Consider the following 55,147-nt stretch of genomic DNA (forward strand, 5'->3'; position numbering starts at 1 on the left):
TGGCGGGTGGGGGGGGCGGGGTTGCCGCCCCCGAAGCCGCCCACCGGGGGGGGGGCGGCCCCCGCGGGGCCCCCCCACCCCGACGAGGTCCGCTACCGCATCGGACTCCTCGGCCAACACGCAGCGCTCGACGAGGAGTTGAGCGGACGGCAGAACCTGGAGCTGTTCGGCCGGCTCTACCACCTGGGCGGCCGCGGCGCCGCCCGGCGCGCCACCGAGCTGCTGGAGCGCTTCGACCTGGCGGACACCGGCGGGCGGGCCGTCGGCCAGTACAGCGGCGGCATGCGCCGCCGGCTCGACCTGGCCGCCAGCCTGATCACCAGGCCCGAGGTGCTCTTCCTCGACGAGCCGACCACCGGCCTCGACCCACGCGGCCGCACCGAGGTGTGGCAGGCCGTCCGGTCCCTCGCCGGAGGCGGCACCACCGTGCTGCTCACCACCCAGTACCTGGAGGAGGCCGACCAACTCGCCGACCGCATCTCGGTGATCGACCGCGGTCGCCGAATCGCCGAGGGCACCGCGGACGAACTCAAGGCGCTGATCGGCGCCGACCGCATCGACGTCGTGGTGCGGAACCAGGACCGGCTCACCGAGGCCGCGGCCGTGGTCGGCATGGCCGCCCGCGCCGCCGGGACCCACACCGACCCGGACCGGCGACTGGTCAGCGCGCCCGTCACCGACCGGATGGCCGCCCTCGCCGAGACGGTGCGTGCCCTCGGCGCCGCCGGCATCGACGCGGAGGACATCGCCCTGCGCCGCCCGACGCTGGACGAGGTCTTCCTCCACCTGACCGGCGACTCGTCCGGCGACTCGTCCGACGCCTCGTCCGGAAACCCGGCCGACCGCACCCATGACCGCACGGAGGCGCCCGCATGACCACCACGGCTTCCCCCATCGCACCGCCCATGGGCCGGCTGACCCGGGCCGTCACCGACTCGGTCACCATGACCCGCCGCGGCCTGGCCCACTGGGCCCGCCGCCCCGGCACCGTCGCCACCGGGCTGCTCTTCCCGGTGATGATGCTGGTGATGTTCGCCTACTTCCTCGGCGGCGGCATGGCCGTCCCGGGCGGCGGCGACTACACCGAGTTCCTGGTGCCCGGAATGCTGGCGCTCACCATGGCCTTCGGCCTGGAATCGACCATGGTCGCGCTCACTCAGGACATCAACCGCGGCGTCCTGGACCGCTTCCGGTCCATGCCCATCGCTCCCTCCTCCGTGTTGGTCGGCCGTAGCCTGCTCGACATGCTCGAGTCGGCGGCCGGCCTGCTGGTGATGATCTGCGCCGGCCTCGCCATCGGCTGGCGCTGGCACGGCGGCCTCGCCGAGGCCCTGGCTGCCGTCGGCCTCCTCCTGCTGCTGCGCTTCGCCATGCTCTGGGTCGGCATCTACCTGGGTCTGGTCGCCGGCCGGCCGGAGATGGTGCAGACCGTGCAGATCCTCGTCTGGCCGGTCGGCTTCCTGTCCAACGCCTTCACCTCACCGGACACCATGCCCCGGTGGATGGGGGCGATCGCCGAGTGGAACCCGATGTCCGCCACGGCCGGAGCCGCCCGCGAACTCTTCGGCAACCGTGGTTGGACCGGCGACAGTTGGGCCGCCACCCACCCCGTCCTCCTGGCCGTCGTCTGGCCCCTGGTCCTCCTCGCTCTCTGCGCCCCACTGGCCATGCGGCGCTTCTCCCGGCTGAACGACTAGGTCTATCCGTCTCAACCGCCCGCCCGGCCCCCGGCCTCGCCGGGGGCCGAGGCGTCCGCGACCAGACCGGCCTCGTACGCGACGATCGCCGCCCGCACCCGGTTGCGCACCCCGAGCCGGGTCAGCACCGTGCTGACATAGGCCTTGATCGTCCCCTCGACGAGATGCAGCCGCCGGCCGATCTCCGCGTTGGACAGGCCGGCTCCGATCAGCGCCAGCACCTCCCGCTCCCGCTCACTCAACGTGGCCACCAACTCCCGCGCGCGGTCCCGCGCGCTCGTCCCCTGCCGCAACTCGCCGATCACCCGGCGGGCGACCCGCGGCGAGAGAGACGCCCCGCCTTCCGCCACCGCGTGCACCCCGGCGATCAACTCCCGTGGGTCCGAGGCCTTCAACAGGAAGCCGGCCGCCCCGAGGTCCAACGCCCGGCTGATGTACTCGTCCTGGCCGAACGTGGTGAGCATGACCACTCCGGTGTCCGGCAACAACTGCCGCAGCTGCCCCAGCGCGGTCAGCCCGTCCGAGCCGGGCATCCTGATGTCCAGCAACGCCACGTCGGGCCGGTGCCGGCGGGCCAGCTCCACCGCCTCCCGCCCGTCGGCGGCCTCCGCCACCACCTCCACCGCCGGATCGGTGGCCAGGATCGCCCGGATCCCGGCGCGGATCATCGCCTCGTCGTCGGCGATCAGGACCCGAACCATCTCGCTCCCCCCATCAGTCGCCCCTTCGCAACGTGTCCTTGGCCACCAGCACCCCGTCCTCGAAGCACAGCCGGAACATCGTCTCCGAGAAGTCCACCAGGTTGTGCCCGGCCCGGTAGTACTCGCAGGTGGCCCCGGCCGGTATCGGCGGCTCGGCCAGCACCGGCGGCGGCGCGCTGATCGAGTGCGGCAGCACGGACGCGAACTCCACCCGCTCCTGCCCGAGCCGCAGCCGGTCGAACTCGTCCGGGCCCAGGGAGGTCCGCATCACCGTGACCGTGTAGACGGTGAACAACGCCACCATCAGGGCGAAGCCGAGCCCTATCGGCAGGGCCGAGGTCCGCAGCAGATCCCGCCGCGCCCGACGCTGAGCCGCCACCAACTCGGCCGGGCTGGACGCCCGCTCCGGCGGCACCGTGGCGCTGTCGGGCGGAGTGCGCGGCAGCCGTGCGACGACCTCGAAACCCGATCCCAGCGGCCCAGCCCGCAATGTGCCCCCGGCCAGCCGGACCCGCTCGTCGAGGCTGATCAGACCCGTGCGACTGCCGACCGGTGGGGAAGCGGGCTCAGTGTCGCCCGGGGAACCCGTGTCGGTCACCGCGACGACCGACTCGGCCGCCGAGTGGGCCACCCGGACCGATATGCGCGACCCCGGGGCGTGCTTGACCGCGTTGGTCAGCGCCTCCTGCACCACTCGCCGGGCCGCGTGCCGCAGGACGGGCGCGCCCCACTCCTCGGGCCGGCCATCCTCGCGCAGCTCGACCGACACCCCCGAGCGCCGCGCCCGCTCCACCAGATCCGGGATCTCGTCCCCGGTCGGCTCCTCACCCTGCCCCAGCAGGCCGATCACCTCGTGCAGGCGCTCGGTGGCCGCCACCGAGCCCTCGCGCAGTCGCGTCGCCATCGCGCGCTGCTCCTCGCTCAGCCCCGGCGACAGCTCGAGACCGCCGGCCGTCAGGGCCATCAGGCTCAGCTCGTGCCCCAGCGAGTCGTGCATGTCCTGCGCGATCCTGGCCCGCTCGCGCGACCTGGCCTGCTCCGCCGCCTGCTCGGCACGCTCCCAGCCCGCCCGCATCAACTCGGCGCGCTGCCGCCACCAGGTGCCGGCCCACCACGGCAGCACGGCCGTGCCGAACTGGGTGAGCAGGATGACGATCCAGCCGCTGAGGTCGCCGTTGGCCCCGGCGTGCGCCATGCCGGCGCTGGCCGCGGCGGCGAAGGCGAACTGGGCGCGCAACAGGTGCCGCATGTACCGCCCGGCCAGGAGGCTGAGCAGGACGGCGGCGCTCAGTGGCGCCCCGGGGCTCACCCCGTCCACCACGACGAAGATCCCCAGCACCCCGGCGGCCGTCAGCCCCAGCGTCGGCGCCCGGCGGCTGACCACGCCGCCCAGCACTATCGTCACCGCCGCCGCGACCGTCGGGAGCGGGCGGGCTCCCTCCGTGTCGAGCGCCAGCGGCGCGAGGAGGATCAGAACAAACCAGGCCTTCATGGCGGGCACGCTAACAAGAGGCCGTCGCTCTGCGTTACTGACGAAAGTCAGGTCGTTTCCTGACGAACGACGGCAGCGCCGCCCGGCGCCCCGTTCCTAGCCTCGGCGACATGATCAGCATGCGTGACCTCACCAAGAAGTACGGAGCGAGAACGGCGGTCGAAGCCCTCTCGCTGGAGATCGAGCCGGGCCGCGTCACCGGCTTCCTCGGGCCCAACGGCGCCGGGAAGTCCACCACGATGCGGATGGTCATGGGCCTGGACGCGCCCACCGCGGGCCGGGCCCTGGTCAACGGCCGGCCGTACGCGGAGCTGCGCCACCCGCTGCGCGAGGCCGGTGCCCTGCTCGACCCACGCTCCGCGCACCCGGGCCGCTCGGCCCGCGCCCACCTGACCGGCATGGCCCGGAGCAACGGCATCCCGGCGGCCAGGGTCACCGCGGTGCTCGACACCGTCGGGCTGGCGGCGGTGGCCGGCCGCCGCGTCGGCTCCTTCTCGCTCGGCATGCGTCAGCGGCTCGGCATCGCCGCCGCCCTCCTCGGGGACCCCCCGGTGCTGCTGCTCGACGAGCCGGTCAACGGCCTCGACCCGGACGGGGTGCGCTGGCTGCGGGAGTTGATCCGCTCCCTCGCAGCCGAGGGGCGCACCGTCTTCCTCTCCAGCCACCTGATGAGCGAGATGCAGGAGACGGCCGACCACGTGGTGGTGATCGGGCGCGGCCGCCTCATAGCGGACGCACCCGTGGCCAGCATCATCGAGCGCAGCTCCACGAACGCGGTCCGGATCCGCAGCCCACGCCTCGGCGAGCTGCTCCCGCACCTGGCCGCGGCGGGGCTGACCGTGCGCGCGGCGGACGGTGGGGGCCGCGACGAGGCGCTGGTTCTCGGCGGCGACCTGGCCGGGATCGGCGAGCTCGCCTTCCGGCACCGGGTGCCCGTGCACGAGCTCAGCCAGCGCCGGGCCTCGTTGGAGGAGGCATACATGGAGCTGACCGAGAGCAGCGTCGAGTACGGGGAGCGTGAGCCGGCATGAGGGGAGCGATCGCCTTCGAGTGGACCAAGCTGGTGAGCGTGCGCTCCACCTGGTGGAGCCTGGTGGCCGCCGGGCTGCTCACCGCCGCCGCGTCGGTCGTGGTCGGCATGTCGGCCTTCGCCAGCGCGGAGAACGGGTTCGAAACCGCTCGGCCCGCGCCGCACGCGGTCGCCGACGCGCTGATGGTCGCCCAGCTCGCCGTCCTCGTGCCGGCCACCCTGGCCGTCACCGGCGAGTACGCCAGCGGATCCATCCGCACCTCGCTGCAGAGCGTCCCGGTCCGCTGGCGCCTGCTGCTCGGCAAGGCGGCCGTGGTCGCCGCGGTGGCGGCGGTGCTCGGCGTGCTGCTCAGCGCCCTGGGCACGGCCTGCGCCGCCCCGGTGATGCGCGAGTACGGTGAGTTCACCGCCGCCGACGCCGTGGCGGCCGCGGCGGGCACCGGCGGCTATCTGTCCGCGCTGGCCCTGATGGCCATAGGCACCGGCACCATGCTGCGCAGCGCGGCGGGCGCGATCACCGGCCTGGTGCTGCTGCAGTTGGCGGTGCCCCAGCTGCTGCGGGCCATCGGCGCCGGGTGGTTGGCCGCCGTCGCCGATCACCTGCCGTCGACCGCGGGCCTGGTGCTGATCACCCAGGACCACGAGCCCTACGGGCCCGGCGTCGCGGTCGCCGTGCTGCTGGGCTGGTCGGCGGCGGCGCTGGCGGCGGGTTACGCGGTGCTGCGCGGCCGGGACGCGTAGCGGTGATGCCCGGGCTTGCACCTCACGCCACGTGATGGCGGACCGTGGCTCGGGACGGGAAAGGAGACGGACGTGAGCTATTCGGTGGGGCAGGTCGCCGGGTTCGCTCGGGTCACGGTGCGACTGTTGCACCACTACGACGAGATCGGGCTGCTGGTGCCCGGCGAGCGCACCCGTGCCGGCCACCGCCGCTACGGGGACGCCGATCTGGACCGGCTGCAGTGGATCCTCTTCTACCGGGAGCTCGGCTTCCCGCTGGAGGAGATCGCCGCCCTGCTCGACGACCCGGCCGCCGACCCGCAGGAGCACCTGCGCCGCCAGCACGCGCTGCTCACCGAGCGGATCGAGCGGCTGCGCGCCATGGCCACGGCCGTCGAACAAGCCATGGAGGCACGGAAGATGGGCATCAACCTCACCCCCGAGGAGCGGTTCGAGGTCTTCGGCGACTTCGATCCCGCGGAGCACGCGGCAGAGGCCGAGCAGCGCTGGAGCGACACCGAGGCGTACCGGGTGTCGCGGCGCAGGGCCGCCGGCTACCGGAAGGAGGACTGGGAGCGGATCAAGGCCGAGGGAGACGAGCTGAACGCCCGCCTCGTCGCCCTGCTGGAGTCGGGCGCGGCGCCCGACTCGGCCGAGGCCATGGCGGCGGCCGAGGAGCACCGGCTGGGGATCACGCGGAACTTCTACGAGTGCGGCCACGACATGCACACCCGCCTCGGCGAGATGTATGTCGCGGACGAGCGCTTCACCCGCACCATCGACGCCGTCAGGCCCGGTCTCGCCGCCTATCTGCGGGCCGCGATCCTGGCGAACGCGGAGCGGCACTCCGGTCGGGCGAATCCACCGGAATGACCTTATGCTGCGGCGAGGGCCTTCCGGAGGGCCCCACCAGGCGTGAGGGAGGAGCGGGATCGGCGTGGGTGGCGAGGAAGCGACGGATCAGGAGACAGGCTCCGGGTTCGCCGTTCCCGAGGGGCTCGAGCTGCCCCCGCCGGAGAGCGACCACCCGAGCTCCGAGTTCGCGGTCCCCGAGGGCCTCACCGTTCCGCCGCGCGCCCCGCAGCGCAGCGAGTTCACCCCGGCCCAGGGCATACCCCGGGTCCCCGGCCTCGAGGCCGGCCGCGGCACCTACTGGCAGGACCGGATGCGCAGCATTGTCCGACTGCCGCTGGCCGAGCGGCCGGCCCCCGAGTACGTGCCCAGGGAGGGGGAGGAGGCGCCACCGGCCGTCCCCCGGGTGCTTGACCTGACGCTGCGTATCGGGGAGCTGCTGCTGGCCGGCGGCGAGGGCGCGGAGGACGTCGAGGCCGCGATGTTCGGGGTGGTCCACGCCTACGGGCTCGACCGCTGCGAGGCCACGGTCACCTTCACCCTGATCTCCATCACCCACCAGCCCTCGCTGGTCGAGGCGCCGGTCTCGCTCAGCCGCATCGTCCGGCGGCGCGGCACCGACTACACCCGGCTGGCCGCCGTCTTCCAACTGGTGGACGACATCTCCTCGGGCGAGGTCTCGCTCGAGGAGGCCTACGGCCGGCTCGCCACCATCCGGCGGAACCGGCACCCGTTCACCAAGTGGCAGCTGACCATCGCCAGCGGGCTGCTGGCCGGCGCCGCCAGCACCCTGGTCGGCGGCAACTGGCAGGTCTTCCTGCTCGCCGCCCTGGGCGCCATGCTCGGCGACCGGCTGGCCTGGCTGGCGGCCAGCCGCGGGCTGCCGGAGTTCTACCAGTTCGCCGCCGCCGCGATGGCGCCGGCGCTGGTGGGCGTCGCCTGGGCGGCCGGCCACACCTCGGGCTCCGGTGAGATCCAGGCCGCGGCCATGGTCACCGGCGGCCTGTTCGCGGTGATCCCCGGCCGGGCGCTGGTCGCCGGCGTCCAGGACGGCCTCACGGGCTACTACCTGACGGCATCGGCCCGTCTGCTCGAGGTGGTCTACCTCAGTGTCGGCATCGTCTGCGGGGTGCTCGCCGTGCTCTACGTCGGCGAGACCTCGGGGGTGAGCCTGGAGCCCGAGGTCGTCCAGCGCGCCACCCGCCCCGGCGTCCAGTTGGCCGCCGCGCTGCTGCTCTCGCTCACCTTCTGCGTGCTGCTCCAGCAGGCCCGCCACACGATCATCCCCGCCACCGTCAACGGCGGCGTCGCCTGGCTGGTCTACGGCGCGATGCACGACACGGCCGGCCTCTCGCCGTTCGCGGCCACCGCCGTCGGCGCGGGCATGGTCGGCCTCTTCGGCCAGCTCGAGTCCCGCTACCGGTTCACCTCGTCGCTGCCCTACGTGACCGCGGCGATCGGCCCGCTGCTGCCCGGTGGCGCGGTCTACCTCGGCCTGCTCGGCTTCGCCCAGGGCGACGTGGACGCCGGCATCCAGAACCTGCTCACCGCGATCACGCTGGCACTCGCCATCGCCGTCGGAGTGAACCTGGGCAGCGAGATGGCCCGGTTGTTCATCGGAACCCCCGGGCTCACCACGCCGATCGGCCGCCGCGGCGCCAAGCGCACCCGCGGCTTCTGAAGCAGCCCCCTCAGTGCGCCAGCTTCAGGCCGACCACGCAGCCGACGATGCCGGCGAGCAGCGCCACCTTCAGCAGCGACGCCGGCTCGCCCTCGAAGGCCATCCCGTATCCGGCGGTCAGCACCGCGCCGATGCCGACCCACACCGCGTACCCGGTGCCCACCGGCAGGGTCCGCAGCGCCAGCGCGAGGCCGGTCATCGAGAGCACGAGGCCGACCGCGAAGACCACGGTCGGCACCGGCTTGCTGAACCCCTCGGACTTGCCGAGCGCCGTCGCCCAGACGGCCTCGAGCACACCGGAGATCACGAGAAGAATCCACGCCATGACGGACACGACTCCCCGCGCCGTCTTGTCGTGGGGCTGGGTACGGCGCACCTCGTCCAGGAGCCGGTCGTGGCTCTGCCCCCAGCCTCTCACAACGGGTGCGGCGCGCCGTCAGGAGCGACGCGTCAGTGGTGGCCCTCGCCGGCGTCCACCGCGCGCTTGAACGAGGCCTCGATCTCGGCCTCCGCCTCGGTCCTGCCCACCCAGTTGGCGCCCTCGACCGACTTGCCCGGCTCCAGGTCCTTGTAGACCTCGAAGAAGTGCTGGATCTCGAGCCGGTCGAACTCGCTCACGTGGTGGATGTCGCGCAGGTGCTCCATCCGAGGGTCGGACGCCGGCACGCACAGCAGCTTGTCGTCGCCGCCCGCCTCGTCCCGCATCCGGAACATGCCGATCGCCCGACACTGGATCAGGCAGCCGGGGAAGGTGGGCTCGTCGAGCAGCACCAAGGCGTCCAGCGGGTCGCCGTCCTCGCCGAGCGTCCCCTCCACGAAGCCGTAGTCGGCCGGGTAGACCGTCGAGGTGAAGAGGTGGCGGTCCAGACGGATGCGTCCGGTCTTGTGATCCACCTCGTACTTGTTCCGCGAACCCTTCGGAATCTCGATGGTGACGTCGAACTCCACTGGGGGTCTCCTTAACCGATCTATGCACGCGACAGGTGGTTAAGTGTCCCTCACGGCGGTGTCTGCTCGCGAAAGGGGCTGGTCCGTGGTGCGGAGGACGGCGGAGAAGCTCGAGGTGGTGCTGCGGTTCGTCCGTGCCAACCTCCGGGAACAGCAGGCGATCTGGCGCCTCGTCGCCGCCGCCGGCGCGGCCGGGCTGGCGATCGCCTCGGTGCTCGTCGCCCTCGCCGGCCCCTGGGACTCCGGCCGGCGCACCGCCGAGCGCGACCAGGCGACCGCCGCCGACGTCCGGCGGGACGCGGACACCGGGGACGGCGAGCGGGTGGCCGGCACCGTGCCCGGGGTGCAGCCGGTCCTGGTGCCGCTGGACGGCGAGGGCGCGGAGCCCACCGCCGCCGTGGTGGAGCGCGTGCTGCGGCCGCTGCTGCGCGACCCGGCGCTCGGCAAGGACGTCGCCGCGGCCGTCATCGACCTGTCGTCCGGCGAGTCGCTGTACGCCGAGCGCGCGGGCACCAGCCGCGCCCCCGCCTCAACGATCAAGATCATCACCGCCGTGGCGGCCCTGGACGCGCTCGGCCCCGACCACCGTCTCGCCACCACCGTCCGCTGGGACGAGGAGCGGAAGAGCGTCGTCCTGGTCGGCGGCGGCGACCCCACCCTCACCGCGGACGACCTCGACGACCTCGCCATGGACACCGCCCGCGCCCTGGCCGACCAGGGGCTCACGGCCGAGGAGGTCGCCTACGACGTCTCGCTCTACCCGCGCGAGCAGCGTCACCCGATCGGGGTGAACGACAACATCGCCGTCATCACCCCGCTCCAGCTGAACGAGGGCCGCCTCGACGACAGCACCAGGGGCCCCGCGCCGCGCGCCGACAACCCGGCGGCCGACGCCGCCACCGCCTTCGCCGCGGCCCTGGCGGACGCCGGCGGCATCAGCGCCGAGGCCGCCGAGGGCCGCGACCCGGCCAGGCGCACCGCGCCGGAGGACGCCGAGGAACTGGCCGTCCACCGCTCCGCGCCGACCTCCTCGCTGGTCGAGCGGATGCTGGTCAACAGCGACAACGACCTCGCCGAGGCGCTGGCCAGGCACACCGCGATCGCCAGCGACCAGCCGGCCGACTTCCGCGGCGCGAGCGCCGCGTTCAACGGCCGGCTCGACGCGCTCGGGCTGCCCATGGACGGCGCCCGGCTGGTCGACGCCAGCGGCCTCGACCGCGAGGGCCGGGTCACCGCGGACCTGCTCACCCGGGCCCTCGCCGTCGCCGCCGACCCCGAGCGCCCGGAGCTGCGGGCCGCCCTCACCGGCCTCCCGGTGGCCGGCTTCTCCGGCACCCTGTCCGAGCGGTACGCGGACGGCGAGACCGGTACGGAGGGCGCCGGCCTGGTGCGCGCCAAGACCGGCACCCTGACCGGCGTCAACAGCCTGGCCGGCACGGTCGCCACCGGCGAAGGACGGGTGCTCGCCTTCGCCTTCCTCGCCTCCGAGACCACGGACGCGCGGGCGGCCGAGGCCGCGCTCGACGAGGCGGCCACGGCGCTGGCCGCCCTGGCCGGCTAGCCGCCCCGCCCCTGGGCCGCTAGCCGTGGGGTGGGGGGCGCCGTACCGTTGAGGGCATGACCTCACTCGGCGGTACGGACCTGGTCGACTGGAAGCTGGCGGTCTCCACCGCCACCCGGGTGCTGCGTCCCGGCCCCGAGGTGAGCCGGGACGAGGCCCGTTCCGTCGTCGCCGAGCTGCGCCGGCACGCCGTCGCCTCGGAGCGGCACGTGCGGGAGTTCACCGAGCTGGACGCGGGCGGGGTGGACACGCCGGTGCTGGTGGTGGACCGGCCCGGGTGGGTGCGGGCCAACGTGGCCGGCTTCCGGGAGGTGCTCGCCCCGCTGATGTCCCGGATGCGCGAGCGGCGGGCCGCCATGCCAGGCGGGGGCGCGCTCACCGCGATGGGCAGCAAGGTCACCGGCGTCGAGGTCGGCATGCTGCTCGGCTTCCTCTCCTCCCGGGTGCTCGGCCAGTACGAGACCTTCGCGCCCGCCGGGCCCGAGCTGCCGGGCGCCACCAGCGGCCGGCTGCTGCTCGTCGCCCCCAACATCGTCCACGTGGAGCGCGAGCTCGACGTGCACCCGCACGACTTCCGGCTCTGGGTCTGCCTGCACGAGGAGACCCACCGCACCCAGTTCACCGCCGTGCCCTGGCTCCGCGACCACCTGGAGAGCGAGATCCAGTCCTTCCTGGCCGAGGCCGACGTGGACCCGGCCACCCTGGTCGAGCGGCTGCGGCGGGCCGCGCAGTCGCTGGGCGGCCGGGCGTCCGAGGAGCAGACCGAGGCGGAGCGCGGGGACGGGCCGAGCATCGTCGACCTGGTGCAGACCCCGCGCCAGCGGGAGATCCTGGAGCGGCTCACCGCCGTGATGTCCCTGCTGGAGGGGCACGCGGACTACGTGATGGACGGCGTGGGCCCCGCCGTCGTGCCGTCCGTCGCCGAGATCAGGGAGAAGTTCACCCGGCGCCGCCAGGCCGGCGCCGGCCGGCTCGACCGGGCGCTGCGCCGGCTCCTCGGCCTGGACGCCAAGCTGCGGCAGTACCGGGACGGCGAGCGGTTCGTCCGCACCGTGGTCGACGAGGCGGGCATGGCCGGCTTCAACCGCGTGTGGACCTCGCCGAACACGCTGCCCACCAAGGACGAGATCTCCCGCCCCGAACGGTGGATCGCCCGGGTCGGACCCGGTCCCGCGTAGGGCCCGGTCAGTGGCCCTGATCGCCGCCAAACGCGCATAAATCACCCGTACGAGGGACCGTGGCGGCAATGCCGGGCGTGCGATGCTCGGGTAACAGACCTCCTCTGTCACCATTTACGCACCCAGCGTGACAACGCTTCCCGAGCTCCCCGCAGAAAGAAGTGATTCGGACATGGGTCCCCACCCCTCGGTCGCCGCGATACGCCTGGCGGTTCGCCGCGTGCTCAACGACATCCTCGACGCGGCCCGCGCCCCGTCCCCCTCGGCCCCCGACGCCTCGTCCCCCCGCCTGCCCCGGCCCCTCGTGCTGGTGGCCTGCTCCGGCGGCGCGGACTCCATGGCGCTCGCCTCCGCCCTGGCCTTCGAGGCCTCCCGCGCCGGCGTCCGCGCCGGCGGTGTCACCATCGACCACGGTCTCCAGCCCGACTCCGACCTCCGCGCCCGCGAGGTCGCCGAGCGGATGACCTCACTCGGCCTCGACCCCGTCGACGTCGTCCCGGTCGACGTGGGCCGCGCCGGCGGCCCCGAGGCCGCCGCCCGCACCGCCCGCTACGCCGCCCTCGACGCCACCGCCGAGCGCCACCACGCCGTCGCCGTGCTCCTCGGCCACACCCGCGACGACCAGGCGGAAACGGTGCTCCTCGGGCTCGCCCGCGGCTCGGGCACCCGCTCGCTCTCCGGCATGGCGGCCGTCTCCGGCAGCCTCTCCGGCGTCCCCGAGGCCGCCCTCCGCTACCGTCGCCCGTTCCTCGCCATCGACCGGCAGACCACCCGCAAGGCCTGCCTGGTCCAGTCGCTGCCCGTCTGGGACGATCCGCACAACACCGACCCCTCCTACACCCGCTCCCGGGTGCGCCACGAGGCGCTGCCCGCGCTGGAGAAGGCCCTGGGCCGCGGCGTGGTCGAGGCCCTCGCCCGCACCGCGCAGCTCTCCAGGGATGACGCCGACGCGCTCGACGCCTGGGCGCAGGACGCGCAGCGTGCCGCCACCCGTCCCGACGGCACGCTGGACGTCGCGGAGCTCAGCGCCCTGCCGCCCGCCGTGCGGCGCCGGGTGCTGCGTCGGGCCGCCATCGCGGCCGGCGCCCCGGCGGGCTCGCTGTTCGCCCGCCACATCGAGGAGACGGACCGGCTGATCACCGCCTGGCACGGCCAGCGTCCGCTGAATCTGCCGGGCCGCGTCGAGGCCAGAAGGCAGGGTGGCAGACTGGTGCTCCAGCAGGCGAGTCAGTAGGCGCGTCGAGGGGCGAGTCAGCACGGACCTGCGCGGCCAGCGAGCCAGACCCGGAAGAGCGGACGAGCCGGAAGAGAGCAGTGGCGCGGGTGCGAGAGACGGACCTGGGGGCCGACCTGGAGTCGGTGCTCATCACCAAGGAAGAGATCGATGCCAAGCTCGAGGAGCTGGCCGCCAAGATCGACGCGGCGTACGCCGGCAAGGAGCTGCTGCTGGTGGGGGTCCTGAAGGGCGCGGTGATGGTCATGGCCGACCTCGCCCGCACCCTGTCGTCGCCGGTCACCATGGACTGGATGGCGGTGTCGTCGTACGGCGCCGGCACCCAGTCCTCCGGCGTGGTGCGGATCCTCAAGGACCTCGACGTCGACATCAAGGGCCGGCACGTGCTCATCGTCGAGGACATCATCGACTCGGGGCTCACCCTTTCGTGGCTCCTGTCGAACCTGGGTTCCCGTGAGCCGGCCTCCCTCCGGGTCTGCACGCTGCTGCGCAAGCCGGACGCGGCCAAGGTCGACATCGACGTCGAGTGGGTCGGTTTCGACATTCCCAACGAGTTCGTGGTCGGATACGGCCTCGACTACGCGGAGAAGTACCGCAATCTGCCCTTCGTCGGCACCCTGGCCCCGCACGTCTACAGCGACTAGCGGGACCGGCGGGCCGGGCCCAGCGGGACCGGAAACGCAGGGGATGGCCGGGAACACCGGTTCATCCCCTACCGTTGGATGAAGACAAGGACACCGCGCGCACAGCAGATCCCGTCCGGGCGCTGTGCCTAGATGTGGCAGGAGGGACGGGGCCGCGCCGCCCCGTATGGATAGACGTGAAGCGCTATTTCCGTGGGCCAGTGATGTGGATCGTGCTGGCCGTCCTCGCCGTAATTCTGCTGATGCAGGTGTTCAGCTCTTCCGAGGGCTACAAGAGGGTGGACACCGGCGAGGTCGTGCAGGCGATCAGCCAGAACCATGTGAGGTCCGCCGAGCTCACCACCGGCGACGAGCAGATGATCCGGGTCGAGCTCGAGAGCGGCCAGGAGATCGAGGGCAGCAACCGGGTCCAGGCCAGCTACATCGACGGGCAGGGCGAGGACCTCGCCTCGATGCTGCAGTCGAAGTTCCAGGACGACCAGCTGCCCGACGGGTACACCGTCTCCCCGAAGTCGCAGAACCCCTTCGTGGGCATGCTGCTGTCGATCCTGCCGTTCCTGCTGATCATCATCGTGTTCCTGTTCCTGATGAACCAGATGCAGGGTGGCGGCTCCCGGGTGATGAACTTCGGCAAGTCGAAGGCCAAGCTGATCACCAAGGACACCCCGAAGACCACCTTCGCCGACGTGGCCGGCTCGGACGAGGCCGTGGAGGAGCTCCAGGAGATCAAGGAGTTCCTGCAGGAGCCCGCGAAGTTCCAGGCCGTCGGCGCGAAGATCCCCAAGGGCGTGCTGCTCTACGGCCCGCCCGGCACCGGTAAGACGCTGCTCGCGCGCGCCGTGGCCGGCGAGGCCGGGGTCCCGTTCTACTCGATCTCCGGTTCCGACTTCGTCGAGATGTTCGTCGGCGTCGGCGCCTCCCGGGTGCGTGACCTGTTCGAGCAGGCCAAGGCCAACGCGCCGGCCATCGTCTTCGTGGACGAGATCGACGCGGTCGGCCGGCACCGTGGCGCCGGCATGGGCGGCGGTCACGACGAGCGGGAGCAGACGCTCAACCAGCTGCTGGTCGAGATGGACGGCTTCGACGTCAAGGGCGGCGTGATCCTGATCGCCGCCACCAACCGCCCCGACATCCTCGACCCGGCGCTGCTGCGTCCCGGCCGCTTCGACCGGCAGATCGCGGTGGACCGGCCCGACATGCAGGGCCGCCTGGAGATCCTCAAGGTGCACCAGAAGGGCAAGCCGGTCGCGCCCGACGTCGACCTGGCGGCCGTCGCCCGGCGCACCCCCGGCTTCACCGGTGCCGATCTGAACAACGTGCTCAACGAGGCGGCGCTGCTCGCCGCCCGGGGCAACGCGAAGCTGATCGACAACAAGTTCCTCGACGAGGCCATCGACCGGGTGGTCGCGGGCCCGCAGAAGCGCACCCGGATCATGAGCCAGAAGGAGAAGATGATCACCGCGTACCACGAGGGCGGACACGCCCTGGTCGCGGCGGCCTCTCCCAACAGCGACCCGGTGCACAAGGTGACGATCCTCTCCCGCGGCCGCGCCCTGGGCTACACCATGGTGCTGCCGGAGGAGGACAAGTACTCCACCACGCGGAACGAGATGCTGGACCGGCTGGCCTACATGATGGGCGGCCGGGCGGCCGAGGAGCTGGTCTTCCACGACCCGACCACGGGCGCCGGGGACGACATCGAGAAGGCCACCGCCACGGCGCGGGCGATGGTCACCCAGTACGGCATGACCGAGAAGCTCGGCGCCATCAAGTTCGGCGCCGACAGCTCCGAGCCCTTCCTGGGCAAGGAGATGGGCCACCAGCGCGACTACTCGGAGGAGGTCGCCGGGGTGGTCGACGAGGAGGTCAAGAAGCTCATCGAGACCGCGCACAACGAGGCGTGGGAGATCCTGGTGGAGAACCGGGACGTGCTGGACAACCTGGTGCTCGCGCTGCTTGAGCGGGAGACCCTCAACAAGGAGGAGCTGGCGGAGATCTTCGCCGGCGTCGTGAAGCGCCCGGCCCGCCCGGCGTGGACCGGCTCCACCCGCCGCACGCCGTCCACCAGGCCGCCGGTCTCCTTCCCGGTCAAGGAGATCAACCTGGCGAACGGGAGCCTGGAGAAGGCCACCCCGCCGCTGGAGGACCAGCGCACGGAGGACTGAACCGGGGCTCGTCCCCGACTGGTACCGGAATGTCCGTCCGCGCCCCTCACGTTCTATGGTGAGGGGCGCGGCCGTGTGTACAGGGACGGTGCGCGCCGTGACCAAGGAACGAGGAACGCTATGACCGACCCGGTGACGCTGTCTGACCAGACGTCCGGGCCCGGGCCCGTCGGCGAGTTCGACGAGAAGCGCGCCGAGAACGCCGTCCGCGAGCTGCTGATCGCGGTCGGCGAGGACCCGGACCGGGAGGGGCTGCGCGACACCCCGGCGCGGGTGGCGCGGGCCTACCGGGAGATATTCGCGGGTCTGTGGCAGCGTCCGGAGGACGTGCTGACCACCACGTTCGACCTCGGCCACGACGAGATGGTGCTGGTCAAGGACATCGAGGTGCTGTCGTCCTGCGAGCACCACCTGGTGCCGTTCGTGGGGTACGCGCACATCGGCTACATCCCGTCGGCGAGCGGCAAGATCACCGGGCTCTCCAAGCTGGCCAGGCTGGTCGACGTGTTCGCACGGCGGCCGCAGGTGCAGGAGCGGCTGACCACCCAGATCGCGGACTCCCTGATGCGGATCCTGGAACCGCGCGGGGTGATCGTGGTCGTGGAGTGCGAGCACATGTGCATGACGATGCGCGGGGTGCGGAAGCCGGGGGCCAAGACGACCACCTCGGCGGTGCGGGGCCAGCTGCGGGACGCGGCGACCCGTGCCGAGGCGATGAGCCTGATCCTGGCCCGCTAGGCCCTGGCCGGGCGGGCTTTGGCCACGCGTCGGGCCTGCGGGCTTTGACCGCGCCGAGCCGAGCCCTCGGGTGCCGGCCGGCGCGGCGACGTGTCCGTCAACGGCCTGCCGCCGGCCTCTCCGGCCTCCGGCCGGGCCTTGGCGGGCAGCCTTTCACCGCGGCGCGGGGACCGATGGGCCGGCGTGCGCCGTCCGGCATGCCGGACGTGGCCCGTGGACCGAGCCGCGTCAGCGGCTTTCTCGTGCCTCGTCGAGTGCGCCGGCCGGGGAGCGGTCGCGGGCGTGGTCTTCGGGCTCGTCGTGGGGTGCGGGCGGCTTGCGCCGGCTCGGGGCCGGTGAGGCCGGGGCACCGAAGAAGTCGAACCGTGAGCCGCCGCGCTGCCTGGGACCCGTCTCGGTCGGGGGCGCTTCGGCCGGTGCCGGTGCCGGTGCCGGCACCGGCGCGCGGCCAGCGGCCGGGAGCGCCGGGACGGCGCCTGGCTCGCGCCGTGGCTCGGCCCCCGGCAGGGACTCGCGCTGGCGCGCGGCGGAGCGGGAGAGCCGGCCGAGCGCCTCGTACGCCTGGAGGTAGGTGAGCCGGGTGGGGGCGCCGGTGGCGGTGCGGTGGTCGGTGGGCTCCGAGGTGAGCTCCCTGGCCGGCTCCGAGGCCTCCAGGGCCAGCCGCCGGCGACCTTCGAGCGCCTTGGCGCGCTCGCTCTCCGCGGTGGCGTAGCGGCGCAGCAGGTCGGCGTGTTCCGAGCGGAGCCGGCCGAGGTCGGCCCGCTTGCCGCGAATCTTCTCCTCCAGCTGGGCGACCAGCTCCTGGGCCTCCTCGAGCTCGGCCTGCCGCTCGTCGACCTGCCAGCTCATGCCGGCCTTGGCGGCCCGCTCCCTGGCGACCTGCCGCCCGGCCTCCAGGTCCCAGCGGCGCAGCAGCGCGGCGGCCGTCACCCCGGCGAACGCGGCCAGGGTGGCGAGCACGCGCGGTCCCTGGCCGCCGACCAGCCAGGCGAGCGCCGCGCACAGCAGCGCGGAGCCGCCGAGGGCGGTGGGGATCAACACCCGGTGCAGTGCCGCGTTGCGGTGACGTCCACGTGCCATGGTCGAAACTTACCGTGACGCGGTCGGGGCGTGGGAGGGCACCCGGGTGGTTGTGGCCGGCCGGTTATCAAGCCGATTTTCCGGCCGCCCCGTTGGTGCAGGTGCCCTCCCGACCGTCCGTCAGCCGCCGATCAGGCCGTTCTCCTGGAGGTACTCGTCGGCCACGTCGCCCGCGGTGCGGCGCTCGGCGTCGACCTGCCGGTTGAGCTCGATCAGGTCCTCGGTGGTGAGCGTCTCGGTGAGACGGTCGAGCGTCGCGGTGATCTGCTCGTCGTCCGCGGTCTCGCTGTTGAGCACCGGCAGCAGGTTGTCGGCGAGCTGGAGGGCGCGGTCGTCCTCCAGGAGCACCAGGCCGAAGTCCTCGAGCGTGGCGTCGGTGGTGGTGGTCAGCACCATGTCGTCCTGCCCGTCGGCGACGGCCTGCTTGGCCTGGACGGTGCCGACGCCGCGCGGGTCGATCTCGGTGATGTCGATGCCGTAGGTCTCCTCCAGGCCCGGCTGGCAGAAGGGGCGTTCGGCGCACTCGTCGCCGGCCGCGAGCCGGATCGGGAGGCCGGACTCGCCGAGGTCGGAGAGGGTCGTCAGGTCGTGCTCCGCGGCGAACTCCTCGGTGACCGCGAACGCGTTCTGGTCGGCGGCCTCGCCGGCGTCCAGCACCGTGAGGCCGAGCGGCTCGGCGAGTTCGCGCAGCGCGGTGACGGTCTCCTCGACGTCGGGGCTGGCGACGGGCTCCGCGTCCGCGCCGTTGACCTTGGCGTTGAGGAACTCGGTCAGGGTGGCGGCGTACTCGGGGACGATGTCGATGCCGCCGCTCTCCAGCTCGGGCTCGTAGATCTCGCGGCTGTCCACGGTGGTGACCTCGGTGGAGTAACCGGCGTCGGTGAGGATCCGCGAGTAGAGCTCGGCCATGATGGTGGCCTCGGTGAAGTTGGCGCCGCCGATCGTCAGCGTGTCGCCGGAGCTCTGCTCGCCACCGCCCCCGCCGCTGTCGCCTTCGGACTCGAGGCTGTCTCCGCCGCCGCAGGCGGCCAGGGTCAGGGCCAGCGTGAGGCCGGTCAGGCCGGTGGCGGCGTGTCGGATCGTGCGGTTCACAGGAACTCCCTTGGTCGGAGGGCAGGTCATTCGGCGACTTCGGTGGCCGGTTCCCTGGTTCGGGTGGTGGCGGCCGGCGCGGGCTCCACGGGTCCTTCCCCGTCCCGGCCGGTGGCCGGGGGCTCCGCCCGGCGGGTCCGACGGTCGCTCGCGCGCCGCCCGCGCGCCGGGTCGAGGCCGCGCTGGAGCAGGGCGAGCACCCCTTCGACGGCCAGCGCCAGCAGGGCGACCAGCACCGCCCCCGCGACCACCTGCGCGGTGCGGTAGTTGGCGAAGCCCGCGGTGATGACGCGGCCCAGGCCGCCGCCCCCGGGCAGCGCGGCCAGCGTGGCGGTGGCCACGATCTGCACGGCCGCCGTGCGCACCCCCGTCATGATCAGCGGGAACGCCAGCGGCAGCTCGACGCGCGTCAACAGCTGCCAGCCGGACATGCCGAGCCCGCGGGCGGCGCCCACCACGTCCCGGTCGGCCTCCGAGACGCCCACGTAGGCGTTGGTCAGTAGCGGCGGCACGGCGAACAGCACCAGCGCGACGATCACCGGCAGGTCGCCGTGGCGGCCGAGCGGGCCGATGGTGAGCAGCACCAGGACGGCGAAGGTGGGGACCGCGCGGCCCACGTTGGAGATGTTGATCGCCAGCGCGCCGCCGATCCGGTGCCCGCCGCCGTGGCCGAGCCGGAAGGCGAGCGGCAGCGCGATGACGCAGGAGAGGACGAGGCAGACGCCGGTGAGGTAGAGGTGCTCGACGAGCCGGTGCCACACGCCGGCGTCGCCCGACCAGTTGGCGCCGGTGGTGAGCCAGGTCCACGCGTCGGGGATCACGCCCATCTCAGATCGCCTCCCGGGCGTCGAGCACCGCGTCCCGCCGTGGCGCGCGCGGGGTGGAGCGGCCGCCGCCGGCCGCTCTGGTCCATGGCGTCAACAGGCGTTGGACGGCGAGCAGCAGCAGGTCGGCCACGACGGCGAGCAGCACGCACAGCACGGAGGCGGTGAGCACCTGCGCCTTGAAGTAGCTGTTCATGCCGCTGTGGATGAGGTTGCCGAGGCCGCCGTGGCCGACGATGGCGCCGACCGTGGTCAGCGAGACGGCGGAGACCGTGGCGATCCGCACCCCGGCCATCAGGGCGGGCAGGGCGAGCGGCAGTTCGACGCCGAACAGCAGCCGCCAGCGGCCGTAGCCCAGGCCCCGGGCCGCGTCCCTGGTCTCGGCCGGGACGGAGTCAAGGCCGGTGAGGATGTTGCGGACGAGGACGGTGAGCGAGTAGAGCACCAGGCCGCAGATCACCACCGAGGCGGAGAGCCCGAACACCGGCAGCAGCAGCGCGTACATGGCGAGCGAGGGGATCGTGTAGAGCACGGTGGTCAGGCCGAGGATGGAGCCGGCGGCCGGCCGCCAGCGGCGGGCGAGCAGGGCCAGCGGGAAGGCGACCAGGACGGCGATGCCGACCGAGGTGGCGGCGATCACGATGTGTTCCAGGGTGGCGTCGGTCAGCTCCTGGCCACGGCTGCGGACGTACTCCCCACAGATCCATTCGTTCGCGGCCAGGCAGTTCTCCGCGGTCACCGCACTCATGTTCAAGCACCCTAGCCCTAAAACCTGACAGACTTATGAACATGTTGCGGTTCGACCACGTCTCCAAGCGGTATCCGGACGGCACCCTCGCCGTGGACGACCTCCATCTGGAGATCGCCGAGGGAGAGCTCGTCACGCTCGTCGGCCCCTCGGGCTGTGGCAAGACCACCACCATGCGGATGGTCAACCGCCTGGAGGAGCCGACCTCCGGCCGGATACTGCTCGGTGGCGAGGACATCGCCGCCCAGGACCCGGTGCGGCTGCGCCGCCGGATCGGCTACGTCATCCAGCAGGTCGGCCTCTTCCCGCACCGCACCGTGCTGGACAACGCCGCCGCCGTGCCGCTGCTGCTCGGCACCCGGCGGGCCGAGGCGCGCCGGCGCGCCGGCGAGCTGCTCGAGCTGGTGGGCCTCGACCCGGCGGTGTACGGCGGCCGTTACCCGGACCAGCTCTCCGGCGGGCAGCGGCAGCGGGTGGGGGTGGCCAGGGCGCTGGCGGCCGACCCGCCGGTGCTGCTGATGGACGAGCCGTTCGGCGCCGTCGACCCGGTGGTGCGGGAGCGGCTGCAGAACGAGTTCCTGCGGCTCCAGGCGGAGATGCGCAAGACGGTGCTGTTCGTCACCCACGACGTGGAGGAGGCGGTGCGGCTCGGCGACCGGATGGCGGTCTTCGGGCAGGGCCGGGTCGAGCAGTTCGACACGCCGGCCACCGTCCTCGGCGCCCCGGCCAACGAGCACGTCGCCGCGTTCGTCGGCAGCGACCGCGGGCTCAAGCGGCTCTCGGTGACGCCGGTGGAGAAGGGCGACCTGGAGCGGCCGCCCGTGGTGCACCTCTCCGACCCGATGTCGCGGGCCGCGTCCCTGATGCGCGCCGACGGGGTGCGGTGGGCCGTGGTCCTCGACGAGTACGAGGCGCTGCACGGCTGGGTGCCGATACCGGACGAGGGCGGTACGGACGCGGTCGGCCCGGTCGCCGGCTACGCGCGCCGGATGGACGCGTGGCTGCCGCTCGGCGCCTCCCTCAAGCGGGCGTTCAGCACCATGCTCCAGTACGACGCCGGCTGGATCGCCGTGCTCGACCCGACCGACGGGGACCGCTTCCTCGGCGTGCTCACCCCGACCGGGCTGCACGAGGCGCTGCGCCGCTCGATCGACGCGGACGCGCGTGCCGTGGCGCGCGACGCGGTGGATCTCGACGCGATCAGCGGGGCGTGAGCGCTCCGCTGGGATGTGCCGCGGCACGCCGTCTCCCGGCTACGGCGCCGTCGTGGCCGGTCGCGCCCACGTGGCGCGGCCGCCGCGGCGCGATGTCCGCCGCCGCTCGGAAGCGGACCGCCGAACCGGACGCCGACTGAGCCGCCGCCCGATCCGCGGGACGCCGAACGAGGAGCCGCCAGCTAGGCCCGGTGCCCTATCGGCCCCGGGCCGCCAGGGCCTTCCTCGTCGCCGTCCCGGAGCCGGCAGACGCGCTCCAGGAACAGCGCCGCCGCGATGACCGCGAGGCCGGCCACCACCGCGAGCAGGGCGTAGAGCGCCTGCTCGCGCCGGTTCGGCACGTCCATCCGGTACATGAGCAGGAAGAGCCCGAAGCCGCCGTACCCGCCGGACACCAGCGCCGAGACCAGCGCGCTCGCCTGGCCGAAGACCACGGCGCGCGCCGCCATCATTCGGTCCACGGGTTTGGCGCCGGGCCGCCGCTCACGCTGGGCGCGCAGCCTGGACCGCAGCGACAGCGCGGTCGCCAGCAGCACGATCGCGATCAGGGCCAGGATGACCGGCGCGAGCAGGGGCACCGCGGGCAGCGTGTTGTCCAGGGAGTCCCACAGCCCGGCGAACGCCCAGGCGACGGCCGCGGCGGCGACGAACAGACCGGCCAGGGTGCGGATCCGCAGTTGGTTCATGGCGGTGAACTTCGGTCCCAATCAGTCCGGGGAGGCTGGTCTCGGAGCGAGTCCTGGCTAGTCGGGCAGCACCAGGGTGAGGTCGGGGCGCGCGATGACCCCCTGCGCGCCGACCGCGGTCAGCAGTCCGGCCACCGGGCCATGGCCGGCGACCTCCGCGCCCGGGTCGACATCGTGCCACGGCACGAGCACGAACGCGCGCTCGTGGGCCCGGGGATGGGGGAGGGTGAGCGCCGGGTCGTCGGAGACCACGCCCTGGTAGGCCACGATGTCCACGTCGATGGTGCGCGGCCCCCAACGGGTGTCGCGCGCCCGGTGGAACGCCTCCTCGATGGCGTGCGCCCGCTCCAGCAGCGAGGCGGGCGGCAGCGTCGTCTTCACGATCACCACCGCGTTGAAGTACGACGGCTGGGTGCCGGGTTCCACGCCCCACGGCTCGGTCTCGTAGACGGGCGACACGGCCTTCACCCGCACCCCCGGGGTGTCCTCCAGCGCGTCGATCGCGCCCTGCAGGGTCTCCAGACGGTTGCCGAGGTTGCTGCCGAGCGAGATGACGGCGCGTTGGGGGTTGTGCAGGGTCGAGTCCGCCGCGTCGACCTGCTGGACGACGGAGGCGGGTACCGGCTGGACGGTCGGGTCGGGGGATGAAGCGGCGTTGCTGGAGGTCATGCTCGGCTCCGCTTGATGGTGATGGTCACGTCGTCGAAGGGGACGGTGATGGGCGCCTGCGGTTTGTGCACGGTGACCTCGGTCCACCCCACCCGGGAGTGCGCCAGGCACCGGTCGGCGATCCGCTGGGCCAGCGTCTCCACCAGGTCGCAGGGCTCGCCCGCGACCACCGCGGTGACCTCCTCGGCCAGCACGCCGTAGTCGACCGTCCTGGCCAACTCGTCCGTGGCCGCCGCGGCGCGGGTGTCGACGCCGAGCCTGACGTCGACCACGAAGGTCTGGCCCTCGGCGCGCTCGTGCGGCAGGACCCCGTGGTAGCCCCTGGCGCGCAGGCCGTGCAGGGCGATCTCGTCCACGGCGTCACTCCCTCTCGCTTCTCGGTGCAGGATGCCAAGGGCATAAAACCCCTCCGAGGCGTTCGAATCTACCCGCGGGGGGCGAACAAGCAGCGGCGCCCCAGGGTTCCGTCCGATGGCGCCTCAGGTACCCGGATCGCCGGGAAAGCCACTGCCCCCGGGTCGCTTTTCGGCCCGCGGCGGCGGGCGGTGAGCCCCTACCCTTGACGCATGAGCATCTCGTACGGCCACGTGACCGGACTGCCCAGCTGGGATCGCTGCGCGGTCATGGGGGTGGTCAACGTCACACCGGACTCCTTCTCGGACGGCGGGCGTTGGTTCGACGCCGAGTCGGCGGTGAAACGTGGCCTCGACCTGGTGGCCGAGGGTGCCGACCTGGTCGACGTGGGCGGTGAGTCGACCCGTCCGGGCGCGACCCGGGTGGACGAGCCGGAGGAGCTGCGGCGGGTCGTCCCCGTGGTGCGGGAGCTGGCGCGCGAGGGCGTGCTCGTCAGTGTGGACACGATGCGGGCCAGCGTGGCCGAGCAGGCCGTGGCGGCCGGCGCGCGTCTGGTCAACGACGTCAGCGGCGGCCGCGCCGACCCCCGGATGGTGCCGGTGGTCGCCGCCGCCGGGGTGCCGTTCGTGGTGATGCACTGGCGCGGCCAGAGCATCGACATGAACGAGCGGGCGGTCTACGGGGACGTGGTCGGCGAGGTGGTGGCCGAGCTGCGGGAGAGCGTGGCGCGCGCCGTCGAGGGCGGCATCACCGCGGACCGTCTTGTCGTCGACCCCGGGCTCGGCTTCGCCAAGCGAGCCGAGCACGACCTGGCGCTGGTCGCCGCGGGCCGCCGGCTGCGCGCCGAGCTCGGGCTGCCGCTGCTGGTGGCGGCCTCCCGCAAGCGGTTCCTCGGCCGGGTGCTTGCCGGGCCGAACGCCGAGCCGCCGCCGGCGCGGGAGCGGGACGCGGCGACCGCCGCCGTCACGGCGCTCGCCGCCAGGGACGGCGCGTGGGCGGTGCGGGTGCACGAGGTGCGGGCCAGCGCCGACGCGGTGCGGGTGGCGAGAGCCGTCGCGGCGGCGGAGGGGGCGGCGTGAGCGGCGCGGGCACCGACATCGAGGCGGTGGCCGCGGCGAACACCGCGCTCTACGACGCGCTGGAGCGCGGCGACCTGGACGCGATGGCCGAGCGCTGGCTCGACGAGGGCGTCAGCGTCGTGCACCCGGGCTGGCCGGTGATCAGCGGGCGCGGCGAGGTGATGCGCTCGTACGCGCTGATCATGGCCAACACCGAGTACATCCAGTTCTTCCTGACCGACGTCGAGGTGTCGGTGCAGGGCGACACGGCGCTGGTGACCTGCACGGAGAACATCCTGAGCGGCGGCCCGGCGGAGGCGGACGGCTCGGCGGGGCCGCTGGTCGGCGGCATGGTGGTGGCCACCAACATCTTCCGCCGCACCGAGGACGGCGACTGGAAGGTGTGGGCGCACCACGGCTCTCCCGTGCTGCTCGACCAGGAGGAGGACGAGGACGAGGCGTCCGAGGACGACGTCGAGGGCGACGAGGGGCAGCCCGGCGGCACGACGATCGGCTGACCGCGGCGGGACCGTCGTCGGACCGGGCTCAGCGGGTCAGCCAGCGCTCCGGCGCCGCGGCCCGCCGGCCGACCCTGGAGCGCTCGGCCTGCGCCGCCACCTCGGCCGCCGCGTAGCCGGCGTCCTGCAGCCGGGCGCTGGCCGTGCCGTCCGCGCCGTGGTCCACGTGGATGTGGGCGAGCCCGAGCCGCTGCGCCCACGGGCCCTGGGTCATCCGGACGCTCTGCACCTTGGCGTGCGGCACCAGTTCGTGGACGCGCCGCAGCCGGCCGTGCCGGGCCACGAACACGGCCCCGGTCACCCCGTGCCCGTAGCCGACCCGGCCCACGGGGAAGACCCAGCGGGCCCGGCCGGGCGCGGCCCGGACGCCGGCGAGCGCCGCCGCCAGGTCCACCTCGGGCAGGATCCGGCCGACCAGCGCGGCGGCCGTCGCGCGGGTGGTGACGGGCGCGAGCAGCCCGCCCTCGTTACCGCCGCCGGCCACGTCGAGTTCGACCCGCACCCAGCCGCGCCGCCGCCACAGCAGCGGCTCCACCAGGCGCACCGCCTGCACCCTGCCGGGCGGCACGGTGGCGTGGTCGCGCTGCAGCAGGCCGTGGTCGAGACGCAGCCCGTCGGGGGACTCGCTCACCGTCCAGCCGTACTGGGTGAGGAAGGCGCCCACGCTGGACTGCCACGCGCCGGCCAGCAGCGGGAGTCCGGCCAGCCCCGAGGCCACGAGGTTGTCGGTCCCCCACCAGACGAGCCCGGTCACGGTGAGCGCGACCGCCAGCAGCCCCCAGCCGCTGCCGAGCAGCGCCAGCGACCCGACCAGCGTCCCGGTCTCCACCTGGTACAGCTCGCGGGCCGGCGCCTCGCCCGCGGTGGGCGCGGCCTCCGGGGCGATGCCGGCGGCCCTGGCCAGCAGTTCGGCGCGCAGCCTGACGGCCTCGGCCTCGCCCAGGTACGCCAACTCGTCGGCGGCGCCCGAGCCGACCACGTCCATCTTGAGCTTGGCCACGCCGAGCACCCTGGCCAGCATGGGCCGGGAGACGTCGACGGCCTGGATGCGGTCGAGGCGCAGGTGGGCGGTGCGGCGGAAGAGCAGCCCGGTGCGGATGCGGAGTTCGGTGTCGGTGACCAGGTAGCGGGTGACGCGCCAGGAGAGGTAGCCGTAGCCGGCGGCGCACACCACCAGCGCGAGCAGCAGCAGGGACAGCCGGGCCAGGCCGAGCGAGTCGGTCCAGTCGTCGAGGTTCTGGACATTGTTCGCGGCGACCGCGCCGAGGCCGGCGAGTGGGGCCCAGGCGCGGCGCCAGGGCGTCACCGGGTGCAGCCGGCGGCCCGTGCCCGCGGGTATCTCCCCGGTGCTCTCGGGCGCCGCCTCGGGCGCTTCCCGCGACGGCTGCTCGGGGGTCTCCTGGGGGGTCTCCTCGGTGGGGCCGCTCACGGGGGGCCGCCGCTCACAGCCCGGCCGAACGGGCCTCGCCCAGCTCGGTGAGCCGGTCCCGCAGCCGCTCGGCCTCGGTCGGCGGCAGCCCTGGGATGGTGGCGTCGGTGGCGGCGGCGGCCGTGTGCAGCTGGAGCGTCGCGAGGCCGAACCGGCGCTCCAGCGGTCCTGAGGTGACCTCGACCAGCTGCATCCTGCCGTAGGGCACCACGGTCAGCTGCCGCCACAGCACCCCACGCCTGATCAGCAGATCGTCGTCGCGCTCCTGGTAACCCCACGAACGCCAGTTGCGGGCGAGCGCGCCCCAGCCCCACAGGGCGGCGCCGGCCGGCACCGCCGCGAGCAGCGCCCACGAGCCGCCGACGAGCAGCGCGAGGAGGAGGGCGAGGGCAAGGGTGGGCGGCGCGAGCCAGCCCACCAGCAGCAGCCGCCGCATCCGTAGCAGGGCGGCGGCCACCGGCCGCCAGGTGTCGCCGGTCCCCCGGGCCGCCTCCGTCGTGGCCGGCCCCTCAGCCACCGTGTTCATACAGGCATCTTAGAGGGGCGGCGCGCGGCGCGGAGGGGTGAAAGACTGACGCGCATGACGGAGACGGTCATCGGAGTGGGCGGCGCGGCCGAGAGCACCGACATGGTGCTGAACATCGGCCCCCAGCACCCCTCCACGCACGGGGTGCTGCGGCTGCGCCTGGTGCTGGACGGGGAGCGGATCTCGCAGGCCGAGCCGATCGTCGGCTACATGCACCGGGGCGCCGAGAAGCTCTTCGAGGCGCGCGACTACCGGCAGATCATCGTGCTGGCCAACCGGCACGACTGGCTGTCCGCGTTCTCCAACGAGCTGGGCGTGGTGCTGGCCGTGGAGCGGATGCTCGGCATGGAGGTGCCGCTGCGCGCCGTCTGGCTGCGCACCCTGCTCGCCGAGCTCAACCGGGTGCTCAACCACCTGATGTTCCTGGGGTCCTATCCGCTGGAGCTCGGCGGCATCACGCCGATGTTCTACGCCTTCACCGAGCGGGAGCACCTGCAGCAGGTGATGGAGGAGGTCTCGGGCGGCCGGATGCACTACATGTTCAACCGGGTCGGCGGCCTCAAGGAGGAGCTGCCCGAGGGCTGGCCGGGGCGCGCCAGGGCGGCGGTGGCCGCGGTGCGTTCCGGGATGACCAGGCTGGACGAGCTGGTGCTCGGCAACGAGGTGTTCCGGGCCCGCACCAGGGGCGTCGGGGTGCTGCGCCCGGAGACGGCGCGGGCCTACGGGGTCTCCGGGCCCATCGCGCGGGCCAGCGGTGTCGACTTCGACCTGCGCCGGGACGAGCCGTACCTGGCGTACGGGGAGTTGGGCGACGTGCTGCGCGTGGTGACCAGGGAGGCGGGCGACTGCCTGGCCAGGTTCGAGGTGCTGCTCGACCAGGCGAAGAACGCGCTCGACCTCGCCGACGCCTGCCTCGACCGGCTCGCCGAGCTGCCGCCGGGCCCCGTGAACCAGCGGCTGCCCAAGGTCCTCAAGGCGCCGGAGGGCGCCACCTACGCCTGGACCGAGAACCCGCTCGGCATCAACGGCTACTACCTGGTGTCCAAGGGCGAGAAGACGCCCCACCGGCTGAAGCTGCGGTCCGCGTCCTTCAACAACATCCAGGCGCTGAGCGCGCTGCTGCCCGGCACGCTGGTGGCCGACATGGTGGCGATCCTCGGCTCCTTCTTCTTCGTGGTCGGCGACATCGACAAGTGAGCCGCCCCCGCGGGGAGCTCAGGCCAGCGGGTCGCGGATGCCCACCGGCTCGACGAGCCAGCTGAAGCCGCCGAGTCCCGCCGGGTCGGTCAGCTCGGCGGCCTCGCCGGCCCTGGCGAGCCGGCGCAGGTAGCCGGCCGGGTCGCGGGAGGCCGACTCCAGCGGGGGGCGCGCGCCGTCCACGCCGAGCGCGCGCAGCGCGTCGCGCTGGGACAGCAGCCGCCCGCCCGCGCCGGCGCAGGCGTCGAGCGCCACATGGGCGGTCAGGTCGCAGCCACCGTCCGGCACCGGGCGCACCTCGCGGCCGTCCCGGTAGCCGGTGAGCGTGCCGAGCGGCGGCCGCCGCTCACGGGTGTGCGCGTAGTCCACGGCCACCGCGAGGCCACGCGCGAGGCTGGAGCGCGCGCCGGCCCAGGCCAGGTCGCGCGGCAGCCCGATCTCGGCGCGGGTGCCGGGCGGCGCGCCGTCCAGCGGCCACCAGCGGCGCAACCAGTCGGCGTCCGCGCCCGCCACCGGCGGGCCGAGCCGCTCACCGCCCGTCCCGTCGACCAGCACCAGGCGCGCCACCCCGGCGTCGTCGACCTCGGCCACGTCGAGCGGCACGTTGTCCAGCCACTCGTTGGCGAACAGCAGCCCCACCGCGCCCGCGGGCGGGGCCGACCGCCACCCCACCCGCGGGTCGAGCCCCGCCGGACGCGGCGCCCGCTCCACCGCGTACACCCGCAGCCGCCCGGCCGGCTCGGGCGGCAGCGCGGCCAGCACCCCGGCGGCCAACTCGCCCCGCCCCGCGCCGACGTCCACCAGGGTGAGCGCCGGCGGCCGGCCGAGCGCCTCGTCCACCCGGAGCAGCAACTCGGCCACCGCGCCGGCGAAGAGCGGCGAGGCGTGCACGGCCGTGCGGAAGTGCGCCGCCGGCGCCTCGCGCACGAAGAAGCCCCCCGGGCCGTACAGCGCGCGCTCACTCGCCGCCCGCCAGCCCTCGGCCCCGACGTCGGGGGCGCCCTCCGGGATCCCACTCACACGCACCATCCACCTTGAGGAGTAGTTGACGGCTTCACGTATCGGCCGACGGGGTGACTCCCGAACCGCACCCAGTGCATACGCTGGGTTACGTGAACCGGCTCTACGACTTCATCCGCCGCCACCCCACGTGGGTGGACGGCTGTTGGGCGCTCGTGCCGGTGTTCATGTCCCTCGTCGTCCTCACCGCGCCCGGTACCGGTGTCTACCAGGGTGACCCCTGGGCCGGGCTGTTCGTCACCCTGGCCTCCGGCACCGTGATGGCGCTGCGCCGCCGCGCCCCGGAGCGGATGCTCCTGTTGGCGCTGGCCGTCGGGCTCTTCCAACTGCTGGCCGACGTCCAGCCGCTGCCGGCCAACTTCGCCTTCCTGGCCATCGCCTTCACCGTCGCCTCCCTGCCCAGGCGCTGGCCGTCCCGGGTCGCGCTCGGCATGTGCCTGACCGCGCCCACCGTCTCCATGCTGCGCTGGCCGGAGGACCACAAGGGCGCGAGCCTGACCAACATCATCATCGGCACCGTCTTCCTCACCATCGCCTTCCTGCTCGCCTGGGTCCTCGGGGACTCGCTGCGCACCCGCCGCGCCTACTACGCCGAGCTGGAGGAGCGGGCCAACCGGCTCGAACAGGAGCGGGAGACCCAGGCCAGGATGGCGGTCGCCGCCGAGCGCGCGCGCATCGCCAGGGAGCTCCACGACGTCGTCGCGCACAACGTCTCCGTCATGGTCGTGCAGGCGGACGGCGCCGCCTACGTCCTTGACACCGCGCCCGAGCAGACGCGCAACGCCCTCCACACCATCTCCGGCACCGGCCGGCAGGCCCTCACCGAGATGCGCCGTCTGCTCGGGGTGCTGCGCGGCGAGGACGGCCAGGTCACCGGGCAGGACTACGTCCCCCAGCCCGGCGTCGAGCAGCTGGCCGACCTGGTCGACCAGGTCAGGGACACCGGGCTGCCCGTCGACTTCCGGATAGAGGGCACCCCCCGGCCGCTGCCGAGCGGCGTCGAGCTCACCGCCTACCGCATCGTGCAGGAGGCCCTGACCAACACCCGCAAGCACGGCGGCCCCGACGTCGGCGCCACCGTCCGGCTCTCCTACGATCCGGAGGCGCTCACCGTGCTCGCCGAGGACGACGGGCGCGGCGCCCAGCGCGAGCTCTACGAGGAGCGCGGCGCCGACGGCCGCGGCCAGGGGCTCATCGGCATGCGGGAGCGAGTGGGCATGGTCGGCGGGGTGCTGATCGCCGGGCCCCGCCCCGGGGGCGGCTTCCGCATCAGCGCGACGCTCCCGCTGGCCGGCGACGTGGCGCGGTGAGCTTCAGACGTGACCGACGAGGGGGAGCGACCGATGACGATCCGCGTGATGCTGGTGGACGACCAGGCGCTGCTGCGCACCGGGTTCAAGATGGTGCTGGCCGCCCAACCCGACATGGAGGTGGTGGCCGAGGCGGGCGACGGCCTGGAGGCCGTCGAGGCGCTGCGGAGCACCGCGGTCGACGTCGTCCTGATGGACGTCAGGATGCCCAGGCTCGACGGCGTCGAGGCCACCCGCCGGATCTGCCAGGGCGGTGCCGGCGGCCCCGGCGCCCCCAAGGTGCTCATCCTCACCACCTTCGACCTCGACGAGTACGCCTTCTCGGGGCTGAAGGCCGGCGCCGCCGGGTTCATGCTCAAGGACGTGCCGCCCGACGAGCTGCTGACCGCCATCCGCGCCGTGCACAGCGGGGACGCGGTCGTCGCGCCCTCCACCACCCGCCGGCTCCTTGACCGCTTCGTCTCCCTGCTGCCCACCGCCGACCCGGCGCCGCACCCCGAACTCGGCCTGCTCACCGAGCGGGAGCGCGAGGTCCTGATGCTGATCGCGCAGGGCCTCTCCAACGGCGAGATCGCCGCCAGGCTCGTCGTCTCCGAGGCCACCGTGAAGACCCATGTCGGCCGGATCCTCGGCAAGTTGGGGCTGCGCGACCGGGTGCAGGCCGTGGTCCTGGCCTACGAGACGGGTCTGGTGCGCGCCGGCGGCCGCTGACGACCTCCACACGACCCGCACACACCGGGCGCCGCGCGCCGTAGCATGGCCTCGTCGTCCGGTACCCGGCACAGGGACCGGAACGCCTGAGTCGAAAGAGGCACCGCCCGTCGTGAACGCCGCCCCCAACGCCCCCCGGAGCACCGAGGCGCGGAACAGACCCGCGCGGCTCCGCGTCGGCGTGGTGGGCGCCGGCCGGGTCGGCCCCGCGTTGGCCGCCGCGCTCGCCCTGGCCGGCCACCGGCCGGTGGCCGCCTCCGGCGTCTCCGACGCCTCCCGCAGGCGGGCCGAGGAACTGCTGCCCGGGGTGCCGCTCGTCACCCCAGACGAGGTGCTGGCCCGCGCCGACCTGGTGCTGCTCACCGTCCCCGACGACGCGCTGCCGGGACTCGTCGCCGGCCTGGCCGAGACCGGCGCGGTGCGCCCGGGACAGCTCGTCGCGCACTGCTCCGGCCGGTACGGCACCGCCGTCCTCGACCCCGCGCTGCGGGCCGGCGCGCTGCCGCTCGCGCTGCACCCGGTGATGACGTTCACCGGCACCGCCGTCGACGTGCCCCGGCTCGCCGGCTGCTCCTTCGGCGTCACCGCCCCCGCCGAGCTGCGGCTCGCCGCGGAGGCGCTGGTCATCGAGATGGGCGGCGAGCCGGAGTGGATCGAGGAGAAGGACCGCCCGCTCTACCACGCGGCCCTGGCCATCGGCGCCAACCACCTGGTCACGCTCGTCGCCCAGTCCCTCGAACTGCTGCGCCTCGCGGGCGTCGGCGCCCCCGACCGGATGCTCGGCCCGCTGCTCGGCGCCGCCCTGGACAACGCGCTGCGCTCCGGCGACGCCGCCCTCACGGGCCCGGTGGCGCGCGGCGACGCCGGCACCGTGGCCGCCCACCTCGCCGAGCTGCGCGCCCACGCGCCGCACGCGCTGGCGGGCTATCTCGCGATGGCCCGCACCACGGCCGACCGCGCCCTCGACCACGGGCTGCTCAAGCCCGAGCTGGCGGAGGCGCTGCTCGGCGTCCTGGCGGACGGCGCGGAAGGCGCCGGGACCGCCGAGGGAGGAGAAGGATGACAGGGAAGCCGGGGATACCCGTCGCACACGACGCCAAGGAGCTGCACCGGCTCTACCCGCCGGGCGTGCCGCGCGCCGTGGTCATGACCATGGGCGCGCTCCACGAGGGCCACGCCGCCAACATCCGCGCGGCCCGCGAGCTGCTGGGGCCTGACGGCCGGCTGGTCGTCACCGTCTACGTCAACCCGCTGCAGTTCGGCCCTGACGAGGACTACGCGCGCTATCCGCGCACCCTCGAAGCCGACGTGGCGCTGGCCGCCGAGGCCGGCGCCGACCTCGTCTTCGCGCCGGGCGACGCCGAGATGTACCCGCACGGCACCCCCGGTGTCCGGGTCGTCGCGGGCGAGCTCGGCGAGCGCCTGGAGGGCGCCTCCCGGCCCGGCCACTTCGACGGCGTGCTGACCGTCGTCGCCAAGCTGCTCCACCTCACCCGCCCCGACCACGCCTTCTTCGGCGAGAAGGACGCGCAGCAGCTGGCGCTCGTCCGCCGCATGGTCCGGGACCTCGACTTCCCCGTCGAGATCGTCGCCACCCCCACCGTGCGCGACCCCGACGGCCTCGCCCGCTCCAGCCGCAACCGCTACCTGTCGCCCGCCGAGCGCGCCTCCGCCCTCGCCATCAGCCGCGCGCTGGCCGCCGGCGCCGCGGCCGCCCCGCGCGGCGCGGCCGCCGTCCGCGCCGCCGCCCGCGAGGTGCTGGCGGCCGAGCCCGGCATCCAGCTGGACTACATGGTGCTGGTCGGCCCGCTCGACTTCCTCGACGTGCCCGACGACCACACCGGCGAGGCGGTGCTCGCCGTCGCCGCCCGCGTCGGCACCACCCGGCTCATCGACAACGCGCGCCTGATCGTGGAGGCGGCCCGGTGACCGCCGCGCTGGCCGCGCCCGGCGCCGGCTGGGCCATCGAGGCGGAGGTCGTCGTCGTGGGCTCCGGCGTGGCGGGGCTCACCGTCGCGCTGCGCTGCGCCGCCGCGGGCCGCCGCACCGTCATCGTCACCAAGGCCAGGCTCGACGCGGGCTCCACGCGCTGGGCCCAGGGCGGCATCGCCGCCGCGCTCGGCGAGGGCGACACCCCGGAGCAGCACCTCGCCGACACCCTGGTCGCCGGCGCCGGACTGTGCGACGAGGACGCCGTCCGGGCCCTGGTGACCGAGGGGCCCGGCGCCGTGCGCCGGCTGATCGCGCTCGGCGCCCGCTTCGACACCGACGAGGCCGGCGCCCTGGCCCTCACCCGCGAGGGCGGCCACCACCGGCGGCGCATCGCGCACGCCGGCGGCGACGCCACCGGCGCCGAGATATCCCGCGCCCTGGTCGCCGCCGTCCGCGCCGCCGGCATCAGGACCGTGGAGAACGCGCTCGCCCTCGACCTCCTCAAGGACGCCGCGGGCCGAGCCGCCGGCGTCACCCTGCACGTGATGGGCGAGGGCCGGCACGACGGCGTCGGCGCAGTGCACGCGCCGGCCGTGGTGCTGGCCACCGGCGGGATGGGCCAGATCTACTCGGCCACCACCAACCCGGCCGTCTCCACCGGCGACGGCGTCGCCATCGCGCTGCGCGCCGGCGCCGAGGTCTCCGACATCGAGTTCGTGCAGTTCCACCCCACCGTGCTCTGGCTGGGGCCGGACGCCGAGGGCCAGCAGCCGCTGATCTCGGAGGCGGTGCGCGGCGAGGGCGCCCACCTGGTCGACGCCGCCGGCGAGCGGTTCATGGTCGGCCAGCACGAGCTGGCCGAGCTCGCCCCGCGCGACATCGTCGCCAAGGCCATCACCCGGCGGATGCTGGAGCAGGGCGCCCAGCACATGTACCTGGACGGCCGCCACTTCGGCGACGCCATGTGGGAGCGGCGGTTCCCGACCATCCTGGCCGCCTGCCGGGCGCACGGCATCGATCCGGTGACCGAGCCCGTCCCCGTCGCCCCCGCCGCCCACTACGCCTCGGGCGGCGTCCGCACCGACCTGGCGGGCCGCACCACCGTCCCCGGCCTCTACGCCTGCGGCGAGACGGCCTGCACCGGCGTGCACGGCGCCAACCGGCTCGCCTCCAACTCGCTCCTCGAGGGCCTGGTCTTCGCCGAGCGCATCGCCGCCGCCGTGCTCGCCGAGCCGCGCGCCGCCGCCCCGGCCCCGGTGACCGCGCCGGCCCCGGGGCCGCTGCCGCCGCCCGGGGCCCGCACCGCCATCCAGCGCCTGATGACCGCGGGAGCCGGGGTGCTGCGGTCCGCGGCGAGCCTCGCCGCGGCCGCCCGCGGCCTCGACGAGCTCGTCGCCGAGGGGGACGACGACCGCAAGCCGGCCGAGCCGGGCGTCGAGGCGTGGGAGACCGCTAACCTGCACCTGGTCGCCCGGGCGCTCGTCACCGCCGCGCTGCGCCGCGAGGAGACCCGCGGCTCACACTGGCGCGAGGACCACCCCGAGCGGGACGACGCCCACTGGTGCCGCCATCTCGTCCTCACCGCGGGCCGGGGAGCCCCCGAGCCCGCCCTCGCCGTCCGAGCCACCGACACGACGGCCTTCACCGAGACCCCAGGAATCGGCCGTTCCCAAGGAGAGAGTTCCAGTGAGTAGCGCGCAGACCCCTCCCTCGCAGCGAGTGGAGCTCACCCTGCTGCCCATCGGCGTCCGCCCCGGCGCGGACGAGCCGGCCGGCGGCTGCGGGGCGGGCTGCGGTTGCGGCGGGGACGGTGGTTTCGACGGAGAGTTCGACGCCGACCACGAGTACGACCCGCTGGAGTGCGGCCTCGACCCCGGCCTCGCGGAGCTGATCGCCGCCGGCGGGCTCGACCCCGTCCAGGTCGAGGACATCGCCCACCTGGCCATCGAGGAGGACCTGGACAACGGCGTCGACGTCACCACCGTCGCGACCATCCCCGAGGACGCCGTCGCCACCGCCGACTTCACCGGTCGCCAAGCCGGCACCGTGGCCGGGCTGCACGTCGTCGAGGCCGTGCTCTCCGTCGTCTGCACCGACGAGTTCGAGGTCGAGCGGCACGTCGCCGACGGCGACCGGGTGGCCGCCGGACAGGTGCTGCTCACCGTCACCGCCCGCACCCGCGACCTGCTGACCGGCGAGCGCAGCGCGCTCAACCTGCTGTGCCGGCTCTCCGGCATCGCCACCGCCACCCGCGCCTGGGCCGACGCGCTGGCCGGCACCCCGGCCCGGGTCCGCGACACCCGCAAGACCACCCCCGGGCTGCGCGCCCTGGAGAAGTACGCGGTGCGCTGCGGCGGCGGCGTCAACCACCGGATGTCGCTCTCGGACGCCGCCCTGGTCAAGGACAACCACGTGATCGCGGCGGGCGGCGTCGCCGAGGCCTTCCGCCGGGTCCGCGAGGAATTCCCCGGCGTGCCGGTGGAGGTCGAGGTCGACCGGCTCGACCAGCTGGAGCCCGTCATCGCCGAGGGCGCCGACCTGATCCTGCTGGACAACATGACGCCCGAGGAGACCGCCGAGGCGGTGCGGATCGTCGCCGGCCGGGCCACCCTGGAGTCCTCCGGGCGGCTCACCCTGGAGAACGCCAGGGCCTACGCGGAGGCCGGCGTCGACTACCTGGCCGTCGGCGCGCTCACCCACTCGTCCCCGATTCTGGACATCGGTCTCGACCTGCGCGCGGAAGGGCGCGACTGACGATGCTGCTCACTATCGACGTCGGCAACACGCACACGGTGCTCGGCCTCTTCGACGGGGCGGAGATCGTGGAGCACTGGCGCATCTCCACGGACTCCCGCCGCACCGCCGACGAGCTCGCGGTGCTGCTCCAGGGGCTCATGGGCATGCACCCGCTGCTCGGCGAGGAGCTGGGCGACGGCATCGACGGCATCTCCATCTGCTCGACGGTGCCCTCCGTGCTGCACGAGCTGCGCGAGGTGACCAGGCGCTACTACGGGGACATCCCGGCGGTCCTGGTGGAGCCGGGCGTCAAGACCGGGGTGCCGATCCTCACCGACAACCCCAAGGAGGTCGGCGCCGACCGGATCATCAACGCGGTGGCCGCGGTCGAGCTCTACGGCGGCCCCTGCATCGTGGTGGACTTCGGCACCGCCACCACCTACGACGCCGTCTCGGCGCGCGGCGAGTACGCGGGCGGGGCGATCGCCCCCGGCATCGAGATCTCGGTCGAGGCCCTCGGCATGCGCGGCGCGCAGCTGCGCAAGGTGGAGCTGGCCAGGCCACGCCACGTGATCGGCAAGAACACGGTGGAGTCGATGCAGTCCGGCATCCTGTACGGCTTCGCCGGCCAGGTGGACGGCATGGTGGAGCGGATGTCGCGGGAGCTGGCCGACGACCCGGACGACGTCACGGTGATCGCCACGGGCGGGCTCGCGCCGATGGTGCTGCGCGAGTCGACCGTGATCGACGAGCACGAGCCCTGGCTCACGCTGGTGGGCCTGCGTCTGGTCTACGAGCGGAACGTCTCGCGCGGCTGAGCCCGGGCCCGGCTGAGCCCCGGCGCCGCTGAACACGCCGGGGTGGCCGGGGTGCGATGCGAATTGTCTGCTTACCACTTAATGTCGGTTTATGGTTACGTCCCAGGGTTCCCAGGGTTCCCCCACCCCCGGTGGTGAAGGGGAAGAGACCGGCAAGCGGCAGCAGCAGCGCCGTCCCTCGACGTCCCGGCCGATTCCGACCCCGGCGGAGGTCTTTCCACCGCACCGCAGGCGTCGGCCCGCGTCGTCACCGCCCCAGGATCCGGGCGAGCACGAGGAGGGGCGTGAGGGGGACGAGGGAGGCGACCGTCAGGCGGGTCGGTAGGCTGTGTGGCGGCCCGCGGCGCACATTCCGCGGGTGAGTCCAAGGGAGGTCCGCTGTGGACTACATCGCCGCACTCTTTCCCCCGACCGTGATGGCCGTCGCCTTCACCGCGCTGATCGTGACGATCGTGCGGTCCCAGGGCGGGGCCAACAAGTACAAGGAGGACGCGGCCGTGGACGCGGCGATCGCGGCCCGCGAGAGCGGCAAGCGGTCCGAGCCGAGCTGACGCCTCCTCCTTTTCGCGCCCGCCCGGGCGCCCTCCCGAGCACGCCCCAAACGCCGCATCCGCCCCTTTTGTCATCCCGCGGCTATTCTTCATCCTGTGCCCCGACCACTGGGAGAGCTGGAAGACGCGGTGATGAGCCGCGTATGGGAGTGGAACCGGCCCGTCACCGTGCGAGAAGTTCTCGAGGATCTGCGCCGCGAGCGTTCGATCGCCTATACGACGGTGATGACCGTTCTCGACAACCTGCACCAGAAGGGGTGGGTGCGGCGCGAGCAGGAGGGCCGCGCCTATCGCTATGAGGCGATCTCCACCCGGGCGGCCTACTCAGCCGCTTTGATGAATGACGCATGGGCCGAGAGTGACAACGCGGCCGCCGCCCTCGTGGCTTTCTTCGGCATGATGTCCGCCGAGCAGACGGCGGCTTTGCGTGACGCCCTGCGAGTGGTCGATGTCGCGGGAGTGACGCTCACCGCCACGGAGGAGCCGGCCGGGTCCGCCGACGCGGTAACGCGGGACGAGGAGCCGCAAGGCGAGGCGCCGGAAGGCGGAGCCCCCGAAGACGAAGGGGAAGGCCCGCGGCGATAGCCTCCGCCTGTGCAGGAAACCCCGACAGAAGTCACCGTCCGCCGCGCCAGGACTACGGATGTCCGCTCGGTGCGCCGTCTCATCGACGTCTACTCGCGGGAACGGATCCTGCTCGACAAGGCCACGGTCACCCTTTACGAGGACATTCAGGAGTTCTGGGTGGCCGAGCGTGACCTGGACGGCGAGGTGGTGGCCTGTGGTGCGCTCCACGTGATGTGGGAAGACCTGGCCGAGGTGCGCACGCTGGCGGTGGATCCCCAGATGAGGGGGCACGGAGTGGGCCACCGGGTGTTGGAGAAGTTGCTGGGGACAGCCCGCTGGCTCGGCGTGCGTCGCATTTTCTGTCTGACCTTCGAAGTGGAGTTCTTCAGCCGTCACGGGTTCATCGAGATCGGTGACGCTCCGGTGGATGGTGACGTCTACAGCGAGCTGCTGCGTTCCTATGACGAGGGTGTCGCGGAGTTCCTGGGGCTTGAACGCGTGAAGCCCAACACTTTGGGTAACAGTCGGATGCTGCTGCATCTCTGATTCCGGACTCCCGATGACGCTTCGATGACGGTTATGTCCGAATCGTCCCACCGTGTCTTATCAGATGCGATGTAATCACGAGCCCGGGGTTTGTGTTTTCTCGGGAATGGCGGTTTGATTACACCGCAGTACCCTATTGGTATTCAGCGACTATGAATGAGGAGTAGCCCGGTGGCACAGAAGGTTCAGGTCCTTCTCCTCGATGACCTCAGTGGCGGCGAGGCGGACGAGACGGTTACGTTCGCGCTGGACGGCAAGACTTACGAGATCGACCTCAACTCGGATAACGCGGAGAAGCTTCGCGACGCCCTTGAGCCCTATGTGAAGGCGGGTCGCAGGGCTGGCGGCGCCAGGGCGGCGCGCGGTCGCGGCCGGGCCGCGGCGGCTCCCGGTGGCGGCTCGAGCACCCAGGACACCGCGAAAATCCGCGCCTGGGCCAAGGAGAACGGATACGAGGTCAATGACCGCGGCCGTGTTCCCGCCAACATTCGCGAGGCCTACGAGAAGGCGGGCGTCTGATCCCGCGAGCCTCGCGGGCCCTCGCCCGGGCGGAAGCCCGGGAGGCGCCCCCCAAGCCGGCTCTCCTCTCCGGGGGGTCGCCCGTGACCGGGCGACCCCCCGAGGCGCACCCGGGCCCGGCGGCGCGGGGTCGGGCGCCGGAGCGGCCGATCACCCTCCGTCGAGGTACCGCCGCTCGGGGTGTTCGCGTTCGCCCGTAGCGGATGTCGGTGGCTGTCCGGGCATGGAGTGTCAGCCTGGAGGGGTAGGCAGTTCCTGACGGATGATGGGCACTCTCCCGGATGAGGGGGGCGGTGGCAGTGGGTCCGGGTGCGTTCCTCAGCGGGCGTTCGCCGACGGCGTAGTCCTCTGGGGTCCGAATCCTTGGCCCGCGGGAACATCGTCTCGCACCATCGGGTTGGAACTGTTGTCGCCTGTTCGGGGCACGGCGCCGGGGACAGGAGCACACAGTTGGAATGAGCGGTCCCCCGTTGCGGGACTAAGCTGCGGAAGGACAGGGAGGGGACCGACCCCTTTACTGCCTGACCGCTCTGAGGAGCGATTAACGATGTTCGAGAGGTTCACCGACCGTGCGCGGCGGGTTGTCGTCCTGGCTCAGGAAGAGGCCCGGATGCTCAACCACAACTACATCGGCACCGAGCACATCCTCCTGGGCCTGATCCACGAGGGTGAGGGTGTCGCCGCTAAGGCCCTGGAGAGCCTCGGGATCTCGCTTGAGGCGGTCCGCCAGCAGGTGGAGGAGATCATCGGCCAGGGCCAGCAGGCCCCGTCCGGGCACATCCCCTTCACGCCCCGGGCCAAGAAGGTCCTGGAGCTTTCGCTGCGCGAGGCGCTCCAGCTCGGCCACAACTACATCGGCACCGAGCACATCCTGCTCGGCCTGATCCGCGAGGGCGAGGGCGTCGCCGCCCAGGTCCTCGTGAAGCTGGGCGCCGATCTGAACCGGGTGCGGCAGCAGGTCATCCAGTTGCTCTCCGGTTACTCGGGCGGCAAGGAGGCCGCCACCGCCGGCGCGCCCTCCGAGGGCACGCCGTCCACCTCCCTCGTGCTCGACCAGTTCGGCCGGAACCTCACCCAGGCCGCCCGCGAGTCCAAGCTCGACCCGGTCATCGGGCGCGAGAAGGAGATCGAGCGGGTCATGCAGGTGCTGTCCCGCCGCACCAAGAACAACCCGGTCCTCATCGGCGAGCCCGGCGTCGGCAAGACGGCGGTCGTCGAGGGCCTGGCCCAGGCCATCGTCAAGGGCGAGGTGCCCGAGACCCTCAAGGACAAGCACCTCTACACCCTGGACCTCGGTGCCCTGGTGGCCGGCTCCCGGTACCGCGGTGACTTCGAGGAGCGCCTGAAGAAGGTCCTCAAGGAGATCCGCACCCGCGGCGACATCATCCTGTTCATCGACGAGCTCCACACCCTGGTGGGCGCGGGCGCCGCGGAGGGCGCGATCGACGCCGCCAGCATCCTCAAGCCGATGCTGGCCCGCGGCGAGCTGCAGACCATCGGCGCGACCACGCTCGACGAGTACCGCAAGTACCTGGAGAAGGACGCGGCCCTCGAGCGCCGCTTCCAGCCGATCCAGGTCGCGGAGCCGTCGCTGCCGCACACCATCGAGATCCTCAAGGGCCTGCGCGACCGGTACGAGGCGCACCACCGCGTCTCGATCACCGACTCGGCCCTGGTGGCCGCGGCCCAGCTGGCCGACCGCTACATCTCGGACCGGTTCCTGCCGGACAAGGCCATCGACCTGATCGACGAGGCCGGCTCCCGGATGCGGATCCGCCGCATGACCGCGCCGCCGGACCTGCGCGAGTTCGACGAGAAGATCGCCAACGTGCGGCGCGAGAAGGAGTCCGCGATCGACTCGCAGGACTTCGAGAAGGCCGCCTCGCTGCGCGACAACGAGAAGCAGCTCCTGACCGCCAAGGCACAGCGCGAGAAGGAGTGGAAGTCCGGCGACATGGACGTCGTCGCCGAGGTCGACGAGGAGCTGATCGCCGAGGTCCTGGCGGCCTCGACCGGCATCCCCGTCTTCAAGCTGACCGAGGAGGAGTCCTCGCGCCTGCTCCGCATGGAGGACGAGCTGCACAAGCGCGTCATCGGCCAGGAGGACGCCATCAAGGCGCTCTCCCAGGCCATCCGGCGGACCCGCGCGGGTCTGAAGGACCCCAAGCGCCCCGGTGGCTCGTTCATCTTCGCCGGCCCGTCCGGCGTGGGTAAGACCGAGCTCTCCAAGACGCTGGCGGAGTTCCTCTTCGGCGACGAGGACGCGCTGATCTCCCTCGACATGTCGGAGTTCGGCGAGAAGCACACCGTCTCCCGGCTCTTCGGCTCCCCGCCCGGCTACGTCGGGTACGAGGAGGGCGGCCAGCTGACCGAGAAGGTGCGCCGGAAGCCGTTCTCCGTGGTCCTCTTCGACGAGGTCGAGAAGGCCCACCCGGACATCTTCAACTCGCTGCTGCAGATCCTGGAGGACGGTCGCCTGACCGACTCCCAGGGCCGGGTCGTGGACTTCAAGAACACGGTCATCATCATGACGACCAACCTCGGCACCAGGGACATCTCCAAGGGCTTCAACATGGGCTTCGCGGTGGCCGGCGACGTCGCCACCGGGTACGACCGGATGAAGGCCAAGGTCAACGACGAGCTGAAGCAGCACTTCCGGCCGGAGTTCCTGAACCGTGTCGACGACACGGTGGTCTTCCACCAGCTGACGCAGGACGACATCATCAAGATCGTCGACCTGATGATCGCCCAGGTGGACGACCGTCTCAAGGACCGGGACATGGGCATCGAGCTGTCGACGGAGGCCAAGCAGCTGCTGGCCAAGCGCGGCTACGACCCGGTGCTCGGCGCCCGCCCGCTGCGGCGGACGATCCAGCGGGACATCGAGGACATCCTGTCCGAGAAGATCCTCTTCGGCGAGCTGCGTCCGGGCCACATCGTGGTCGTCGACACCGAGGGCGAGGGTGCGGACAAGGTCTTCACCTTCCGGGGCGAGGAGAAGTCCTCCCTCCCGGACGTCCCCCCGGTGGAGCAGGCGGCCAAGGGCGGCCCGAACCTCTCCAAGGAGTGAGCGACCGCTTCCGCTGAGAAGTGACCGGCGCCCCCGCTACCCTCGAAAGAGGGCGGCGGGGGCGCCGTCGTGTGTGCGTTCAGTAGCGGGGGGCGGGCGGGGCGATGACCTTGATGCGGTCGGGGAGGACGTGGTCGGCGACCGAGTGGGGGACCTCGACGGACGTCAGCTCGGGCAGGCGGGCGAGCGGGGAGAGGTCCTTGGGCGGACGGGTCAGCACGAGGGAGCGCAGCCCGGGGAAGGCGTCCACGAGCGGTGCCAGTTCGACCGGTTCCCCGAAGAGTACGAGGTGGGTGATCCCGGGGAGGGCCACCCCATGCTCGGCCGTGCTTCGCATGGTTTCCACGAAGAGGACCAGTGAGTCCAGGGCCGGCAACGCCGCGACGGCCCGCCACTCCGGTCCGCGTAGCGGCCGGTCACCGCGATGCAGCCCCAGCGTCGTGAGCGTGGGCCAGGCACCGAGACCGGTCAGGTCGGGAAACCGGTTGGGGAGGGACAGGACGGTCAGCGCGGCCGCGGACGGCAGCCGGTCGAGGGAGGTCAGCTCGACCTCGGCACCGAGGACGAGCGAGCGCAGCCCGTTCAACCGCTCCAGACCGCCGAGGTCGACGGGGTCGGCCGTGGCGTCGAGGAGCAGGTCGTCGACGCCGGTTTCGGCCAGCTCACTCAGATCGGTGACCCCCGGACAGTCGTCCAACGTCAGCCGGCGGAGACCAGGGAAGGCGCGCAGCAGGCCCAGGTCCTGGAGCGAGGGGCACTCGCGGAGGCAGAGCCGCTCGATCGGCTGCCTCCCCAGGGCGTAGACGATCTCCTCGGAGGCCAGGTCCCCGCGAATGTCGACCATCCGCAGCCCCTCCAACGTGCCGAGCAGCCAGAGCTCGGCATGGCTGGTGGCGTAGAACCACGGCTCCTCGATGGCCGGCAGGCGCGCGACGATCTCGCGGAAGTAGCGCTCGGTGTCGAACCGCTTCCAGGCGTTGGCCAGGGTGCGATGGACCTCGGGTGAGGGCTGACGCGTGAAGTCGCGCAGGGCGCCGAGCGCCGAGTCCGTGCCGATCCTGGTGGCGGCGGTGACCACGGCCTCCGCCTCGTGATCGGTCAGTCCCTCGGGGCCCGGCAGCAACTCGACGACGACGGGACCGATCTCGGCCAGCGCCAGGGCTTCCACGTGGCACCGGGGCGGGAGATATCCCCGGGCGCGGTTCTCCACCTCGGCTCGGATATCCGGGGCGAGCTGGGTGGCGTGTTCCAGGCAGGCAGTGGCGAGGAGATGCAGCCGCACCCGGTGTTCCGGGTCGGCGTCGCCACGTTCGACCAACGCGTGGAGAATTTCCCCTCGTTGGACTGGTTGGGCATGGGCGACGGCCATTCGCACCACGTCCTCCCACTGGTCGAGGTGGGCCTTTTCGACCAGCGCGGGGAAGTGCTGCCATTCGACCATCTCGCGGGCGCCGAGATAGTCCTGGAATGTGCGGTGCACGAAGTCCACGGCTCCCTCGACTGGTTCGCGAAGCACGCCGGAGCGTTCGACGAGATGATCCAGCACCCGGGCCGGTGAACCGAGTTGGTCGCCTCGGTGAATGGCCGGCAGTGCCTGGCCGATCAGCTGGGTGGCAAGCTCGGCGGACATCTCGAAGCGGCCGTTGGTGATCAGCCAGTACGCGAGCTTCTGGAGGAGCGAGATCTGGGTCTCCGCGTCGAGAAGCGGCAGCCCGCCGCGGGGCGGGTGGGGCCGTTCCCGGTCGCGACGTTCGAGCAGCATCGACAGGGCGGCGTCGTAGAGCGCCTTGCGGCCGCGCGGCAGGTGGCCGTTCCGTTCCCGGTGCAGGGCGCAGATCAGCGCGCACATCAGCGGGCTGGCGGCCAGTGCACCGAGGTCGGAGCGGGAGCGGATCAGGTCGAGTAGGGCTCGCTCGGCCTCGGGGGCCGCGCCGACGGCCTGGTGCCAGCGGTGCGCGAACGCCTCGATGTCTCCGTGGTTCATGGGGGAGAGCGTCAGTTCGGCGAACGACTCCGAGCCGAGCCAGTCCTGGCGGACCGCCGACGGCCGGGCGGTGACCAGCCAGAGGTTGTCCGGGTAGGAGGCGTTGAGGCGGCGTACCCAGCTCCTGGCCGCCTCCCGTTCGTCCTCCGGGATCTCGTCGATGCCGTCGACCAGCAGCAGCCCGCGCCGGGCCGACAGGACCCGGTCCATCCACCGCTCCGGCTGCGCGGCGGCCAGCGGGCAGTCGACGGCGGTCAGGAACTGGTCGGGATCGGGCAGGCGCCGGCGGTCGCGGGTGAGGGTGCGCATGGGGAGCACGAACGGGACCCGGCCGATCAGGTGCGGCATCCCGGCGCCGAGGTCCTGACGGGCGGCGGTGACGGCGAGCCACTGCACCAGGGTCGTCTTGCCGGAGCCCGCCAGGCCGCGCAGCAGCACCCGCTCGTGGCCGGCGAGGGCGCGCTCGGCGCGCTGTGGCGCGGCGTCCGGGTCCCCGTGGGTCTCCAGGCTCAGGTAGGCGTCGTCCAGCGGCCACTCGCGGGACTGGTGGAGGTCGAGGCCGTAGATGGTGAGCCGGCCGTGCTCGTGCTGGACGTAGCGTGCGTAGCGCTCCTCGAACGCGGCGTCCTCCGCCGACCTGGACGGCACGCGCTCGATCAACAGGTCCACGGCGCGGCTGAGGTGGTCGAGCCGGCGGCTCTGCTCGACCAGGGTGCGGGCGACAAAGGTGGAGCGCTGGGTGAAGAAGTTCAGGATGTGCAGGCAGGCGGCGTCGAGGACCCGCCGGTAGAGCGGCTCGTCGGCGATCGCGATGCGGCGGGCGAACTCCTCGTGCCCCAGCCGCACGGCCTGGACGTCGTCCATGGCGAGGTCCCCGAGCGCCGCGAAGGTGCGGGTGAGCAGCTCGGCGGCGGTCAGGACCTCGTCCTCGGAGGGCGCGTCGTGCGGTCCGATGCCGCGCACCGCACGCCGCACCAGCTCCCCGCACAGCCTGTCCAGGTCCGCCTGGACAAGGCTCCGCTTCTCGCCCCGGAACGACACCAGCGACGAGATCCGCACCGGCTGGTCCACCAGGCCGGCCCCTGGACCGTCCTGGCGGAACAGCCGCCTGATGAGTGGAGTGAACGCGCTCGACGCCAGCCGCAGACCCGCCCCCGCAAGTTCCATGACCTCAGCGTAGGTTGGGGCGGCTCCCGGGCGCTGGCGTCAGGCGCAGGTCGTGCCGTTGAGCGCGAAGGTGGCGGGGACGGCTGCCGTGCCCGAGGTGGTGGCGGTGAAGCCGAAGGAGGCGGTGCCGCCGCCGGCGGAGAGCGTGCCGTTCCAGCCGACGTCGGTGGCGGTGACGGACCGGCCCGACTGGGTGAGACGCGTGTTCCACGAGCTGGCGATCTGCTCGTTGCCGGTGAAGGACCAGCCGAGCGACCAGCCGTTGATCGGCGTCGTGCCGGTGTTGGTGATGGTGACGTTGGCCTGGAAGCCGCCGTTCCAACTGCTGGTGAGGGCGTAGTTCACCCGGCAGGAGAGGGTGGGTCCTGGGTTGCCGGGGCCACCCGGGTCCCCGCCGCCCTCGCCGACGGGCAGCAGGTAGGGATCAAGGAAGCGCTGCTTGTTGGTGTCGACGGTGGTCCAGTCGCCGTTCAGGATGCCGCCGGTGTCACCGGAGTTGGGGTTGAGGGACCAGTAGGTGAAGTCGATGCCGCTGGTGCCCGTGCCGAGGTACTGCATCAGCCGGGTGAGCCACTGCTGGTCCTTGGCGGCGGTGAGGGTGCTGCCGAACTCGCCGAGCAGCACCGGGGCGGTGTCGGTGGTCTCCAGGTAACCCCAGTAACGGTCCCAGCGGGCCGGGAGGTTGTTCGGGAAGGACGGGTCGTTGAACCACGGCTGGGCGAAGACGGACGTGGCGTACTCGTGGGCCGAGTAGACGAGCTTGTTCGGGTTGCTGAGGCGGACCGGGTGGTCACGGGCGCCCATCAGGTTGCCGCCCCACCAGTTGCAGTCGCTGTTGTAGCACTCGACGCCCTCGACGATGATCAACCAGTCCGGGTTGGCGGCGAGGATCGCGTTGCCGGCGCGCTCGGCGGCCAGCCGCCAGTCGGTCGACTGGGTGCCGGTGCCCCAGGTGGCGGCGCCGCGCGGCTCGTTGTGCAGGTCGGCGCCGACGACGGTGGCGTCGCCCCGGTAGCGGTTGGCCAGCATCACCCAGTCGTTGATCCAGCGCTGCTCGCTGTAGGCGGCGGTGTACCAGAGCTCGGACTGGCCGGTGGAGTCGGGACGGTGCCGGTCCAGGACGACGCGCAGGCCGATGTCGCCCGCGTAGCCGATGATCCGGTCCATGATCTGGATCCCGCTCAGGCCCAGGAGGTCGGGGTTCCTGGTGTAGTCGATGCCGTTGGGGGTGGCGCCGGCGTCGAAGAGCTGGTTGGAGAAGGGCAGCCGGAGCGTGTTGTAGCCGAGATCCTTCACCTGGTCGAGCATGTCCTGGTAGTTCCGCGCCCACAGGCCGTGCGGGGCGAAGGTGTCGGTCTCCATGCCGAACCAGTTCAGCCCCGTCATTCGCACCTCGTTGCCCGCTGCGTCGACGATCTGGCCACCGGAGGTGGACCAGGGCCCGTCGCCCGGAGCGGCCTGGGCCGTGCCGGAGGACAGCAGGGCTCCGCTCACGGCGAGCACGGCCGTGAGCAGGACGGCGGCCACGCGTCTCGGCCAGGAGGCCAGGCGCGATCTCTGTCTGTGGGCCTGTCCAAGGGCCTGTCTGTGGTGTTGCATCTGCGCACCTCGATTCCCATGGGGATGGCGAATGGGAGCGCTCCCATGGGCGGATGGTGGTGGGACGGGGGCCGCCTGTCAACGGCCTGTGCGTGTCGCTTCCCTCCGTTGGCCTCCGGTCGGGTGGGCGGAAAGGTGGGCGGGTGGGGTGAAACGCGACATAGTGGAGGTGAGGAGGCGATGGACGTGGCGGAGCACCTGATGCGGGCCGAGTACCTGGAGGGCAGGAACCGGGCCGGTGAGCGGGTGGTGAAGACGTGGCACATCGTGCGGGACGGCGAGGTCGAGGCGATGTGCGGGCGCGCGCTGGAGTCTGATGCCGAGGTCCGGTCGGACGAGGAGTGGGGGCGGCCGCCGGAGAAGGCGTGCCACACCTGCGGTGCCCTCTACCTGCGCGAGGTCCCCTACCGGGCCTAGGGCCGGGACCTGGCCGGCCGTCCGGGTCGGTTGTCAGTGGTCTGGTGCACACTGCCCGGTATGAACGAGACGCTGGCGGTGGCAGGACCCGACGGGTTGCCGCGGTGCCCCTGGGGGGCGGCCCCGGAGGACTACCGGGAGTATCACGACACCGAGTGGGGCCGGCCGGTGCGTGGGGACGACGAGTTGTTCGAGCGGCTGTGCCTCGAGGCGTTCCAGTCGGGCCTGTCGTGGTTGACGATCCTGCGTCGTCGGGAGGGCTTCCGCAGGGCCTTCGCCGGCTTCTCGATCGCGCGGATAGCGACCTTCACGGACGAGGACGCGGCTCGGCTGCTGGCCGATCCCGGCATCATCCGCAACCGGCTGAAGATCGAGGCGGTGCTGGCCAACGCCCGGGTGGCGGCGGAGTGGAAGCCGGGGGAGCTGACGGAGCTGATCTGGTCGCACGCCCCGGAGGCGGGGGACCGGTCGGCGCCCGGGAAGCCCGGGGACATCCCCGCCACCACCCCCGAGTCCACCGCCCTGTCCAAGGCCCTCAAGCGGCGCGGGTTCCGCTTCGTCGGCCCGACCACGGCCTACGCGCTGATGCAGGCGTGCGGCCTGGTCAACGACCATCTGGCCGACTGCCATGTCCGTGACGCGGTGGAGCGGGAGCGCATGGGGAAGAAGGGGGGCGCGGCCTAGGGTTCGGGGGCGAGGCGCCAGAGCGAGGTCACCTCGGCCGAGCGCGCCCGGTGGAGGGGGTCGGTGGCGTCCTCGGTCCGGCGGTGGGTCGGTCTGGTGTCGAGGCGGTCGACGACGCGGAGGCCGGCGGCGTCGAAGGCGGCGAGCAGGTGGTGCCGGCTGCGCAGGCCCAGGTGTTCCGCCAGGTCGGAGAGGATCAGCCAGCCCTCGCCGCCGGGGGTCAGGTGGTCGGTGAGGCCGGCCAGGAAGCCGTGCAGCATGCGGCCTTCCGGGTCGTAGACGGCGTGGTCGAGGGGCGAGTTGGGGCGTTCCGGCAGCCAGGGCGGGTTGCACACCACCAGGCCGGCTCGGCGGTGCGGCGGGTAGAGGTCGGCGTGGTGGACGGTCACCCGGCCGGCGAGGCCGAGGCGGGCCAGGTTCTCCCGGGCGCAGGCCACGGCGCGCGGGTCGTGGTCGGTGGCCGTGACGTGCCGGATGCCGCGCCTGGCCAGCACGGCGGCCAGCACGCCGGTGCCGGTGCCCAGGTCCAGGGCGCCGCCTTCCCGGGCCGCGGCCGGGAGCGGAGCCGTGGCCGCCAGGTCGACGTACTCGCCGCGGACCGGGGAGAACACGCCGTGATGCGGGTGGACCCTGGCGCCACCGAGCGCGGCGACCGGCACTCCACGGCGGCGCCACTCGTGGGCGCCGATCGCGCCGAGCAGTTCGGGCAGTGGGGTGACGGCGGTCCTGCCGTCCGGTGGCCCCCACGCCTCCGCGCAGGCGGCGGCGGTGTCCGGGCCCCGGCGCAGCGCCACGCGCCCGGCGCCGTCGAGTGGCACCAGCAGCCGGCCGAGCAGCGTGGCCCGCCTGGCACGGGCGGCGCGGTGGGCGGCCCAGGTGGTGGCCGGCGGCTCGGCCGCCGCCACCCGGCGGCCGAGGGCGCGCAGCAGTTGGCGCGCGTTGTGGTAGTCGCCCCGCCACAGCAGGGCCTGGCCGGCGCGGGCGAGCCGGTGGGCGGCGGCCGCGGTGGTCCGGTCGTCGGCGACCACGACCCGGTCGGGCGGGGTGGCCGCGCTCGCCGAGCACCACCGGGCCAGGTGCTCGACGGGCCGGCCGTCGTGGCCGGCCTCGGTCCAGCGGAGGGTGGGCCGGGCGTCGGCCGGCGGGGCTGGGTTCGGTGCGGAGTTCGGTGCGGAGTTCGGTGCGGAGTTCGGTGCGGGAGGAGGTACGGACACCAGGGGATGGTGCGTCGGTGGTGGGCGAAATCCGGTGGATCCTGGCCAGGCGCGCGGTTTCGGACCGCGGACTACGCTTTCCGCGTGGATCTGCGTGCGCTCGACGAGTTGGACCGGTGGCTGGTCCACGCGCTGCAGCTCGACGGCCGGGCCGCGTTCACCCGGATCGGCGAGGTGCTCGGCGTCTCGCATCGGACCGTCGCGCGCCGGTACCGGGCGCTGTGCGCCGCCGGGGTGCTCCGGGTGCGGGGCCTCCGGCACGCGCGCCGGACGGGCCAGGCCGAGTGGTCGCTGCGCCTGCGGTGTCGGCCGGCGGCGGCCGTCGAGGTCGCGCACGCCCTGGCGCGCCGCCCCGACACCAGCTGGGTGGCGCTCACCGCGACTGCCGGCGAGGTGCTGTGCGCCGCCCGCACGGCCGCCGCCGTCGAGCACCACGCCCTGCTGACGCGCACGCTGCCGCGGACCCCCGAGGTGCGGGAGGCCGCCGCCCGTCTTGTGCTGCGGACCCATGTCGGGGACGCGGCCGGCCGGCAGGGCCGGCTCGCCGCGCTCGGCGCCGAGCAGGTCGCGGCGCTGCGCGGCCCGGCTCCGGAGGGGAGCACGGACCCCGAGCCGTACCGGGCGGACGCCGCCGACCAGGCGTTGTTCGTGGCGCTCGCCGCCGACGGCCGGGCCACTGCCAGGGAACTCGCCGCCCGGGCCGGCCGCTCGGAGAGCTGGGCCAGGGAGCGGGTCGAGCGGCTGCGGCGGAAGGGCGTCCTCTACTTCGAGGCCGATGTCGACGCGGCCAGGGTCGGCCACCACGACACCACCGTGCTGTGGCTCACCACTCCACCCGCCCACGCCGAGGCCGTCGCGCGCGCCCTGACCACCCACTCCCCGGTGGTGTTCGCCGCCGCCACCACGGGGTCGAGCAACCTGATGGCCGCCGTCGTCACCCGGGACACCGACGCGCTGCACAGCTACCTCACCGGCCCGCTGAGCGAGTTGGCCGCCGTCACGCACGTCGAGTCGGCTCCCGTCCTCCGCGTCGTCAAGCGCCGCTGACGGGCGGGCGGTGGGCGGGGCGGAGGCCGTATCGGATCATGCCGGAATACTTGACCTCCAGGACAAGAAACGGCAGTCTTGCCGCCCGTGGGGAGGCCCAAGCAGTTCGATCCGGACGCCGCCATCGCCCGTGCGATGGAGGTGTTCTGGCGCGACGGCTACGCCCTGGCCAGCCCACGGGTCCTCGTGGACGAGATGGGCATCGGCAAGGGCAGCCTGTACCACGCCTTCGGCAGTAAGCGCGCCCTGTTCGTGCTGGCCCTGCGGCGGTACGGCGAAAACCACGCCGCCGCGTTGGCCGAGATGTTGCAACGCCGGGACCTGCCCGTCCGGGAGCGGCTCCGCCACGTCCTGGAGGCCCTGGTCGCCCTGGACTTCGCGGACGACGACCGCCGCGGCTGCTTCGCCGTGAACACGGCGACGGAGCTGGCGGCCGCCGGCGAGGAGGCGGCGGCCGTCGTCAGGGACATGTTCGACCGGACCGAGCGCGCGTTCCTCGCCGTCATCGAGGAGGGCCAGCGGACCGGGGAGATCGACCCGGCGCGCGACGCCCGCGCGACGGCCAGTCTGCTGCTGAACACCGTGGTCGGGATGCGCGTCCTGGCCAGGACAGCCGACGGCCCGGAGCAACTGCGCCGGGTCGTGGCCGCGGCGCTCGCCGCCGTCTGATCCCGCCGCGGGGGGCGGGATCATCCGGCGGCGAGGTCGCGTCAACCGCCGTGCGAGGATGGGCCGGTGATCGCCGAGGCCCTCATCGTGGTGGACATGCAGCGTGGTTTCCTGGCCGGCGGCGCCGAGCCGGTGGCCGACGCCGCGGGTCTCACCGACCGGGTGGGCGCGCTCGTTAAGCGCGCCCGTCGCGCGGGCGTACCCGTGATCCACCTGCAGAACGACGGCGCACCCGGCACGGTGGACGAGCCGTTCACCCCCGGCTGGGAACTGCTAGTCAACGAGCCGGCCGAGACCGTGATCCGCAAGACGGAGGACGACGGATTCGCCGGCACCCCGCTCGGCGACCTGCTCGAAGGGCTCGGCGTCCGCCGGATCGCCGTCTGCGGCGTGCTCAGCGAGATGTGCGTCAGCGCCACCGCCCGCACCGCCCTCGCCCGCGGCCTCGGTGTCGTCCTCCCGCACGACACCCACGGCACGTATCCGCTGGCCGAGATCCCGGCCGACGTGGTCTCCCGGGTCGCCGAGCACGCGCTGGGCGACGAGGTCGAGCTGGCCCCCAGCGCGACGGCGGTGACCTTCGCGCCGGCGGGAGTATGACCGCACCCGACAGCCCCACGACCAGAGGAGTCACCGTGCCACGCCACCGTGCCGGACACCGCTTCGCCGTCGCGGCCACGGCCGCCGCGCTCGTTCCGCTGCTCTTCGTGTCCGCGTGCGGCGAGGAGGACTCGGGCGCCGCCGACGCCGGGCCGAGCGAGACGGATCAGCCCACGGACGCGGGCATCGAGACCGAGGACCCGGCCGACGCGGTGGTCGGCGACTGGGACGCCGAGCGCAAGGACCGGTCGGCGCAGGGGGCGGACGTGCCCCGGCTCACCGAGGTCGCCGTCACCGAGTTCGAGGAGTACGACCGCGTCACCTTCGCCTTCGACGGCAGCGCGCCGCAGGTCATCGCCAGCTACGTCGACGAACCCCCGAGCGGGGAAGGGGAGCCGCCGGAGCTGGCCGGTGCCCACAACCTCATGGTCGTCCTCGTCTGGGTCGACGAGGAGAGCGGCTTCGCACCGGCCGACCTCACCGACACCGTCCGCGAGGTGCGGGACTTCGGCATCTTCGAGGGCGAACTGCGCGTGGTCCTCGGCCTCGACACCCCCGGCGGCGGCGCCCCCGGCTTCCGGGTGACCGGCACGGAGGACGAGGTCGTCGTCGACATCGCCCACGAGCAGGCCGGCTGACGGGAGACGGTGGCATGGACCTCGTCACCGTCCCGGCCGGCCGGGTGACACTCTCGGACCGGCGCACCGAGCGCCGCTGGACCGTCGACGTCGCGGCGTTCCACCTCGCGCCGTTCCCCGTGACGCAGGCGGCGTTCGCCCGGGTCACCGGCGAGCGGCCGAGCGCGGCGCGCGGCGACGAACTGCCCGTGGAGAGCGTGTCCTGGTGGGACGCCGTCCGCTTCTGCGACGCCCTCTCCAGGAGCGAGGGGCTCACGCCCGCCTACCGCGTCGGCGACGGGGGCGAGGACGTCATGTGGGACCGCTCGGCCGACGGGTACCGGCTGCCGACCGAGGCCGAGTGGGAGCACGCCTGCCGCGCCGGCACCACGGGACCGCGTTACGGGGACCTCGACGAGATCGCCTGGCACCGCGGCAACTCGGGTGAGCGCGTCCACGAGGTGGGCGGCAGAAAGCCCAACGCCTGGGGGCTGTACGACATGTTGGGCAACGTGTGGGACTGGTGCTGGGACCAGTACGACCCCGAGGTCTACGGCGGCTACCGGGTGCTGCGCGGCGGCGGCTGGTTCGACGAACGCTGGAGCTGCCGCGCCTCGGTCCGCCGCCGCAGCCACCCCACCTTCCGCACCGACGACGTCGGCTTCCGCCTCGCACGGTCGGTCACCCGCCCCGTTTCCTGAGGCCGTGGGCGGCCCTAGGCGGTCGCCCAGACGAGGATCAGCCCGACCGTGACCACGGCCATCACCCCCTGCGTCGCGGCCGTCGCCGGGGCGTGCCGTCGGGCTGCGCGCTCCGCCGACCAGGCCATCATCGCCGCCAGCACCCCGTAGGCCGCGAGGTAGCCCCTGACCGGATCGGGGACGTGGGGGTCCGTCTGATCGAGGCTCCAGCCGGACAGCACCCATAACCCGAAGATCACCACCAGGGCCAGGATTTCGACGACGACGAGGCCGAAGGCGCCGGCCGCGTCGGCGATCCGATGGCGACGTGGGCTGTTGTGGTTCGCGGTGGGTGTACTCATACGGACCAGCGCGCCGCCGGCGCCGCCGCCCCGCATGAGTACGCGTACTCAGATCCCGACCCCGGCGCGGCCGACGCCGGACGCGTCCAGCGCCGGGGCGATGAGCGCGAAGGCTTGGTCGGTCAGCGCCGCCGGGTCCTCCGTGCCCTCGCTCTCGCTCCACCGCCGCAGCACGGTGTCGAAGGCGGACAGCGCCATCCCGGCGGCCAGCCGGGGATAGAGATCGGTGCCGACGTCGAGACCGAGCCGGCGGGCCTGCTCCTCCGCCAGCTCCTCCCGCCACCCCGCCTGCCGCTCCATGAAGCGTGCCAGCAGGGCGGGCGTGCGCAGGATCAGCCGCACCACCCGCAACGCCCGCTCGGTGTGGTCGGAACGGTCGGCGCAGGCGGCGAGCCCGGCCCCGACGGCGTGCCGCAGCGCCACTGAAGGACGCTCCTCGCGGGGGCGCGCCGCCAACTCCGCGCGCATGCCGGCGCCGAGGTCGGCCAGGAACTGGACGACCACGTCCTCCTTGGACGCGAAGTACCGGAAGAACGTCCGCCGGGAGACGCCCGCCGCCGCCACGATCTCGTCGACGGTGACCGCGTCGTACCCCTTGGACGCCAGCAACTGCAGCGCCGCCTCGGTCAGTTCGTTCGAGACGAGCTGACGCTTGCGTTCGGCCATGGTCACGTCGGGGCGGGAGCTCACCTCGCCAGCATAGCCGCCATGCCGCGTGCGGCACTCGGGCGCATATTGACATTGAGTGCCACCAAAGGCAAGGTGTGCCCATGAGTGAGCGGCAGCGCTGGACCGCCGAGCGGATCCAGGACCAGACCGGGCGCGTCTTCGTCGTCACCGGGGCCAACAGCGGCCTCGGCCTGGCGACCACCCGCGCCATCGCCCGCGCCGGCGGGCACGTGATCCTCGCCGTGCGCGACGAGGGCCGGGGCGCCAGGGCGGCGGCCGGGATCACCGCGGAGCAGCCGGACGCCGATCTCGAGGTGCGACGACTCGACCTGTCCGACCTCGACTCGGTCCGCGCCTTCGCCGACCGGCTGCGCGCCGACCACCCGCGGCTCGACGTGCTCGTCAACAACGCCGGCGTCATGGCCCCGCCACGCACCCTCAGCGCCCAGGGCCACGAGCTCCAGTTCGCCTGCAACCACCTCGGACACTTCGCGCTCACCGGCCTGCTGCTCGACCGCCTGGCCGCGGGTCGCGACCCGCGCGTGGTCACCGTTAGCTCGGTCAACCACCGCCAGGCCCGCATCCGCTTCGAGGACCTCACCGGCGAGCGCGGCTACTCGCCCATGGCCTTCTACAACCAGTCCAAGCTGGCCAACGCCGTCTTCGGCATGGAGCTCCACCGCCGCCTCACCGAGGCCGGCAGCCCCGTCGCCAGCGTGCTCGCCCACCCCGGCTACACCGCCACCAACCTGCAGACCAGCGCCACCGTCGGCCTGTGGCGGGTGCTGCTCGGCCGCCTCGGCAACCCGCTGCTCGCCCAGCCAGCGGACCGGGGCGCGCTGCCCCAGCTGTACGCGGCGACCGAACCCGGCATGGCGGGCGGCGAGTTCATCGGCCCCGCCGGCCCCGCCGAACTCCGCGGCGCCCCCACCCGGGTGCGTCCTGCGCCCCGCGCCACCGACCCCGAGACCGGGCGCCGGCTCTGGGAGCTCTCGGAACGGCTGACCGAAACCCCCTTCCACCTCGGCTGATGCGCCGGTACTGCGCGCCTGGAAAAAATCTCGAAGAAAATCCGCGCCCGATGTCGAGAACCCCGGGCCGGCTCCGACGTCTCAGGTGAGAGGCGCCCGAGAGGGGCGCCGAGGAGCCCGGCCCGAGTGGCCGACCGAGGAGAAGACGAGCCATGAAGTACCTGGTGATGGTCTACGGCAAGCAGGCCGACTACGACGCCATGAACGGCACCCCCACCCCAGGCCACCCCGCCTACAGCCAGGCCGACCTCGGAGCCATGTTCACCTTCATGGAGTCGCTCAACAACGACCTCGCCGAGTCCGGCGAACTCGTCGAGGGCCAGGGCCTGACCGAGCCCAGGCAGGCCATCGTGATCACCGGCGGCCCCGACGGCAAGCCCGTCGTCTCGGACGGCCCCTTCGGCGAGACCAAGGAGGTGCTGGCCGGCTACTGGGTGCTGGACTGCGCCAGCGCCGAGCGCGTGACGGAGATCGCGAAGCGCGTCTACGAGTGCCCGTCGCCCGAGGGCTCGATCATCCCGGACGTCGTCGTCCGCCCGATCGCGGAAGCCCCGGCCGAGGCGTGACCACCACCCCGTCCGAGGACCTGCT

57 protein-coding genes and 1 riboswitch (1 of these 58 only partly in view) are annotated in these 55,147 nt (G+C 73.2%); of the genes, 38 read left to right on the top strand and 19 right to left on the bottom strand.

From position 1 onward, the window contains the following. Together ACFWI8_RS08770 and ACFWI8_RS08775 are read left to right on the top strand one after the other, a co-directional pair. Nucleotides 1-876 (top strand): ATP-binding cassette domain-containing protein (locus ACFWI8_RS08770; RefSeq protein WP_387087416.1); only part of this gene is annotated, 876 nt, incomplete at its 5' end. Further along, complete coding sequence (locus ACFWI8_RS08775) at nucleotides 873-1,697, top strand: ABC transporter permease (protein WP_387087418.1); 825 nt, start codon at nucleotides 873-875, stop codon at nucleotides 1,695-1,697. The genes ACFWI8_RS08770 and ACFWI8_RS08775, both read left to right, overlap by 4 nt. Before the next feature lie 11 nt (nucleotides 1,698-1,708). Here the strand turns inward: ACFWI8_RS08775 and ACFWI8_RS08780 are convergent, their stop codons facing one another. Next, nucleotides 1,709-2,398: a response regulator gene (locus tag ACFWI8_RS08780; RefSeq protein ID WP_387087420.1), complete on the bottom strand. Its 690-nt coding sequence runs from the start codon at nucleotides 2,396-2,398 to the stop codon at nucleotides 1,709-1,711. A gap of 13 nt (nucleotides 2,399-2,411) precedes the next feature. Next, on the bottom strand, nucleotides 2,412-3,890 hold the full coding sequence (locus tag ACFWI8_RS08785) for a sensor histidine kinase (RefSeq protein ID WP_387087422.1): 1,479 nt from the start codon (nucleotides 3,888-3,890) through the stop codon (nucleotides 2,412-2,414). Between the two features lie 110 nt (nucleotides 3,891-4,000). Between ACFWI8_RS08785 and ACFWI8_RS08790 the strand changes: the two genes are divergently transcribed. From ACFWI8_RS08790 to ACFWI8_RS08805, 4 genes are all read left to right on the top strand, one after another. After that, nucleotides 4,001-4,921 carry an ABC transporter ATP-binding protein gene (locus tag ACFWI8_RS08790; protein ID WP_387087424.1) on the top strand — a complete coding sequence of 307 codons (921 nt, stop codon included), beginning with the start codon at nucleotides 4,001-4,003 and terminating at the stop codon, nucleotides 4,919-4,921. After that, nucleotides 4,918-5,661, top strand: coding sequence for an ABC transporter (locus tag ACFWI8_RS08795; RefSeq protein ID WP_387087426.1), 744 nt, complete (start codon nucleotides 4,918-4,920; stop codon nucleotides 5,659-5,661). Before ACFWI8_RS08790 ends, ACFWI8_RS08795 begins: the two co-directional genes overlap by 4 nt. A gap of 72 nt (nucleotides 5,662-5,733) precedes the next feature. Next, nucleotides 5,734-6,513, top strand: coding sequence for a MerR family transcriptional regulator (locus tag ACFWI8_RS08800; RefSeq protein ID WP_387087428.1), 780 nt, complete (start codon nucleotides 5,734-5,736; stop codon nucleotides 6,511-6,513). A 64-nt stretch (nucleotides 6,514-6,577) separates the two neighbouring features. After that, entirely contained in the window at nucleotides 6,578-8,173 is a 1,596-nt protein-coding gene (locus ACFWI8_RS08805) for a threonine/serine exporter ThrE family protein (RefSeq protein WP_387087430.1), read from the top strand. Nucleotides 8,174-8,183: 10 nt separating this feature from the next. Here ACFWI8_RS08805 and ACFWI8_RS08810 read toward each other — a convergent pair whose 3' ends face one another. Both ACFWI8_RS08810 and ACFWI8_RS08815 read right to left on the bottom strand, forming a co-directional pair. Beyond that, nucleotides 8,184-8,498, bottom strand: coding sequence for a DMT family transporter (locus tag ACFWI8_RS08810; RefSeq protein WP_387087432.1), 315 nt, complete (start codon nucleotides 8,496-8,498; stop codon nucleotides 8,184-8,186). Between the two features lie 14 nt (nucleotides 8,499-8,512). After that, nucleotides 8,513-8,577, bottom strand: a riboswitch (guanidine-III (ykkC-III) riboswitch). Between the two features lie 46 nt (nucleotides 8,578-8,623). Next, on the bottom strand, nucleotides 8,624-9,121 hold the full coding sequence (locus ACFWI8_RS08815; protein ID WP_311603955.1) for an inorganic diphosphatase: 498 nt from the start codon (nucleotides 9,119-9,121) through the stop codon (nucleotides 8,624-8,626). A gap of 85 nt (nucleotides 9,122-9,206) precedes the next feature. Between ACFWI8_RS08815 and dacB the strand changes: the two genes are divergently transcribed. The 6 genes from dacB (at nucleotide 9,207) to folE (ending at nucleotide 16,641) form a co-directional block, all read left to right on the top strand. Continuing rightward, on the top strand, nucleotides 9,207-10,682 hold the full coding sequence (gene dacB, locus ACFWI8_RS08820) for a D-alanyl-D-alanine carboxypeptidase/D-alanyl-D-alanine-endopeptidase (RefSeq protein WP_387087434.1): 1,476 nt from the start codon (nucleotides 9,207-9,209) through the stop codon (nucleotides 10,680-10,682). Nucleotides 10,683-10,738: 56 nt separating this feature from the next. Then, nucleotides 10,739-11,860, top strand: coding sequence for a zinc-dependent metalloprotease (locus ACFWI8_RS08825; protein ID WP_387087436.1), 1,122 nt, complete (start codon nucleotides 10,739-10,741; stop codon nucleotides 11,858-11,860). Nucleotides 11,861-12,032: 172 nt separating this feature from the next. Continuing rightward, nucleotides 12,033-13,094 carry a tRNA lysidine(34) synthetase TilS gene (tilS, locus tag ACFWI8_RS08830; RefSeq protein WP_311603959.1) on the top strand — a complete coding sequence of 354 codons (1,062 nt, stop codon included), beginning with the start codon at nucleotides 12,033-12,035 and terminating at the stop codon, nucleotides 13,092-13,094. Nucleotides 13,095-13,183: 89 nt separating this feature from the next. Then, nucleotides 13,184-13,738 (top strand): hypoxanthine phosphoribosyltransferase, encoded by a 555-nt coding sequence (gene hpt / locus ACFWI8_RS08835; RefSeq protein WP_387087439.1) that lies wholly within the window; start codon nucleotides 13,184-13,186, stop codon nucleotides 13,736-13,738. A gap of 170 nt (nucleotides 13,739-13,908) precedes the next feature. After that, nucleotides 13,909-15,903 (top strand): ATP-dependent zinc metalloprotease FtsH, encoded by a 1,995-nt coding sequence (ftsH, locus tag ACFWI8_RS08840; protein ID WP_387087563.1) that lies wholly within the window; start codon nucleotides 13,909-13,911, stop codon nucleotides 15,901-15,903. 120 nt (nucleotides 15,904-16,023) lie between these two features. Next, nucleotides 16,024-16,641, top strand: a complete 618-nt coding sequence (gene folE / locus ACFWI8_RS08845; RefSeq protein WP_311603962.1) for a GTP cyclohydrolase I FolE — start codon at nucleotides 16,024-16,026, stop codon at nucleotides 16,639-16,641. A gap of 228 nt (nucleotides 16,642-16,869) precedes the next feature. Here the strand turns inward: folE and ACFWI8_RS08850 are convergent, their stop codons facing one another. From ACFWI8_RS08850 to ACFWI8_RS08865, 4 genes are all read right to left on the bottom strand, one after another. Beyond that, on the bottom strand, nucleotides 16,870-17,721 hold the full coding sequence (locus tag ACFWI8_RS08850) for a hypothetical protein (protein ID WP_387087441.1): 852 nt from the start codon (nucleotides 17,719-17,721) through the stop codon (nucleotides 16,870-16,872). Nucleotides 17,722-17,841: 120 nt separating this feature from the next. Continuing rightward, nucleotides 17,842-18,813 carry an ABC transporter substrate-binding protein gene (locus tag ACFWI8_RS08855; RefSeq protein ID WP_387087443.1) on the bottom strand — a complete coding sequence of 324 codons (972 nt, stop codon included), beginning with the start codon at nucleotides 18,811-18,813 and terminating at the stop codon, nucleotides 17,842-17,844. Between the two features lie 26 nt (nucleotides 18,814-18,839). After that, nucleotides 18,840-19,640 carry an ABC transporter permease gene (locus ACFWI8_RS08860; protein WP_387087445.1) on the bottom strand — a complete coding sequence of 267 codons (801 nt, stop codon included), beginning with the start codon at nucleotides 19,638-19,640 and terminating at the stop codon, nucleotides 18,840-18,842. A gap of 1 nt (nucleotide 19,641) precedes the next feature. Continuing rightward, nucleotides 19,642-20,385 carry an ABC transporter permease gene (locus ACFWI8_RS08865; RefSeq protein ID WP_387087447.1) on the bottom strand — a complete coding sequence of 248 codons (744 nt, stop codon included), beginning with the start codon at nucleotides 20,383-20,385 and terminating at the stop codon, nucleotides 19,642-19,644. Nucleotides 20,386-20,426: 41 nt separating this feature from the next. On the opposite strand from ACFWI8_RS08865, the gene ACFWI8_RS08870 reads away from it, so the two are divergent. After that, a complete protein-coding gene (locus ACFWI8_RS08870; RefSeq protein ID WP_387087449.1) occupies nucleotides 20,427-21,599 on the top strand; it encodes an ABC transporter ATP-binding protein in 1,173 nt (390 codons plus the stop codon). Nucleotides 21,600-21,781: 182 nt separating this feature from the next. Here the strand turns inward: ACFWI8_RS08870 and ACFWI8_RS08875 are convergent, their stop codons facing one another. From ACFWI8_RS08875 to folB, 3 genes are read right to left on the bottom strand one after another with little or no spacing between them, the layout of a single operon-like run. Continuing rightward, complete coding sequence (locus ACFWI8_RS08875) at nucleotides 21,782-22,285, bottom strand: DUF3180 domain-containing protein (protein WP_387087451.1); 504 nt, start codon at nucleotides 22,283-22,285, stop codon at nucleotides 21,782-21,784. A 57-nt stretch (nucleotides 22,286-22,342) separates the two neighbouring features. Continuing rightward, nucleotides 22,343-22,954, bottom strand: a complete 612-nt coding sequence (gene folK, locus ACFWI8_RS08880) for a 2-amino-4-hydroxy-6-hydroxymethyldihydropteridine diphosphokinase (RefSeq protein WP_387087453.1) — start codon at nucleotides 22,952-22,954, stop codon at nucleotides 22,343-22,345. Beyond that, on the bottom strand, nucleotides 22,951-23,310 hold the full coding sequence (gene folB, locus ACFWI8_RS08885; RefSeq protein ID WP_387087455.1) for a dihydroneopterin aldolase: 360 nt from the start codon (nucleotides 23,308-23,310) through the stop codon (nucleotides 22,951-22,953). The genes folK and folB overlap by 4 nt, the downstream gene beginning before the upstream one ends. A gap of 210 nt (nucleotides 23,311-23,520) precedes the next feature. On the opposite strand from folB, the gene folP reads away from it, so the two are divergent. Beyond that, nucleotides 23,521-24,387, top strand: coding sequence for a dihydropteroate synthase (folP, locus tag ACFWI8_RS08890; RefSeq protein ID WP_387087457.1), 867 nt, complete (start codon nucleotides 23,521-23,523; stop codon nucleotides 24,385-24,387). Then, nucleotides 24,384-24,884, top strand: a complete 501-nt coding sequence (locus tag ACFWI8_RS08895) for a nuclear transport factor 2 family protein (RefSeq protein ID WP_311601691.1) — start codon at nucleotides 24,384-24,386, stop codon at nucleotides 24,882-24,884. The genes folP and ACFWI8_RS08895 overlap by 4 nt, the downstream gene beginning before the upstream one ends. A gap of 28 nt (nucleotides 24,885-24,912) precedes the next feature. Here ACFWI8_RS08895 and ACFWI8_RS08900 read toward each other — a convergent pair whose 3' ends face one another. Next, a complete protein-coding gene (locus tag ACFWI8_RS08900) occupies nucleotides 24,913-26,313 on the bottom strand; it encodes a PH domain-containing protein (protein ID WP_387087459.1) in 1,401 nt (466 codons plus the stop codon). A 13-nt stretch (nucleotides 26,314-26,326) separates the two neighbouring features. Continuing rightward, complete coding sequence (locus ACFWI8_RS08905; RefSeq protein WP_387087461.1) at nucleotides 26,327-26,839, bottom strand: PH domain-containing protein; 513 nt, start codon at nucleotides 26,837-26,839, stop codon at nucleotides 26,327-26,329. Nucleotides 26,840-26,884: 45 nt separating this feature from the next. Here ACFWI8_RS08905 and ACFWI8_RS08910 point away from each other — a divergent pair, with 45 nt between their 5' ends. Next, the gene (locus ACFWI8_RS08910) at nucleotides 26,885-28,036 is read left to right on the top strand and encodes an NADH-quinone oxidoreductase subunit D (RefSeq protein WP_387087565.1); all 1,152 of its coding nucleotides are present in this window, start codon (nucleotides 26,885-26,887) and stop codon (nucleotides 28,034-28,036) included. Between the two features lie 18 nt (nucleotides 28,037-28,054). On the opposite strand, the gene ACFWI8_RS08915 is transcribed toward ACFWI8_RS08910, so the two are convergent. Further along, the gene (locus ACFWI8_RS08915) at nucleotides 28,055-29,056 is read right to left on the bottom strand and encodes an SAM-dependent methyltransferase (RefSeq protein WP_387087463.1); all 1,002 of its coding nucleotides are present in this window, start codon (nucleotides 29,054-29,056) and stop codon (nucleotides 28,055-28,057) included. 92 nt (nucleotides 29,057-29,148) lie between these two features. Here ACFWI8_RS08915 and ACFWI8_RS08920 point away from each other — a divergent pair, with 92 nt between their 5' ends. From ACFWI8_RS08920 to ACFWI8_RS08975, 12 genes are all read left to right on the top strand, one after another. Next, a complete protein-coding gene (locus tag ACFWI8_RS08920) occupies nucleotides 29,149-30,366 on the top strand; it encodes a histidine kinase (protein WP_387087465.1) in 1,218 nt (405 codons plus the stop codon). 33 nt (nucleotides 30,367-30,399) lie between these two features. Beyond that, the gene (locus tag ACFWI8_RS08925) at nucleotides 30,400-31,077 is read left to right on the top strand and encodes a response regulator (RefSeq protein ID WP_387087467.1); all 678 of its coding nucleotides are present in this window, start codon (nucleotides 30,400-30,402) and stop codon (nucleotides 31,075-31,077) included. 112 nt (nucleotides 31,078-31,189) lie between these two features. After that, a complete protein-coding gene (locus tag ACFWI8_RS08930; RefSeq protein WP_311601698.1) occupies nucleotides 31,190-32,140 on the top strand; it encodes a DUF2520 domain-containing protein in 951 nt (316 codons plus the stop codon). Then, on the top strand, nucleotides 32,137-33,006 hold the full coding sequence (gene panC / locus ACFWI8_RS08935; protein ID WP_387087469.1) for a pantoate--beta-alanine ligase: 870 nt from the start codon (nucleotides 32,137-32,139) through the stop codon (nucleotides 33,004-33,006). The genes ACFWI8_RS08930 and panC overlap by 4 nt, the downstream gene beginning before the upstream one ends. Then, the gene (locus ACFWI8_RS08940) at nucleotides 33,003-34,703 is read left to right on the top strand and encodes an L-aspartate oxidase (protein WP_387087471.1); all 1,701 of its coding nucleotides are present in this window, start codon (nucleotides 33,003-33,005) and stop codon (nucleotides 34,701-34,703) included. Before panC ends, ACFWI8_RS08940 begins: the two co-directional genes overlap by 4 nt. A 25-nt stretch (nucleotides 34,704-34,728) precedes the next feature. Continuing rightward, nucleotides 34,729-35,763, top strand: coding sequence for a carboxylating nicotinate-nucleotide diphosphorylase (gene nadC / locus ACFWI8_RS08945; RefSeq protein ID WP_387087567.1), 1,035 nt, complete (start codon nucleotides 34,729-34,731; stop codon nucleotides 35,761-35,763). Between the two features lie 2 nt (nucleotides 35,764-35,765). Further along, nucleotides 35,766-36,563 carry a type III pantothenate kinase gene (locus ACFWI8_RS08950; protein WP_387087473.1) on the top strand — a complete coding sequence of 266 codons (798 nt, stop codon included), beginning with the start codon at nucleotides 35,766-35,768 and terminating at the stop codon, nucleotides 36,561-36,563. Between the two features lie 380 nt (nucleotides 36,564-36,943). Next, nucleotides 36,944-37,114, top strand: coding sequence for a hypothetical protein (locus ACFWI8_RS08955; protein WP_387087475.1), 171 nt, complete (start codon nucleotides 36,944-36,946; stop codon nucleotides 37,112-37,114). A 96-nt stretch (nucleotides 37,115-37,210) separates the two neighbouring features. After that, nucleotides 37,211-37,699 (top strand): BlaI/MecI/CopY family transcriptional regulator, encoded by a 489-nt coding sequence (locus tag ACFWI8_RS08960; protein ID WP_387087477.1) that lies wholly within the window; start codon nucleotides 37,211-37,213, stop codon nucleotides 37,697-37,699. Between the two features lie 9 nt (nucleotides 37,700-37,708). Then, the gene (locus ACFWI8_RS08965; protein ID WP_311601705.1) at nucleotides 37,709-38,227 is read left to right on the top strand and encodes an amino-acid N-acetyltransferase; all 519 of its coding nucleotides are present in this window, start codon (nucleotides 37,709-37,711) and stop codon (nucleotides 38,225-38,227) included. 171 nt (nucleotides 38,228-38,398) lie between these two features. Next, nucleotides 38,399-38,746, top strand: a complete 348-nt coding sequence (locus tag ACFWI8_RS08970; RefSeq protein WP_311601707.1) for an Lsr2 family protein — start codon at nucleotides 38,399-38,401, stop codon at nucleotides 38,744-38,746. 547 nt (nucleotides 38,747-39,293) lie between these two features. After that, nucleotides 39,294-41,816, top strand: coding sequence for an ATP-dependent Clp protease ATP-binding subunit (locus ACFWI8_RS08975; RefSeq protein WP_311601708.1), 2,523 nt, complete (start codon nucleotides 39,294-39,296; stop codon nucleotides 41,814-41,816). Between the two features lie 79 nt (nucleotides 41,817-41,895). On the opposite strand, the gene ACFWI8_RS08980 is transcribed toward ACFWI8_RS08975, so the two are convergent. Both ACFWI8_RS08980 and ACFWI8_RS08985 read right to left on the bottom strand, forming a co-directional pair. Further along, nucleotides 41,896-44,967, bottom strand: coding sequence for an NACHT domain-containing protein (locus ACFWI8_RS08980; protein WP_387087480.1), 3,072 nt, complete (start codon nucleotides 44,965-44,967; stop codon nucleotides 41,896-41,898). Nucleotides 44,968-45,006: 39 nt separating this feature from the next. Further along, nucleotides 45,007-46,494 (bottom strand): cellulase family glycosylhydrolase, encoded by a 1,488-nt coding sequence (locus ACFWI8_RS08985; protein WP_387087482.1) that lies wholly within the window; start codon nucleotides 46,492-46,494, stop codon nucleotides 45,007-45,009. A 258-nt stretch (nucleotides 46,495-46,752) separates the two neighbouring features. On the opposite strand from ACFWI8_RS08985, the gene ACFWI8_RS08990 reads away from it, so the two are divergent. Together ACFWI8_RS08990 and ACFWI8_RS08995 are read left to right on the top strand one after the other, a co-directional pair. Further along, nucleotides 46,753-46,983: a hypothetical protein gene (locus ACFWI8_RS08990; RefSeq protein ID WP_387087484.1), complete on the top strand. Its 231-nt coding sequence runs from the start codon at nucleotides 46,753-46,755 to the stop codon at nucleotides 46,981-46,983. 60 nt (nucleotides 46,984-47,043) lie between these two features. After that, nucleotides 47,044-47,667 (top strand): DNA-3-methyladenine glycosylase I, encoded by a 624-nt coding sequence (locus ACFWI8_RS08995; protein ID WP_387087486.1) that lies wholly within the window; start codon nucleotides 47,044-47,046, stop codon nucleotides 47,665-47,667. Here ACFWI8_RS08995 and ACFWI8_RS09000 read toward each other — a convergent pair. Beyond that, nucleotides 47,664-48,881 (bottom strand): methyltransferase, encoded by a 1,218-nt coding sequence (locus ACFWI8_RS09000; protein WP_387087488.1) that lies wholly within the window; start codon nucleotides 48,879-48,881, stop codon nucleotides 47,664-47,666. The genes ACFWI8_RS08995 and ACFWI8_RS09000 overlap by 4 nt on opposite strands. Before the next feature lie 84 nt (nucleotides 48,882-48,965). On the opposite strand from ACFWI8_RS09000, the gene ACFWI8_RS09005 reads away from it, so the two are divergent. The 5 genes from ACFWI8_RS09005 to ACFWI8_RS09025 all read left to right on the top strand — a co-directional run bounded on the left by ACFWI8_RS09005 (nucleotide 48,966) and on the right by ACFWI8_RS09025 (nucleotide 52,515). Continuing rightward, nucleotides 48,966-49,928, top strand: coding sequence for an Lrp/AsnC family transcriptional regulator (locus tag ACFWI8_RS09005; protein ID WP_387087490.1), 963 nt, complete (start codon nucleotides 48,966-48,968; stop codon nucleotides 49,926-49,928). 87 nt (nucleotides 49,929-50,015) lie between these two features. Continuing rightward, nucleotides 50,016-50,597, top strand: a complete 582-nt coding sequence (locus tag ACFWI8_RS09010; RefSeq protein ID WP_387087492.1) for a TetR/AcrR family transcriptional regulator — start codon at nucleotides 50,016-50,018, stop codon at nucleotides 50,595-50,597. Nucleotides 50,598-50,693: 96 nt separating this feature from the next. After that, on the top strand, nucleotides 50,694-51,197 hold the full coding sequence (locus ACFWI8_RS09015; RefSeq protein WP_387087569.1) for an isochorismatase family protein: 504 nt from the start codon (nucleotides 50,694-50,696) through the stop codon (nucleotides 51,195-51,197). A 35-nt stretch (nucleotides 51,198-51,232) separates the two neighbouring features. Then, nucleotides 51,233-51,835: a hypothetical protein gene (locus tag ACFWI8_RS09020; RefSeq protein ID WP_387087494.1), complete on the top strand. Its 603-nt coding sequence runs from the start codon at nucleotides 51,233-51,235 to the stop codon at nucleotides 51,833-51,835. 14 nt (nucleotides 51,836-51,849) lie between these two features. Next, complete coding sequence (locus tag ACFWI8_RS09025) at nucleotides 51,850-52,515, top strand: formylglycine-generating enzyme family protein (protein ID WP_387087496.1); 666 nt, start codon at nucleotides 51,850-51,852, stop codon at nucleotides 52,513-52,515. Between the two features lie 14 nt (nucleotides 52,516-52,529). On the opposite strand, the gene ACFWI8_RS09030 is transcribed toward ACFWI8_RS09025, so the two are convergent. Both ACFWI8_RS09030 and ACFWI8_RS09035 read right to left on the bottom strand, forming a co-directional pair. Next, on the bottom strand, nucleotides 52,530-52,856 hold the full coding sequence (locus ACFWI8_RS09030) for a DUF6234 family protein (protein ID WP_387087498.1): 327 nt from the start codon (nucleotides 52,854-52,856) through the stop codon (nucleotides 52,530-52,532). Between the two features lie 48 nt (nucleotides 52,857-52,904). After that, a complete protein-coding gene (locus ACFWI8_RS09035) occupies nucleotides 52,905-53,522 on the bottom strand; it encodes a TetR family transcriptional regulator (protein WP_387087571.1) in 618 nt (205 codons plus the stop codon). 104 nt (nucleotides 53,523-53,626) lie between these two features. Here ACFWI8_RS09035 and ACFWI8_RS09040 point away from each other — a divergent pair, with 104 nt between their 5' ends. The 3 genes from ACFWI8_RS09040 to ACFWI8_RS09050 all read left to right on the top strand — a co-directional run. Further along, nucleotides 53,627-54,556: an oxidoreductase gene (locus tag ACFWI8_RS09040; RefSeq protein ID WP_387087500.1), complete on the top strand. Its 930-nt coding sequence runs from the start codon at nucleotides 53,627-53,629 to the stop codon at nucleotides 54,554-54,556. A gap of 152 nt (nucleotides 54,557-54,708) precedes the next feature. Further along, nucleotides 54,709-55,122: a YciI family protein gene (locus tag ACFWI8_RS09045; protein ID WP_387087502.1), complete on the top strand. Its 414-nt coding sequence runs from the start codon at nucleotides 54,709-54,711 to the stop codon at nucleotides 55,120-55,122. Further along, nucleotides 55,119-55,147 carry the 5' portion of an RNA polymerase sigma factor gene (locus ACFWI8_RS09050; RefSeq protein ID WP_387087504.1) on the top strand. Its footprint extends 1,231 nt past the window's final position, so 29 of the gene's 1,260 nt are visible here — the first part of the coding sequence; the start codon lies at nucleotides 55,119-55,121; the stop codon falls past the right edge of the window. Before ACFWI8_RS09045 ends, ACFWI8_RS09050 begins: the two co-directional genes overlap by 4 nt.

Origin of the sequence: Streptomyces sp. NPDC127098 (assembly GCF_042722465.1) — a bacterium.
Taxonomy (GTDB): domain Bacteria; phylum Actinomycetota; class Actinomycetes; order Streptomycetales; family Streptomycetaceae; genus Streptomyces; species Streptomyces millisiae.

Bases quoted from the DNA above. Each gene is read 5' to 3' on its own strand.
- ACFWI8_RS08775 (WP_387087418.1), top strand. From the start codon at position 873: ATGACCACCACGGCTTCCCCCATCGCACCGCCCATGGGCCGGCTGACC.
- ACFWI8_RS08780 (WP_387087420.1), bottom strand. From the start codon at position 2,398: ATGGTTCGGGTCCTGATCGCCGACGACGAGGCGATGATCCGCGCCGGG.
- ACFWI8_RS08785 (WP_387087422.1), bottom strand. From the start codon at position 3,890: ATGAAGGCCTGGTTTGTTCTGATCCTCCTCGCGCCGCTGGCGCTCGAC.
- ACFWI8_RS08790 (WP_387087424.1), top strand. From the start codon at position 4,001: ATGATCAGCATGCGTGACCTCACCAAGAAGTACGGAGCGAGAACGGCG.
- ACFWI8_RS08795 (WP_387087426.1), top strand. From the start codon at position 4,918: ATGAGGGGAGCGATCGCCTTCGAGTGGACCAAGCTGGTGAGCGTGCGC.
- ACFWI8_RS08810 (WP_387087432.1), bottom strand. From the start codon at position 8,498: ATGGCGTGGATTCTTCTCGTGATCTCCGGTGTGCTCGAGGCCGTCTGG.
- ACFWI8_RS08825 (WP_387087436.1), top strand. From the start codon at position 10,739: ATGACCTCACTCGGCGGTACGGACCTGGTCGACTGGAAGCTGGCGGTC.
- tilS (WP_311603959.1), top strand. From the start codon at position 12,033: ATGGGTCCCCACCCCTCGGTCGCCGCGATACGCCTGGCGGTTCGCCGC.
- folE (WP_311603962.1), top strand. From the start codon at position 16,024: ATGACCGACCCGGTGACGCTGTCTGACCAGACGTCCGGGCCCGGGCCC.
- ACFWI8_RS08850 (WP_387087441.1), bottom strand. From the start codon at position 17,721: ATGGCACGTGGACGTCACCGCAACGCGGCACTGCACCGGGTGTTGATC.
- ACFWI8_RS08860 (WP_387087445.1), bottom strand. From the start codon at position 19,640: ATGGGCGTGATCCCCGACGCGTGGACCTGGCTCACCACCGGCGCCAAC.
- ACFWI8_RS08865 (WP_387087447.1), bottom strand. From the start codon at position 20,385: ATGAGTGCGGTGACCGCGGAGAACTGCCTGGCCGCGAACGAATGGATC.
- ACFWI8_RS08870 (WP_387087449.1), top strand. From the start codon at position 20,427: ATGTTGCGGTTCGACCACGTCTCCAAGCGGTATCCGGACGGCACCCTC.
- ACFWI8_RS08875 (WP_387087451.1), bottom strand. From the start codon at position 22,285: ATGAACCAACTGCGGATCCGCACCCTGGCCGGTCTGTTCGTCGCCGCC.
- folK (WP_387087453.1), bottom strand. From the start codon at position 22,954: ATGACCTCCAGCAACGCCGCTTCATCCCCCGACCCGACCGTCCAGCCG.
- folP (WP_387087457.1), top strand. From the start codon at position 23,521: ATGAGCATCTCGTACGGCCACGTGACCGGACTGCCCAGCTGGGATCGC.
- ACFWI8_RS08905 (WP_387087461.1), bottom strand. From the start codon at position 26,839: ATGAACACGGTGGCTGAGGGGCCGGCCACGACGGAGGCGGCCCGGGGG.
- ACFWI8_RS08925 (WP_387087467.1), top strand. From the start codon at position 30,400: ATGACGATCCGCGTGATGCTGGTGGACGACCAGGCGCTGCTGCGCACC.
- panC (WP_387087469.1), top strand. From the start codon at position 32,137: ATGACAGGGAAGCCGGGGATACCCGTCGCACACGACGCCAAGGAGCTG.
- ACFWI8_RS08950 (WP_387087473.1), top strand. From the start codon at position 35,766: ATGCTGCTCACTATCGACGTCGGCAACACGCACACGGTGCTCGGCCTC.
- ACFWI8_RS08975 (WP_311601708.1), top strand. From the start codon at position 39,294: ATGTTCGAGAGGTTCACCGACCGTGCGCGGCGGGTTGTCGTCCTGGCT.
- ACFWI8_RS08980 (WP_387087480.1), bottom strand. From the start codon at position 44,967: ATGGAACTTGCGGGGGCGGGTCTGCGGCTGGCGTCGAGCGCGTTCACT.
- ACFWI8_RS08995 (WP_387087486.1), top strand. From the start codon at position 47,044: ATGAACGAGACGCTGGCGGTGGCAGGACCCGACGGGTTGCCGCGGTGC.
- ACFWI8_RS09015 (WP_387087569.1), top strand. From the start codon at position 50,694: ATGCAGCGTGGTTTCCTGGCCGGCGGCGCCGAGCCGGTGGCCGACGCC.
- ACFWI8_RS09025 (WP_387087496.1), top strand. From the start codon at position 51,850: ATGGACCTCGTCACCGTCCCGGCCGGCCGGGTGACACTCTCGGACCGG.
- ACFWI8_RS09030 (WP_387087498.1), bottom strand. From the start codon at position 52,856: ATGAGTACACCCACCGCGAACCACAACAGCCCACGTCGCCATCGGATC.
- ACFWI8_RS09035 (WP_387087571.1), bottom strand. From the start codon at position 53,522: ATGGCCGAACGCAAGCGTCAGCTCGTCTCGAACGAACTGACCGAGGCG.
- ACFWI8_RS09040 (WP_387087500.1), top strand. From the start codon at position 53,627: ATGAGTGAGCGGCAGCGCTGGACCGCCGAGCGGATCCAGGACCAGACC.
- ACFWI8_RS09045 (WP_387087502.1), top strand. From the start codon at position 54,709: ATGAAGTACCTGGTGATGGTCTACGGCAAGCAGGCCGACTACGACGCC.